Here is a 57,671-nt window from a genome sequence, read left to right on the forward strand (position 1 = left end):
CTTCCTTACGAAGAAAACACTCCAGCTTTTTATGAGTATACATTTAATATAGATAATAAAGGTGATACGTTCTTACATTTAAAGGACTTTGGTAAAGGCTGTGCTTTTATCAATGGTTTCAATTTAGGTAGATTTTTTGATATAGGTCCAACTAATTATCTATATATTCCATCTCCATTATTACAAAAAGGAGAAAATAAAATAGTTATATTTGAAACAGAAGGTAAGTATTATGATGTTATCACATTAAGCGATAAACCATTGTTCAAATAATGTTTTATCTTAATTAAAAAAATAAATGACAGTAAAAAATTAACTGTCATTTATTTTTTCTCTATACTTTAAAATATTTAATTACCATATCTTCAGCACGTTTAAATTTTATACTATAATCTCTTATTAATTTATTTTCTTTAAATTTAGGTGACTTCATTGGCCAATCCCATAAGCAAAATCCTTTCACAAAAGACCTCTTTGAAGTTTCTTCAAATAATTCTTTATAAAATTTATACTGCTCTTCTTCATCTATTATGCCATAAATACTTACAGTCCAATCATTAGGATTCCTACTTGCACTTTTTACAGATGGACAACCAGCTTCTGTAAACATAAAAGGTAATTTATATTTATTAACTACTTCTTCTATCCTATCTAGTTCTTTTCCCATTGTTCCTAATGGGTAATACCCTGATGATGTTATATAATCTAACGCATCCCACCATTTAACATTATGTTCTTGATATTTATCGCAATTATAAGTTACTAACCCCTTGTAAACTTCTCTTACTCTCTTTATCAAACATCTCCATTCTTCTTCTCTATGATCTGTTCCAACTAATTCACACCCTATTATAATCATATCAACTTTATTTTCTTCACAAACTCTTGCATAACTTAATAAATATTCATTATAATTCTTAAACCAATCTTTCCACTTGGGTTCACAAGGAACATCTTCATCAAAAAATCTTATGTATGCTCGCCAGTATCCATCCCTTACATTTAACATTGGTTTTACAATTGTCTTTAACATTCTCTCCTTACAGTATTCTATTAATAATATTAACTCATCTCTTTTAGGCATATGTTCGCCATTCCAATCAATCTCAGTAGAATAACAATGTTCTTGAATTGCTGCAAAGGAAAAAGTTATTGTATTCACACCGCATACATCAACTTGATAATCTATCTCCTTTTTAACATCATCTAATACAAAATCCTCTTTCCAATTCCAAGTTATAAAATTAAAACTTCTTATATCAAACCTGCTCATACCAAGTCTCCTTATTTTAATAAAATAAATATAGAGAGAACACTATTTGTTACTCTCTATATTTTTATTAAAAATTAAAATCCATTATTTTTTGATACTTCTTTAATCCATTTACCAGATTTCTTTATTTTCTTAGTTTGAGTTTCTAGATCTAATCCTATATACCCATATCTATTCTTATATGCATTCGACCACGACCAGCAATCTATAGGTGTCCATGAGTGGAATCCAAAGCAATTTGAACCTTCTTCAATTCCTTTGTGTAAGTATTGTAGATGTTCTTCAAAGAATTCAATTCTATAAACATCTTGAATTTCTCCATTTTCATCTCTATATTTTTCTTCACCTTCCACTCCCATTCCATTTTCAGAAATATACCATGGAATATTATTATAATTATCTCTTATATTTATAGCTATATCATACATAGATTGTGGATATATCTCCCATCCTCTATAAGGATTCATTCTCTTTCCTGGCATGTCATAGTAATCAAAATACTTATGAGGCATCCAATATTCTTCATCTTCAACTATATATTTTTTAGCCATTACTCTTCTTGGTTGATAATAATTTACGCCTAAGAAATCAATAGTATTTTCTTTAATAATATCTATTTCCTCACCTGTACCTTCCCATAAAACATCATCTTCTTTTAATAATTCTACTAAAAGACTTGGAAACTCACCTTTTACAGCAGGATCTAAAAATGAGTAGTTAAATATTGTATCTGCAATTTTAGAAGCATTTAAATCTTCTTCACTATTACTTCTTGGATATGCAGGAGTTAAATTAAGTACTATACCAATTTGTCCACCTTCTTTATTAAATCCTAATTCTCTAAACTTCTTTATAGCTTTTGCCGATGCTAAGTTTATATTATATAAAACTTGCATAGCTTTTTTACCATCTACAACTTTAGGATAATGGAATTGATATATGTATTGTCCTTCAACCACTACCATTGGCTCATTAAAAGTTGTCCAATATTTTACTCTGTCACTAAATAACTTAAATGCAGTTTCAGCAAATTTTACAAACAATTCAACAACATGCTTTGATTCCCATCCACTATATTTGTCATATAATTCTACAGGTAAATCAAAATGATGCAAATTCATTACTGGAACCATTCCATTTTTTATTGTTTCATCTATAACATCATTATAAAATCTTATTGCATCTTTGTCTGGTTCACCTGTTTCTAAATCTTTTATAAGTCTTGTCCACTGAATTGAAGTTCTAAAACTATTTAATCCAATTTCTTTTAGCATAGCTAAATCTTCTTTATAGCTATTATAAAAATTAGATGTTACTTCTGGTCCTACTTTATTAAAGAAAGCTTCTGGTTCTATTTCATACCAATAGTCAAATACACTTTTGTGTGGTTTATTAAAATTCCCCTCACTTTGTGGTCCTGATGTAGCGGATCCCCACCAAAATCCCTTTGGGAAAGTATACTTGTTACTCATCCTCTCTCCTCCTATACAAAATTTCTTTTTTAAACAATAAAATAATAATATATTCTTAGTATATCAGTATAACGTTTTCCTTTAAGTACTTTAAATTAAACACCATATTATTTGTATATAATTCTTAGTAAAAGTTTAGGCTCTGTTAGAAAAAATTCTAACAGAGCCTAATTTTAAATTAAATCTTGTTTTTGTAGGAAATTATATAACGCTCCCAACTTATTTGCATTATTTCCATATTCACATATTTTAACTAATGGTCTAATAGTTGCATCATCATTATTATTCATTACTTCATCTAATTTTTTGTTGACTTCTTCTAAGAAACCTTCTCTTTCACAAATAGCTCCACCTAATATTATTACTTCTGGATCATATGTATATTGAATATTATATATTCCAATAGCCATATATCTAAAGAATTTATTTACTTCTTCAACTGCTATTTCATCTCCATTATCATATAACTCAAATGCCTTAACACCATTAAATTCATCAATATTTATACCTTTTCTATCAGCTATAGCTTTTGCCACTGCAAAAGTTGATCCTGCTCTACTCCAAGATAAATACTTTTGATTTACTACATCAATATCTACAAAGCAATATCCGAATTCTCCGCCATGCTTATGTATCCCTGTATGAATCTTTTTATCTTTAATTAAAGCTCCACCAATTCCAGTTCCACAAACTACAAAAGCTGAATCATTTGCATTCATTGCTGCACCTCTCCAGCATTCACCTAAAGCAGCACAATTAGCATCATTTTCAATTTCTATTGGTAAATTAGTTTTCTCACTTAATATTACCTTAAAGTTTGGTCCGTGAATATATGGTAATGCACTCATTCCACCTATAGTTCCTACTACAGAATCTACTGCACCTGGTGCACTTATAGCTACACCTTTTAACTGATACTTGTCCTTTAATTCATTAACTTTATCCACGATAGATTCAAAAAACTCATCTATTGTCTTTGGAACTGATATTTTTCCATCCTCTAAAAACTCGCCATTTAAATTGATTATCGACCACTTTATAGCTGATCCACCTATATCAAAAGAAATATAATTATTCATATTAAAACTCCATTCTTTTTTATTTATAAACTTTATTTAAAATACTTCATTATATAAAACTCTATTATCTACTATAAAAAATTACAATATCATGCTAGACAACTCTTTATTTTTGTATATCTTTTCTTGATTAAAGTATGTATTTTAACTTTTATTCTATTCAGTCCTTAATCTTTAATTCATTCCACCTACTATTTAAATCATTAGTTAACTCTTCTACATCATCACTTACAACATACTCTTGTACAAAAGCATAATTTAATCCAGTTAACTTTCTAAAACTATCATATTTTTCATGATTAATATTTACATAATCTTCTCCATAATCAAGAATATTATCATGAATTACAACTGGTATATGGAAACTCTCAACTTCCTTAAAAAAATCTCTACTTCTATCACTATTCTTTGATATTGGTAATATATTAACTGCATTTGCATATCTATCATCTTCAAAAGTAAATTTGAAGAATGCTTTAGCTACTTCAGGATATTTTGTGTTCTTAGATATTCCAAATCTATAGTCCCCATAAACTATAATTTCATTAATTTCAGGTAATGGAAACATTCCTATCTCTTTTATATTCATTCCTATATCCTCTAACTGATATTTATAGTTAGAATTCCAAAATATCATAACTACTTCTCCATTTTTTATATCTTTTTTACATTGCTCCCATTCATAATTCAATAAATCATCCTCACAATATCCCTCTTGAACTATTGTTCTGACGAAATTTAACGATTTATATAATCCATTATTTTTCTCCAAGATATTTGTTGAGTCTAATACAGCTTCATCTTCGAACTTATTATTAAATGCATACGGAACTATATCTACCCATGTACTCATTGTCCAACTATTTTTATAATTTATGGCTATAGGAACCTTATTTATAGCTTTTATTTTTTTACAAGCTTCTAAAAACTCTTCATTTGTTCTTGGTATAACTTGTATCCCTGCTTCTTCAAAAATTTTTTTATTATACAAAATACCATTCCATGATATAGAGCTATCTATATTGTACAATTTACCATCGCTACCTATACCACTAGCATAATTATAAATATTATCTTTATTAAACCCTAAATCATCTAATGGTATAAAATACTTATTATACTCACTTACCTTTATTGCTCCAGGGACTAACGTTATATCTGGTAATTCTCCTACTGTTGCTTTTCTTTGAAGTATTTCCTCTGCATCACCTATAAGTTCTAGTTCTACTTTTACTTTTGGATGAATTTCTTCAAACTCGTTAATTAAAGATTCCAATTCTGTTTTCTTATCAGTTCTATTACTAACGAATCTTATTGTTCCTTCTAATCCATCATTATCAGCAGTTATTTTATCATCACTATTTTTAGGTAAACTTGAACAACTAATAAAAATACCACTAATAATTACAAGCGCTAATCCTAGTAGGGTTCTCATCCTATTATATTTACTCATAAATTCTAACCTCTTTCATAATACTTAATAAATATTACTCTTATTCACCTACCTTATTATTTCTAAAACTATTTGGTGTAGCTCCAGTTATCTTTTTAAATGCTCTTCCAAAAGTTATAGAATCGTTATACCCAACATTTTCTGCTATTTCATAAACCCTTAGATTTGTTGTTAATAATAAATCTTTTGCAACTTTTATCCTATATCTAGAAAGAAAATCATAAAACCCTTCCCCCATCTCCTTTTTAAATAATTCTGATAAATAGTTTTGACTTAAAAACACTTCATCAGCTACTTCTTTAAGTGTAATATTTTTATTGAAGTTATTTATTATATACTGCTTGGCCAATTTTATAGCCGTTACATTAGTCTTTTCATTATCATCATAAATGCTATCATTTGATTCTTCCGATAAATTTAGAATATATTTCTTAACCTTACCTCCACTACAAATATTATTTTTTAATTTTCTAAAAAGTCTTGATTGTTCTCGTAACTGCCAGACCTTATCAGTTGATTCAATTATAAAAACATTCTTATCGTTTTCAATCAAACTATCAGCTTTACATACAATGTCTTCTGTTAAATTATTAATTAAACTTTCTTTATTATTTTCTAAATAAAATACAATATATACATTACCTTCAAAATAAAAGGATAGATATTCTACTCCATTATTCAAATCTAATATGTTTTTTATAAAACTACTTATTATTATCTTATCATTATTGTTATCTCTCTGAACAATTGTCATTTTATATATATAGTTTTCATTTAATTGTATATTTTCTAAAAGTGACTTATCTGTTTTATAGTTTGTTTCAACATTTGAAAATAATATATGTTTAAAAAAATCCTTCTTTAATACTTCTATTGATTTACTTAATAATTTATCTTGCTTCCTATTTTCCTTTATTTTAATTTCTACTTCTTCAATTACTTTTCTAAGTTCTTCTTGTTTTATAGGTTTAAGTAGATAATTAAATGCTCCAGATTTCATTGTGTCTCTTACGTAATTAAATTCATCATATCCACTTAATACTACAAATATAGGGGGATTATCTAATTCATTTACTGATTTTTCTATTAACTCATTCCCTGGCATTATAGGCATCTTTATATCCGTAATAACTAAATCCACTCTATTATCTCTTAGATATTCTAATGCAACTAATCCATTTTGAAAGTCTGAAATCACTTCATGCTGTTCAAACAATCGTTTTATTATCTTAGTTAATCCTAATCTAATAATTTTATCATCGTCTACTACTACTATTTTCATAATTCCTCCTGAAGTTGATAAATCAGATTATAATTCATAGTAAAATTATACATTAAATGTTTACATTTTTAAATATATTACCTTTTTAAATAAATTTTATTTTTTTAACCATATTATGTATAATTAAACTAACTAAAATTTAAAAATATATTTAACTCAATGGGATGGCAATTATTATGTTAAAAAAGAATTTATCTATTAAAAAACTTACTATTTTTATTTTGATTTTTATGTATATTATATATTTTATAGCTACCTCACTTAACTTATATTCATATTCAAAATATGAATTTAATAAAACTGAAAAGGTAGTTAAAAATTTTAATTCTAGTTTAACCCAACAAATAACAGAAAAAATTAATAATATTTCTGACGTATCAAAATATCCATTACTTATACCAGAGGTAGACAAGCTTAATGCTATTCTAAATAATGATGCTAACGAAATAGCTGATTATAACTACTTAAAATATATTTGTGAAATGATGTTAATTCAAAATGACTCTATAAATGGTGCCTATATATATGACTTAAAAGGTAGAGGTTTTTTTTCAAGTAGAAATAGCTCAAACTTCAAATTAATTAATCCCACCTTAGAAAATTGGTTCCAAGAATCCTTATTAAGTGATAGTCAAACTAATATTTTTACAAATATAACTGAAAATAATATATTTGATATTGATAGCGATAATAATACTAATTTAATAGCACTTACAAGAAAGATCATTGATTTAACTACTAATGAGCCTACTGGTTTAATTCTTGTTACTGTACCTATAGAAAAATTTTTAAATTTATTAACTAATGACTTACCTTTTAATAGACAAGTTATTTCTATATACGATTCTACAGGAGAGTTAATAATGAGTACTAATAAAGACTTTATGTTATCCCCAAACTCTTTTGATATAAATTATAAAAATACTGACCCTTTAATAAATTATATAGATGATGGAATAAAGTATGTTAACTGTAAAAATTATATTCCTGAATCTAATTGGATACTTACTAATACTATTCCTAAATCTGAAGCCTTTAGGGTTAATAGCTTATACTTAATATTATTTTTTATAAACTTAAGTTTCTTCTTAATATTAAGTATAATTCTATATATATTCTTTATAAGAAGAATATTTAATCCAATAAAGTCTTTAGTAGTTAATATGGAGTCAAATAATTTGGAAAAAAATCTTAAATCTACTATAACTTATAATAGAGATGATGAAATAGGCTCATTAATTAATTCTTATAATGAAATGAAAATTCGTATAAATGACTTAATAAATATAAATTATAAAAATCAAATAGAGCAAAAAGAATTAGAACTAAGACAATTACAAAATCAAATTAATCCTCACTTCATATATAACACCTTAGAATCTATACACATGATGGCTGAGATTAATGATGATTTAGAAACATCAGTAATGGCAGAATACTTTGGTGCTATAATTAGATACAGTATGAATAGAAAAATTAATACTGTCACATTAAATAAAGAATTAGAGATAATAAATAACTATATATACCTACAAAAAATACGTTTTGATCAGTTATTTACTATTGAAAATTTAGTTCCTGATGAATTATTAGATTGTGAGATAATTAAAATGATAATCCAACCGTTAATTGAAAATTCTATATACCACGGTCTTAGTGAATGTAGTGGAGATGGTAAAATAATAATTCAAGGTCAAAAAATAGATAATAATTTATTACTATCTATTTCAGACAATGGTATTGGTATGGATGAATTAACTCGAGACTCACTAAATGATTATATCAATGATAAAAATAACAACTTTAAAGGTATTGCTTTAAGAAATATAAACAGAAGATTAAAGCTTAATTATGGTGATAATTACGGTCTTGAAATATTTAGTCTAAAAGGAAAAGGTACTTCAATGGTGCTAACTCTACCTTTCATAATGAAATAATATTTATAAAAATTCACTAAATATATAGTTTAAGTTTTAACTTAAAAGTTAATCCCCATGGCCTCTTCTCCATAGGGATTAACTTTGCTAAATGTTTAAAGATCTTAGCTTATGAACCATATCAATCTGATTACTATACATATCTTCTCTTTCATTTATATATATTCTCTTTAACTCTTCGTCCTTTTCATTATTAATCTTTTCATCCATGTCTTTTATTAACTCTCCAATTTTAAAAAGATGTAAAGCTAACTCTAGAGCATTTTTTGAGTTATTCATAAAAATACCTCCCCTTAAATTATCTTAGCTTTGGTAAATCCTCAAGCGTTATAACAAAGTCATTGCTAAAATACCTTTTTAAGTCTTCACCTGAATTCCATAAAATACGCTCCGCTATATTATTCCAAACCATGAACCAAAGCCAATAGGCTTTTGATAATTTTATAAGTTCTGGATCTGGTATTGGACCATTCTCACCTAAAGCTAATGGCTTTTTACTACTAGGAATATTATAAAATGCATTATACTCTTCTATTAATGGTCTATTATCTCCTAATGGTGCATAATAATCTGCACTATTAATATCTACTACATCATCACCTGGATACCAATCCTTATCTGGTGAGTTCCACACCCATATTAAATTGTTAAGCTTATGATCCTCTACATATCTCTCATACATTAACCTATATAATTTAATATAAGATTGACTTCCATAAGCCCCCCACCAAAACCAACCACCACAAGCTTCATGAAGTGGTCTCCAAAGTATAGGTATATTATTATCCTTAAACTTTTTCAATTCATACGCAATCATATCTAAGTCTTTTATTAAAGCTAAATTCTCTTCCGTTCCATCAATAAGTGCTCTAACGAGATTAAAACTTGTGTTTTTTGTATAAAAACTTTTATCCTTACCTTTAAGAGGTGAAAACCAATGCCAACAAAAAGTTATTATTGCATTAGTATTTTTAGCCCAATATAAAGCAGCCTCTACAGTTCCTTTATTATTAGTTACTTCATCTATACATTCAAATGTACTTTCAGTAGTCTCTACTCCTGCTGAGTAACTAAGTAAATCAAATCCTAATATTGCTGGAGTTTTTCCTGTAACTCTTCTTATATATTCAATATCTGGCATAGTGGATTTATTACAGTGCTGTCCACTCAATATATTTTTTCCAAATATACTTGAGAAATATTTCATTAGATTTTTACACTCATCGCTAGCATTTTTATTAGATAAAATAAAATTAGGGGAATCTAATTCACTTTTCTCTTTTTCTTCTAATAATTCACTATTCATTTTTGATCACTAACCTTATTGGCTAAAAACCTTATAGGTACTAACCCACCAAATACTATTATTAAATTGACTACTATCACCATAACATAAAGGACTTGTGCTGAAGGATTTTTTCCTACTAATATTAATCCTAAAATTGATATTCCTAACATTCCACATCCTATAGCTTGAATTAACTTTATAAAAGTAAGTATTGCAGTTAAATCTATATTGCTTCTTTTACCTTTTGTCTTTCTTTTTCTATTATCTCCACATGGTGACATGCCACATATCCTCCCTTATATTGAACTAGTTTAGGCTCTTCCATTTTACATTTTTCTGTGAAATAAGGACATCTTGTATGAAATTTACATCCAGATGGAGGATTGATTATACTTGGCATATCTAAAGTTCTTAAAGGTAACTCTTTAGAACCTCCATCCGATCTCTTTCCAACACTTTGCGGCACTGCTGCAAGTAATGCATGGAAATATGGGTGCTTAGGATTATCTATAGCATCATATATATTATTTAACTCAATAATTCTTCCTAAATACATTACAACAAGTCTTCCATTCTTAGCTATATATCTTGCAGTTGCTAAATCATGTGTTATATAAACGAAAGATATATTATATTTCTTATTCATCTTTGTCATTAAATCTATAAGAGAAATTCTTAATGAAACATCAACCATTGATACTGGTTCATCAGCAACTATTAATTTAGGCTTAACAGACAATGCTCTTGCAAGTAAAATTCTTTGTCTTTGACCACCACTTAATTGATGAGGATATTTATATAAAAATTGCTCTTGTGGAACTAAGCCAACTTCTGCAAAATACTCTTTTAATATTTCTTCGGCCTCAGCTTTATTTTTTGCTATTTTATGTTGTAATAAAGGCATAGATAAAGATTGAAAAATAGTTCTATTAGGATTTAAAGCAGCAAATGAATCTTGATGAACCATCTGAACGCCTAATCTATAATCCTTAAACTCTGCTCTCTTTAGATTTCTTATATCTTTCCCTTTATATAATATATTTCCTTTAGTTTGCTTATGAATTCCAACTATCAACTTTCCTAATGTTGTTTTACCACATCCGCTTTCTCCAACTACAGCTACTATTTCTCCTTCTCCAACTTCTAAGTTGATATCTGATAATACTGTAACTTTTTGTTTCTTATTAACTCTATTGTCGAATTCTATGCTCAAATTATCTATTTTTAATAAACTCATTTTACGCACCTTCCCCTGTCTTTACTGTAGTTAGACGTTCTGCAAGCTCATAACATCTAGTGCATTTAGTATCATTTACAAAGTACATTATTTTAGTCTTTTCCCTACTACCTTTACACTCACCATCTAAGAAAATACTACAACGAGGTGAGAATTTACATTCATTAAACTCTTGAATAAGATTTGGAGGATTACCTGGTATAGCCTTACGTTGTGTAACATCATCATTTAATGTTGGTATTGCATTCAATAATCCTTTTGTATATGGATGAGATGGCTCTTCAAATACATCAGTAACTTTACCATATTCCACTAACTCTCCAGCATACATAACTGCTATTCTATCAATAACTCCAGATATAACTGAAATATCATGGGTTAAAAATATTAAAGTTACTCCAAGTCTTTCATGAATATCCTTTAGTAAATCTAAGATATACCATTGGGTAATAACATCTAAGGCAGTTGTAGGTTCATCAAGTAATATTACTTTTGGATCTAATATAAGACTCAATGCTATTAATACTCTCTGCTTCATTCCTCCACTTAATTGATGAGGATAGTATTCCAACACATTAGTATCTAATCTTACATATTTTAATACTTCTTCTGCTTTTTTAATAATATCTTCAATTGGTCTACCTGAATCATGAGCTAGCACAGTTTCAATAAAATGCTCCTTTATCCTTAGAACAGGATTTAACGCATTTTGAGCTGCTTGGAATACAGTAGCTATTTCTTTCCATCTATATTCATTAAACTCATCCGTATTTAACTCTAATAAATTAACTTTCTTGTCATTTTCATCATAATAATAAACTTCTCCTGAAGTTATCTTGCCTGGAGATTGTACAAGGTTCAATATACCTGAAGCTAAAGTAGATTTCCCACTTCCACTTTCACCTATTATTCCCAGTACCTCATTTTTATATATCGTAAAAGAAACATTATCACATGCTCTTAGCTTTCCATTTTTTAAAAAGAATTCTATTGTAAGATTTTTAACTTCTATTAAAGGTTTCATAATGTACCCTCCCTATTTACGCAATCTTGGATTCATAGCTTCATCTAAACCATTTGCAAAGAAATAGCATCCTAATTGGAATAATACTATTCCCATGATAGGTGTCATAAAATAAACTATTGGTCCAAGACCACCATATAAAACTGCTGATTGTGACATTGCCATCTGTATCATCATTCCCCAGTGGCTACCTTTAAACGGAACTAATCCTAAAACCATTAATGAAACTGATGTCATTATAGCACCTTTCATAATTGCTATGAAATTTATAGCAATAAATGAGGTTATATTAGGCACTACATCTTTTATAATAATGTTAATTGTACTTATCCCCATTACCCTACTGGCTTCAATAAAATCCTTATTCCTTATTACAAGTACTTGAGATCTTATGGCCTTTGCAAGTCCTGCCCATGACCAAAGACTTAATACTAAACCAAACAATATATCATTACTTACGTTTATGACCATTGAAAGTACCATTGTTACAGGTAAAGTTGGCATGGTTAAAACTATATTAGTTATTAGCATTAATATTTCATCTACTTTTCCACCAACAAGCCCCGCTGTTATTCCTATTCCACATGCAAATATTATTGAAAATAATGCTGCATAAAAAGCAACTAATAAAACTGACCTTGAACCATTTATAAATAACGCTAAAATATCTCTTCCTGCATAGTCTGTTCCTAAAATATGTGCCGCAGAAGGTGCTTTTAACCTTGCTAAGTAATTTGATTCTGGTGCTGGTACAAACATTGGTCCAAAAATAGCAAGTAATAAGAAAAATACTAAAATTATAAATCCTACTCTCGCCATCTTATTTCTCCAAATTACTTGAAAGAATTCCTTTAGCGATGTTAAAAATGTTCCTTCTTTTTTAAAGGATTTTATTTTATTTACACTTGCCGTATTATTCATATCTTACTTCTCCCTTAACCTTGGATTTAATTTAGTATTCAGGAACTCTGCAAATACTCCTGATAGTAATACCATAACAATTATCATTAAGAACATTCCTTGCATAAGAGGATAATCTCTTCTTGAAATAGCTGTAGTTAGATAATACCCAACACCTGGATAAACAAATAAATTTTCTATTAAAGGTGATCCACCAAACATCATTCCAAATGATATTGCGACACTTGTTACCATTGGAAGCATTGCATTTCTTCCTAAGTAGCTAAATATAATACGTTTATTTGATATACCTCTAGCCTTTGCATAATTTATATAATCTTCACCTAAAACTGACATACAGTTTGCCTTCATTCCCATTATCCAGCCGGCTAATGTAGTTAGGAAATATGCTAAGATTGGTAAAGATGCATGGCTTAATACATTTAATATAAATTCTAAATTAAATCCTGGAATCACTGCTGAGCTATATGCACCTTTCGATGGAAACAATCCAAGTGTTAGGGAAAATAATAAAACTAACAAATAGGCGACTATATAATCTGGGATAGATCCTAAAATCGCTTGATATCCAGTAAGAACTCCATCTAATAACTTACTTCTCTTCCAAGCAACATAAATTCCGAGGATTACTCCTACTGTAAATGATAGTAATAATGATATTGAACATACAAGTAACGTCCAAGGAAGTGCCCCTAGAACTATTTTGGATACCGATTCCTTAAAAGACATAGATTGTCCTAAATTTCCTGTTGCAATTCCCTTTACATATGAAACAAATCTCTCTACTATAGGTTCGTCTGGATCATAGTTTAAAGCTAATTTTGCCTTGTTATAAGCTTGCTCATATGATAATTGACTTGATCTCATATATTCTTGTGTTAATGTATCTACCGGATCTCCAGGCATTGCTTGTATTACAAAAAATATTAATAATAGTGATGCTAACATTGTTGCAAAAACTGTAGCTAATCTTTTCATGTGAAATCACCTCATAATTCTAAATATAGGGCTGTTATTAACAGCCCTATTTATTTTAACTTTCTATAAATAATTATTTAATATAGTATAATTCTTCACCTCTTATCATCTTTCCTAAAATGGCACTTGTTGTACCTGACCAATAGAAGTCACTTAATTGTTCTCCTGTTGCAGCTTCAGCCATTGAAAGCTTTGAATTATGAATTCTAAATACATAATACTTTTCTGTTACCGGAATAAACCATACGTTATCATTGAAGAATTGTGCAAATTCCTCTGTAACATCTGTTATTTCTTCGTCACTTGCTGCATCAAATAATTCTGTCATTTTATCAGAGTATTGGAAATCTTCACCCGTTTCATCATTCTTCCATACTAACTTGCCTTGATCTGGGAATATCAAATTCATACCTCTTTGTCCATACCACCAAATTCCGTTGTAAGCTTCAAATGGATGTTGAGTATTAGTTGCTGAAGCAAATCCATCTATAACCATATGTCCTTGTCCTGATGTTGCATAATCATTGTATGCAGCAGCTTCTTTAGGTGTAAACACTGCGTTTAATCCAAATGAAGTTAACATATTAGCAGCTGCTTCTCCCATTACAACATATGCAGGATATTCTCCGACACCAGCTACTATAATTTCAGGACTTTCTCCATTAGAATCAATCCATTTATCTCCTTTTTTGCTCCATCCAGCTGCTTCTAGACATTCAGCTGCTTTTTCTAAGTTAACATCGTAATTATCTAATGTACTTAAGAACTCTTCACTTAGGTATTTATCTCTTATTGAAGGTGGAAGTCCTACTGCGTATTCATCCCCTTTTACCATTCCTGGTTCTGATACTGGAGCTATTTGAGCTGAATCTATTATATAAGCTATTGCTTTTCTAACATTAACGTCACTAGTCGGATATGTTTGCGTATTCATACAGAATCCTAATGAACTAAATTCTGGAACTACCATTTGTCTAATTGTATCTGCATTATTTTCTGCTACCTTTTGAGCCATATCAGGTGATAATCCCATACCTTCTGCATCATAATCCCCATTAGAAATTGCTAATGCGTTTGATTCTGTACTTGTTGGTCTTATACCTCTGATTTTTTCTATATAAAGTGGCACTCTATAATTAGGGTTTTGTTCAAAAATAATTTCTGCTGATGTCATTGTTTTAGGAACATATGCTCCTGAACATTTTATACTCATTAAATCTGGTAAGTAATTATTAAGTTCTGTTGTTGCTTCTGCTACTTTTGTATCTCCTTCAGCTGTAAATTTGAAGTTTCCATTTTCATCAAGTTCTCTACTAGTATTAAATTGTTCTTCAAAAACCTTAGCGTATTTGCCATAGTTTTCAGCTGGATACATTAAAGGTGATTTTAATACATAATCAAGTAATAATGCAGAATCCTTGTTGTACTTTATTTCTACTGTTAAATCATCCATCTTAGTTACCGATTCAGCATAATAAGCTATGTTATTTACTGTCATCTCTATGAATAAGTTTGTAATTAAGTCATCTGCAGTAATATCACTACCATCACTCCATTTAAGATCTTCTTTTAATTTCATATTTAAAACACAATTTTCAAATTCATAACTTTCTAATAATGAAGGTTTAAATGTTTTTTCTGGCTGTGAACTATAGTCACATAAATAATCAAATATTAATGGTTGCATTGACCAATCTGGTCCACCATTTACTAATGGATTACCATGTGCTGCTGCTCCTGGTGTAAATGATACCATAGTACTTAACACAGTTCCTGATACATCAGCTTTTTCACCTTCAAGTTTAGAATTCTTTAATACTGTTTCTACACTTATTACCGAGTCTAAAATTGATTCAGATGTAACGTTGTCATCTGTTGCTGCACCTGAACCTTGATTTCCACATCCAATTAATGATGTAATACTTAAAGTAAGTGCTATAGCAACAGCTATAATACCTTTTAACTTATTTCTCTTCATGATTCTCCCCCTGCTTTTTAAAAGATTTATCATTTATTTCTTTGATAATTTTAGTATAATTCTCGCAAAATCCTCTGTAAACGTTTGTCACTGTAAGGGATAATTTTCGTATATATATATTAAGATTTGTATATTTTTTAATTACTTTATTTCATAATATTATTTATAAAATATTATCTTATAAATCCTTACAAATAAAAGAGTGATAAGCTTTAATACTGCTTAGCACTCTTTTATTAAACTTATAATTGAATTAAATGTAGTAGCTTACTTGAATAATCTCCATATAAAGAAATATTAAGACCTCCATACATTAAGGCTCCACCTGAAAATAGCTCATCAGTACCTTCTAACTTATACATTTTATCCTCTATTAACCCTTTTAACTTAATTCTTCTGCTATGATAATTGGGTCTACCTAACACTTGTACACAAGTAACTAAAACTTCACTCTTATCTTTAGAGACTACTTCCCAAACATCAAAGCAATTATTTTGAGAGAAGTTTTCTATACGATAATAATCACCTGTTCTTATTAAATCATTATACTTATGGTAAATTTCCACTTGTTTTGGAATCATCTCTCTATCTTCTTTAGGTATTCTAGTAACATCTAGCTCATATCCAAATGTACCTGCTAATGCTACATGACCTCTTGTTTCAAAAGGTGTAGTTCTTCCAACAGTATGGTTAGGACAATCACTTACGTGAGCTCCTATACATGAAATGGGATATACCATAGCTGTCCCTTCTTGAATCTTTAATCTTTCAATAGCATCGGTATCATCAGAACACCATATTTGTGGACTATAATATAACATACCTGGATCGAATCTTGCTCCTCCACCCGAGCAATTTTCTAAAAGAATATGAGGAAAATCTGTAGTTAACCTATCCATCATTTCATAAACAGCTAAAACATATCTATGTGATAGCTCTCCATGTTTTTCTGCTGGAATACAAATACTACCTAAATCTGTTATTTGTCTGTTCATATCCCACTTAACATAAGTTATATTAGCACTTGAAAGTACCTTCTTAATACATTCATAAATATAATCCACTATTTCTTTTCTAGATAGATCTAATACATATTGCTCTCTACATAACGCAGGAGTACGTCCATCAATCTTAATGGCCCAATCTGGATGCTCTCTATAAAGCTCTGAATCTGGAGATATCATTTCTGGCTCAAGCCATATACCAAACTCCATCCCTAATTTATTTACTTCATCTACAAGATATTTTAAGCCACCTTGTATTTTCTCTTCATTTACTATCCAATCTCCTAATGATGAATTGTCACTATTTCTCTTTCCAAACCAGCCATCATCCATTACTAGCATTTCAATTCCTAACGATGATGCTTCTTTAGCTATTGATAATAACTTTTCTGTATTAAAATCAAAATAAGTTGCTTCCCAGTTATTTATTAATATCGGACGCTTCTTATCCTTAAATCTACCTCTTATTAAGTTATTACGATATAAGTCATGGAAGGTTCTCGTCATTTTTCCTATCCCTTTATCTGAATAAACCATAACTACTTCCGGTGCTACAAACTCTTCATTTTTTTCTAATACCCATGTAAAATCTACTGGATTAATTCCCATAACTACTCTTGTTGTATCAAATTGACAACCTTCAACTTGAGTAAAGAAATTTCCTGAATAAACAAAGTTAAATCCATATACATTTCCACTTTCATCTGTAGCAGAACTGTCTAAAAGTGCTATGAAAGGATTATCTTGATGACTTGATTCTCCCCTCACAGTTGATACTGTATGTTTTCCATAGCTTATATTCTTTCTTGAAATATGTCTCTCTCTTGCCCATGATCCATGAAGAGAAATCATATCATAATTTATTCCTTCAAAATCTATACAAGTAGATAGAACCTTAGTTAGAGCTATTGAATCTTCTGCACAATTTTTAATTCTTACACTTCTTGTTATTGCATCTAGATTTTCAAATGCAGTATAAACCAAATCAACTTCAAGATTTAAATCTTTATCCATACATTTTATTTCAAGGCTTGTACACTCATTTTCATCTCCAAACGTCGCTGGAAGACCTTTAAGTTTTTTCTTGCCTTTGTATATTTCGTGTGAAATATATTGTAATCTACATGCTGTATTTCCATCTCTATCTCTTAGCTGAAGAGAACTCTCTCTAAAGTCTCCAATTCCATGAGTAGAATACTCCATTGGAAAACTATCATAGAATGATACTCTATCACGATTATTCTTTGATGGTACATATGGTGGCTCTTCTAGACGTAAAAGGTAATTTACATCTTCATCAATTATTCGCTTTCCAAAATATACGTGCCCAATAAATTGTTCATCATCTACTACTGCAATAATATATGATGTATCTTTTGCATCAAGCTTAAAAACCTTTTTATCCTTAATAAACTTTATTCCCATATTTCTCTCCTATATTCTAAAAATTTTTATAAACTATTTTTACTTTAAAGATATTATAGTTGTCTACTTTATTCCATAGTATTTAAAAACATAATAATTTTTATTAACATTACTGATTTTTTGTATATATTTTCTTATAAAAACATTTATTATATATATGTTGATATTCCCCTTTGAAAATGGATATTCTTATATAAAAAGAACTATTGCTACATTAGCAATAGTTCTTTAATTTATAAAATATTATTTATTTACTATTAAGTTTTCTCCAGTCATTTCTGCTGGTGCTTCTAAGCCCATAACATTTAACATTGTTGGAGCTATATCAGCTAATTTACCAGTCTTTAAAGTCTTACCTTCTGTATGATTTGATACCCATACAAATGGAACTGGTTGAGTTGTATGAGCTGTAAATGGTTGCCCATTTGAGTAATCTATCATAGTTTCAGCATTACCGTGGTCAGCAGTTATAAATACTGTTCCATCTAATTCTAATACTTTGTTAACTACTTTTCCTAAACACTCATCAACAGTTTCTATAGCTTTAACAGCCGCATCCATAACACCAGTGTGTCCTACCATATCTGGGTTAGCATAGTTTAAGATAACCATATCGTATTTATCTTGATCTAATCTATTTATTAACTCTTCAGTTACTTCATAAGCACTCATTTCTGGTTTTAAGTCATAAGTTGCAACTTTTGGAGATGCAATAAGAGCTCTATCTTCACCTTCATTTTCTTTTTCAACTCCACCGTTGAAGAAGAATGTAACGTGAGCATACTTTTCTGTTTCAGCTATTCTTAATTGATTTAATCCCTTAGAAGCAACAAATTCACCTAGTGTATTAGTTATACTTTGTGGCTTATAAGCAACTTCAACCCCTTCTAATGTTTTATCATATTGAGTCATAGTAACGAATACTAAATCTAAGTTTTCTCTTTCAAATCCAGCAAATACTTTATCATTTATAGCTCTAGTTATTTCTCTAGCTCTATCAGGTCTGAAATTGAAGAATATTACTGAATCATAGTTAGAAATTGTAGCTGTTGGAGCTCCATTCTTTTCGATAACACATGGTAATACGAACTCATCAGTCTTGTTATCGTGGTATGATTTTTCCATACATTCAACAGCTGAAGAAGCAGTTTCACCCTTACCTAATACCATTGCATTGTAAGCAAGCTCAACTCTTTCCCATCTGTTATCTCTATCCATAGCATAGTATCTTCCTGATACTGTAGCTATTTCACCAACACCAATTTCTTTCATAGCTTCTTCAAGTTGAACTACGAACTCTTTTCCTGATGATGGTGGAACGTCTCTTCCATCCATAAATGCATGAACATATACTTTTTCAACATTCATATCTTTAGCTAACTTTAATAAACCTTTTAAGTGTTCTATGTGAGAGTGTACTCCCCCGTCTGATAATAATCCCATTAAGTGTAATGCTGAATTATTATTCTTAACATTTTCTATAGCCTTTAATAAAGCTTCATTCTTTGAGAATCCGCCTTCATTTGCTTCTTTAGTTATTCTTGTTAATTCTTGATATATAATTCTTCCAGCACCTATATTTAAGTGGCCAACTTCTGAGTTACCCATTTGTCCATCTGGTAATCCAACAAACATACCACTAGCTTGTATTTCAGTGTGTGGGTATTTTGCAAGTAAGCTATCATAATTTGGTTTCTTAGCTGTTTCTACAGCATTTCCATCTCCATTTGGAGCTATTCCAAATCCATCTAATATCATTAACATTACAGGTTTCTTCGCCATAATTCCCTCCAAGTTATATAAAATTTCATCTATATTTTAATCGTAAAAATCGAATTTGAAATAAAGAATTATTTTAACAAATTTCTTCGTTTTAAGATATAATTGGTACAATACTTATATCTTTAATCAAATTCTTTTTTATTATACTATAATTATATATCCTTCACAAGAAAATAGCCAACTCTGTAAACGTTTGTTGAAAATTTTTCCTTAATTATCTTCATTACATTTCATTTAATATTTGGACCTTTTTATTTACCTATCACATCTATGTTAAATCTTACTATCTCCCCTTTATACAACGTATATACGCCCTGTTCCTCCCCCTATGACCTTATCTAAGTATACTTTTAACAAATACCAGCTTTTACTATAACACTTTATTTGTATATTACTCTTTAAATTAACTCCCTTTATAATTTAACTTTCGATAAAATTCATTACTTACTCTCGAAAATATAATTTACAAAGAAAAAAGACATATCCCCATTTAGAGATATGTCTGTAAGTCTATTTTAGTAGTTAACTATTGCAGCGAAGTCTGTAGCAACTAAGCTAGCTCCACCAACTAAAGCACCATCTATGTCAGATTGAGCCATTTGAGCTTTTATAGTTCCTGGCTTAACTGATCCACCGTATTGAATTCTTACTTTATCAGCAACTTCTTTACCGAACATTTCAGCAACGATTCCTCTAATTGCCATTATTGTTTCGTTAGCTTGTTCATCAGTAGCAGTTTTACCAGTTCCTATAGCCCAGATTGGTTCGTAAGCTATAACAACTTTTTCTGCTAAATCAGCTGATAAACCTTCTAAATCAGCTTTTATTTGAGCTCCAACAACTTCGTTAGTTGTTCCATTTTCTCTTTGCTCTAAAGTTTCTCCACAGCAAAGAATTGGAGTTAAGTTGTGAGCGAAAGCAGCTTTAACTTTCTTGTTTAAAGCTTCATCTGTTTCATTGAACATTTCTCTTCTTTCACTGTGGCCTAAAACAACATAGTGAACACCCATAGCTTCTAACATTCTTGGAGCGATTTCACCTGTGAAAGCTCCTTTTTCTTCAAAGTGCATGTTTTGAGCAGCAACTTTGATGTTTGATCCTTCTACAGCCTTTAATACAGCATCTAAACAAACAAAAGTAGGACAAACAACTACATCACAAGTAGCATCCTTTACTAATGGTTTTAATTCATTTACTAATTTAACAGCCTCTTCTGGAGTATAGTGCATTTTCCAGTTTCCAGCAATAATAGCTTTTCTCATTATAATCACCTCATATAAAATTTTTTCAAAATTTTTAGTGACAAGCTAAGAGTGATAAGTGACAAGTTATAGTTGAAACTGCTCCGCAATTTCTATTATTTTGTTAAATTCAAAACATTTTGAATTTATTCTTTAACTTGCCACTTGTCATTTGTCACTTGTCACTCTTTATAAATTTGATAGTTATTAATTAAAATACTAATTATATCTACTAAATAAAATTACTTGTCGTTAAGTGCAGCGATTCCTGGTAATACTTTACCTTCTAAGAATTCTAATGAAGCTCCACCACCTGTAGAGATGTGAGTCATCTTGTCTCCGAATCCTAAGATGTTAACAGCAGCAGCTGAGTCTCCTCCACCGATAACTGTTGTAGCATCTGCATCAGCCATAGCCTTAGCAACAGCAATTGTTCCTTTGTTAAAGTTTTCGAATTCGAATACTCCCATTGGTCCGTTCCAGATAACAGTCTTAGCATCTCTTATAGCTTCAGCGTATATAGCTTCAGTCTTAGGTCCGATATCTAATCCCATAAATCCAGCTGGAATGTTTTGATCTTCAGTAACTGTAGCTTCAACATCTTTGAATCCATCAGCAATTCTGTGATCTACTGGTAATAAGAATTTAACTCCATTAGCTTCAGCTTTAGCTATCATTTCTTTAGCGTAGTCCATTCTATCGTCTTCACATAAAGAAGTTCCGATTTCGTATCCTTGAGCTTTTAAGAATGTGTAAGCCATTCCTCCACCAATGATTATTGTATCAACTTTTTCTAATAAGTTGTTTATAACAGCGATCTTATCAGAAACTTTTGATCCTCCTAATATAGCAACGAAAGGTCTAACAGGAGCATTTACAGCTTCTCCTAAGAACTTTAATTCTTTTTGGATTAAGTATCCACAAACAGCAGTGTCAACGAACTTTGTAACACCTTCAGTTGAAGAGTGAGCTCTATGAGCAGTTCCGAATGCATCATTAACGTAGATATCACATAATGAAGCTAATTCTTTAGATAATTCTTCTCCGTTTTTAGACTCCTCTTTTCTACATCTAGTGTTTTCTAATAATACAACGTCTCCGTCTTTCATATCAGCAACAGCTTTTCTAGCGTTTTCACCAACAACTTCTTCATCTCTAGCAAAAACTACTTCTTTACCTAACATTTCGCTTAGTCTTACAGCTACTGGTGCTAAAGTCTTAGAAGCATCTTTTCCTAAGTGTGAGCAAAGTATAACTTTAGCTCCGTTTTCAACTAAGTATTTAATTGTTGGCATAGCTCCAACTAATCTATTTTCGTCAGTTATTACTCCATCTTTTAGTGGAACGTTAAAGTCGCATCTAACTAAAACTCTTTTACCGTTTACTTGAACGTCTTCGATAGTCTTCTTATTAAAGTTCATTCTTTTCACCTCATAAATATTATTATAAATTTATTCCTAATTTTAAAATGAGCCCGGCCTTATAAGTATACCTTAGAGACCGGACCCTTTTTAGGATCTTATAAAAGTGCCTTTGTAGGCATCTAAATCCGTATTTAATTAACTATTAAATATTAAGCTAATTCAGAGAAGTATTTAATAGTTCTAACCATTTGGCTAGTGTATGAGTTTTCGTTGTCGTACCAAGAAACAACTTGAACTTGGTATAAACCATTTCCTAATTCAGAAACCATAGTTTGAGTTGCATCGAATAATGAACCGAACTTGATTCCGATGATGTCTGAAGAAACTAATTCTTCTTCAGTGTAACCGAATGATTCATTTGAAGCAGCTTTCATAGCAGCGTTGATTCCTTCAACAGTTACATTTTCACCCTTAACTACAGCAACTAAGATTGTAGATGATCCTGTTGGAACTGGAACTCTTTGTGCAGAACCGATTAATTTTCCGTTTAATTCTGGAATAACTAATCCAATAGCTTTAGCAGCTCCTGTAGAGTTTGGAACTATGTTAACAGCACCAGCTCTAGCTCTTCTTAAATCACCTTTTCTTTGAGGTCCGTCTAAGATCATTTGATCTCCAGTGTAAGCATGAATAGTTGACATTATACCAGATTGAATTGGTGCATAGTCATTTAATGCTTTAGCCATTGGAGCTAAACAGTTTGTTGTACAAGATGCAGCAGAGATTATTGTATCTTCAGCAGTTAATACATCTTGGTTTACGTTGAATACAACTGTTGGAAGGTCGTTTCCAGCTGGAGCTGATATAACAACTTTCTTAGCACCTGCATTGATGTGAGCTTGAGATTTAGCTTTTGATACGTAGAATCCAGTACACTCAAGTACTACGTCTACTCCAATTTCTCCCCATGGAAGTTTGTTAGCATCAGCTTCAGCGTATATTTTGATTTCTTTTCCATCAACAGTGATTGAATCTTCACCAGCTACAACTGTATCACCTAAAGCGTATCTACCTTGTGCTGAATCATATTTTAATAAGTGTGCTAACATTTTAGGGCTTGTTAAATCGTTGATTGCTACAACTTCATACCCTTCTGCACCGAACATTTGTCTAAATGCAAGACGTCCAATACGTCCAAAACCATTAATTGCTACTCTAACATTTGCCATTAAAGTTACCTCCTAAAAATAGATATTTATATTTAAAATTAAATTTTAAAGCTTGTTTAAATTGTTATTTTTAATTATCTCACATATTTCTTTTCCTGTACTTTCATCTGTAACAAGTACAGCATTACGATTATACATTTCTGTTGCAATTATCGCATCAATCTTATTCTTCCCAGCGGCAACAGCAATATGTGTTCTAATTTTTTTAGCATTATTTAAATTTATTCCTATAGAGTTATTTTCAGATATCATCTGACAATCTTTATTAAAATAACATCCATAAGCTTCTCCTATAGCTCCCATATCTTCAAGTTTTTTTATAAACTCTTCAGATGCTTCTCTTTTTTGGGCCATATGAATTGCATTTCCAATTCCATAAATCAAAATATCTGCTTTTTGAATCGAATCAATTACATCTTTCACTTGGCTTTCTTTAAGCAATCCATCAAGCACTTCTGCACTAACATTTTCAGGAATATGCAGCAGCTTATATGATGCATTAATCTTTTTAGCTAGGGATGCTGCTAATGTATTAGCTTGGCTCTCTACTTTACGTCCCATACCACCACGGGCTGGTACTACTAACACATCGGAAACATTGTTAATTTTAGGAAACGCCTCTACAACTTCTTTAATTGTAGAACCACCAGTTATAGCAATTATGTTATTATTTTTTAAGATTTTTTTAACATAAGTTGCTGCAGCTTTTCCTAAATCTTTCAAAACAGTAGGATTTGTATCTACATCTCCCGGAACTATTATAACATCTTTTAATCCTAAACAAGTTCTTAAATACTCTTCAATATCATCAAGACCTTTAAGTTCATGTATAAACTCTTTTAATCTTTTGACTATTACCTTTCCATCTTCAGTAACACTCATACCTGGAGTATTCACTTCTATTAAACCTTGAGATTTTAAAAAACTTATCTCAGTTCTTACTATTCTCTCACCTAAATTAAGCTCACTTGCTAAAACTCTTCTTCCAATTGGTTGGTTATAATATATAGTTCTTAAAATATTATATCTTTTCTCAAGAACTTCAACTAGCTCAGGAACTATCTTTTTTTGTAAGCCTAATATTTCCTGCACTATTAACCCTCCTTTTGGACTATTTACGTCCCAGTACTATCTTTAATGTCCCACCTATTTCATTATAAATCATCTTTAATAAATTTAAAAGGCTTTCTGTAAATTTTTTATAATATTTTTATAATATTTTTATAATTAAGGGAAGATAGAAATAGGAATATTCTTCTCCAAGATTCTGTCTTCCCTACGTCTGCTATATCCTTTTTCTCTTGCTAGAAGATTTTATTCCCATTTCCTCTCTATATTTTGCCACTGTCCTTCTTGATATATTCAGATTTTTTTTAGAAAGTTCAGTAGATATAATTTCATCAGAAAGTGGTTTTTTCTTATCTTCCTTATCAATAATTTCCTTTATTATATCTTTTATACTCTTAGCTGATACATCTTTTCCATTAGAAGAGTTTTTTGTACTATATCCAACTGTAAATAAATCCTTTATCTTAACCGTTCCATAACTTGTTAAAATATACTTATCTTTTATAGCTCTACTAACTGTAGACTCATGCATATTTATATCCTCAGCAATATCTTTAAGCATCATTGGCTTTAAATACTTTTTACCTTTATCTAAATACTCTTTTTGTCTCTTTATTATATCCTCTAAAATTATTTTCAAAGTATTTTCTCTATTATTAATGCTCTTAATTAAAAACATAGCACTTCCAATTTTCTCTTTAATATAACTCTCTACTTCTTTATCACTTCCATGTAAAAGCAAGTTTTTATATGCTCCATTTATAGATAATTGAGGAACTACATCATTATTCATAATAACTATATATTCCTCATCTATTTTCTTTATATAAGCATCTGGAGTTATAAATTTAACCTCATCCCCTGTATAATATCCTCTTGATGGCTTTGGTTCTAATTCTTTTATTATATCTCCATAATTTTGAGCCTCTAATTGAGTTATTTCTAGATACTTAGCTATATCTTTAAATTTATTATCCGCAACTAATTCTAAGTAATTATTTATTATATTTTCTAAATTTGAGTCTAGTTTACCTTCTCTTCTCAATTGAATCAAAAGACATTCTTGTAGGTTTCTTGCACCTATTCCAGCTGGCTCTAAGCTTTGTAATATTTCTAATGCTTGTACACATTTCTCTTCTGAAATATTAAACTTGCTACATATATTTTCTATAGTCTCATCAAGGTAACCTCTACTATCTAAAGATTCAATCATATAATCTATAATAATTCTTATATTTCTTAATTCTTTATTTGTATGTAATTGTTCAAACAAATAGCTTTTTAAAGTCTTTTTCTCAGAAACAAAATTTAAAGGAGATACTCCTTCTTCATCATAGTCCCCCTTAGAATATGAATTATAGTTACTACTATCATATTCCATAGATTCTATCATCTTCTTATATTGATCTAGTTCAGCTTCTTTCTTTAAATTAAAATCACTATCAATAGTAGGATTTTCCTCAAGCTCCTTATTGATAAATTCTCTTAACTCACAAGCTGACATCTGCAATATATTTATTGATAACTGCATATTCTGAGTCATCACAAGTTTTTGTTGTTGAGATAAATTTAGATTAAAATCTAATTTCATATAACATCCCTCTTTTGTTGTTCTTTTATAAATACCACATTTTAAGTATACCCTTAATTTAATCATATTCCAATATATTCTTTGTAAAAGTTTACTTAAATTAATTTATAGTTGTAAATTATAAAAAGGCTTGTGCCTAAGCACAAGCCTTTTATTACTTCACTATAAAGAATAACCCACAAGGTTTAACTCCAGAATGTATTCCTACTGTACATCCAACCTTTGCATCTATGTATTCTATATCTTTTTCTTCAAAATATTTTTTTAATTCAAAATATACATCTTCATTTAATAAATCTAATAATACTATTGGCTCATTAAAATCTATATCTACGCTTTCAAAATCAGATATTAATTTTTTAAGAGCTTTTTTGCTTCCTCTTACCTTATCTTTAACAGCCATCTTTCCGTCTTTAACTTCTAGTATAAGTCTTAGCCCTAAAGCTGTTCCTATAGCTCCAGCAACTCTTGGAAGTCTGCCACCTCTAACTAAGTTATCTAAAGACTCAAAATTAAGGGTGCTTTTAACTTTATCTCTAGTTTTTAATATTTCTTCTTCAATCTCTTCAATTGAAGCTCCGTTATCTCTTAATCTACAAGCTTTTAAAACTAATAATCCAAGTCCTGATGTAACATTTCTAGAATCAATTACAACTATATCTTCTGTTTCTAACATGTCTTTAGCTATACAAGCTGATTGATATGTCCCACTCATCTCTGAAGAAAGTAGTAAAGTTACTATCTTATAACCTTGGTCTAAATATTTCTTAAAAACCTCTTCAAATCTAGTTGGTGTAATTTGTGCTGTAGTTGGTAACACATTTTCTCTATTTATTCTCTCTATCATTTCAGCTGGAGTAATCTCAACTCCATCTAAATAGCTATCTTCACCAAAATTAATCAATAAAGGCATAACTTCTATGTCATTTTTCTTTATTAACTCTACAGGTATATCAAGAGTACTATCAGTTATTATCTTAATCTTTTGCATAACAATTCCTCCCCATCTATTATTTCATATCGGGAAAATCCATTTGTCTTAATGCTTCATATGCTATAATCGCAACTGTATTAGAAAGATTTAAACTTCTAGTACTTGTTTTAATCATTGGCACTCTTATATTTGTATGAGCTTCATGTACATCTTGCGGTACACCTTTTGATTCTCTTCCAAACATTATGAAGTCACCAGCCTTATAACTTTCCTCATTGTAGTAATTTCCGCCATGAGTAGAAGCTAAGAATATCCTTCTATCTCCATACTTATTTATAAAATCTTCATATGATTCATGAACTTCTAATTTTAACTCGCTCCAATAGTCTAATCCCGATCTTTTTACAGCCTTATCATCAATACTAAATCCTAATGGTTTAATTAGATGTAGCGTAGAATTAGTTAATACGCAAGTTCTTGCTATGTTTCCAGTATTTTGTGGAATTTCTGGTTGATATAATACAATATTCAAATTCAAGGAATTTCCCTCCAAAACAAAAAGCAAGATGCTAACCATCTTACTCTATAATCTCTTATAAAGATAATAATACTATATACATTTTTAATAGTCAAAGTTTTTTACAGAATGTTAAATAATATATTTCACTTCACTTTCAGGAAATATCTCACTTATCTCTTTTTGGAAAAATTCTTTCATATCAGCTAATTCATCCTTATTATATATATACTTTCCATATCCAAATTGTCCATACTTATATTTACGTTGTTCATTATCCATAGGCAATGTATTTTCTGGAAAAACTTCCATTATTACATTTTTAGCTCTGGTTGTATATCTATGAGAAATGACTTCAAACGATGGTGGATTAATCATATTTTCAGGTAACTTCTCCCTTAAACTTAACAGAAGTTTTTTATAATCTTCTTTATAATTATTATATAAAAATACTGGTGCGATTATGAATCCTAAGGGATAACAAGCGTTAGCTATTTTTTTACAGGCTTCTAATCTTAAATCTATTGATGCTGTAGCATTTTCATATTCTCTTATAACCCTATCTGTATTTAAAGTAAATCTTACTTCTGTTTTCCCATCATGTTTTATATCCAATAAAGTTTCCACATCATCAAACTTACTTACAAATCTAAATCTACCATTAGGATTTTGGGCAAAAAACTCTATTGCTTTTTTCAGAGAGCCACTATATGGTTCCATTGGAAGTGGATCTGAAGTTGCTGATCCTTCAAATATAGTAATGTCAGGCAGTCCTTCATCAATATACTTCTGAGCTTGATTTAATATATCATCAATATTTGAGTTAATCTTAGCATATGGTTTATCTCCCAAATTAGTATTAAGATAACAATATTGACATTGACCCATACACCCAGAATATAAAGGCAACTGATAATGTGCTGAAGGCTTACAAGATTGAAACTTTAATCCTTTCTTTACTCCTACGACTAAAGTCCTTTTTCCCTCTTTATAAAATTTCCTTAAATCGTCACTATTAGGAATGTTCTGTTTAACTTTATTTGACTTTAGCATTATTTTTTCTACATTCTTATTATCCTTGAAAAAGTTGTATACATTTTGGCCAATTTCATAATCTAATGACCCTTTTTCAAATATAATTCTTTTAGGAATAAACATAAAATCACACTCCTTTGAATTATTTTTTGTATAATTTAAAATTATAATTCAAGGAAGTGTGATTTTTTTATTCTTCGTCTAATATGAACTTTTTAATAGCCTTAGCTACTCCATCATTTTTATTTGAATCTGTAATATATTGTGCAGCAGACTTCACTTCATCAATTGCGTTTGCCATAGCAATCCCAAGCCCAGCATATTTAATCATGGAAATATCATTTTCATTATCACCAATACAAATAAGCTCTTCTCGTTTTATTCCATACTTTTCACTTAAAACTTTTACTGAATTTCCTTTAGATACACCTTTAAAATTTATTTCTGTACTATGGTTTCCTGACCCAAAGTAAACTATATTCTCCAAAGCATCTAATTCTTTTCTAACCTTAAAGATATCTTTACTCTTTGGTGAAAAAGCTATACATTTAGCCATTCTTCCATTTTCTTTTTTAAATACTTCAGCCCATTCTTTTTCAGTTTTTACAGTGTAATAATTTATATTTAAATGCTCATAATAAACCTGTTTGGTCATATAAACTTGAGTTCCAAATTTACTAAACCAATTATTACAATATATAGTATCAGTAGTATGAAAATGGAATGGTATCTTATATTTATTCAATATCTTAAGTATATTCATACATTCTACTTCAGGTATTGCACTTTCATATATAATATCGTTAGTTTTTTGATCTATAACAATTGCCCCATTAGCTGCAATTACTGGAGAATCTACACCTAAAAGTTGTGAAAAATATGCTGCATTATTATATAGTCTACCTGTTGTGACAACTATTTCAACACCCATATCATGCGCTTTCTTTATAACGTCTTTACTAAACTGTGAAATCTTTTTTCTCTTCCCAAGCAAAGTTCCATCCATATCAATGCAAACCATTTTGTATTTCATACTTAACTCCTTTGTTGCTATACTAACTACAATATATAATACCACTATATTCTTAATATTTACACAAAATATTCTAAATTTTTAATAAAAAAAATAAAAAAAAGGAGCAAAAAACTCCTTTTTATTTTTTATTGTGCTGGAGTCTCTCCTCCAGCATTTTCAGTTGGTTTTTCTTCTGGTTTAGGTGCTTCTACCTTTTTAGTTCCTCTTAAAACTATAGCATTCATTGGTTGATATATATCAGTAGATATTAATTCTCTATTAACTTCTACACCATTTTCATAAGTTATTAAATAACCTTCTGATTTATATCCAGCAGCTCCATTAAGCTTAGTTCTAGTTTTTCCTTCTTCTAATGTAGGATCATCTACATACTCAGTTGTATAATCATACTTTTCTAGAACATTGTTGACAAGCTCATAAGTCTTATTACCTTTTTCTGAAGTATTACCATATACATTGAATGTAATTGAGCTTCCACTCATATATCCTTCTATATATACTGGTGAATCATATGTATTAACAAATCTATAATCTATATCACCTTCAAATACTGTAGCATCTAAGCTTGGCTCTGAGTATCCAACCATCATTGAGTGATTATATCTTATAGTAGATCTAATATTTGATGTAATTACAGCTCTATAAAGGTAAGTAGATATTTGACATACTCCTCCGCCGTAATCAGGCACTACTTCGCTTCCTACATATGTATTAGCTTTTTCATAACCATTTTCTGGGGTAGTATCTTTAATAGTCTTATTATAACTAAATTCATCACCTGGCATTAAAAGTGTTCCGTTGATATAGCCTGTAGCTAGTCTCATATTAGTAACTCTTCCAGTACCATCATTAGTATAAGAACCACTAAAGCTTCCTAATATACCATCGATTTTATTTAAAGCTTCTGCAGTTATCTTAGGACTATAGTCTTGTAGCTCTAAAGAAACAGTTTCTACTTTATTTGGGTCTGGATCTATGCATGCAACTAATTTTGTGTGTAATTCTTCCGCATCAATTTTCTTTCCTATAACTTCTGGAGTTATATGCTTTTCCCCATAGTTTATAGATATTGAAGCGTCTATCGCAGGCACCTCTACTTCTGTATTTATCTTATCTTCGAATTCTTTAAGTTTGGCTTCGTCATAAGTTAACTCAGTATTAACCTCTGTATCAACTCCATCCTTTATATAAGAGTTCTTTTTAAACATCCCCTCAGCTTTTCCATAAGCTACAGCTTCTTCCGCAGTTTTATCCGCATTTATAGTTGACCCTAAATCAGAATATTTAATCTCAAAGTTCTTATCTCCAACAGTTACTGTTATTTTCTTATCATTAACTAAAGTAGCTAATTGATCGTTTAATACCGTAACTGCTTCCTCTTTAGTCTTGCCACTTAGGTCTACTCCATAAGCATGTACCCCAGGATAAATCTTATCTTCCCAAGACCTAACTTTGTTATTAATGTTAGCTATTACTCCTCCAACAGTGGCAGCTACTGCTAATACTGCTACTCCTGAAATCACAATAACTTTCTTATGTTTAGTAAAAAAATCCTTAGTTTTATTTGAATTACTATTACTCAAAAGCTTCACTCCTCCCCACTTTCTACAAAAAATATAAAATTATGATATTAGTACTATAAAAAACTGATATTTTTACAATATCTCTTATAATTATAGACTATTCTTCATGTGATTACAATTACAAAAGACTTACAATTCTTTCCCCATTGAAAGAAAGTGCGCACTAAGTTCGCAAGTGAAAATTCGTCTACGCCGAAATGAAAAAGCTACTTCGCAGCTGTGAAAAGTTAACTACGTTAAGGGGAAAATGCTACTATAGTAGCAGAAAAAAGTATTCCATCTCGTTAGAGGTCTTTTCCCTATTGCCATAGGCAATATCTTCTCCTCAACTTTAGTTGTCTTTTCCCCTTTGACGAAGTCAAACTTTTCACCAAAGTGCTTCGCACTTTATTTAAACTGTTACTGTTGTTCTAGCTTTTGATGTTTCTCCATCTAAATCAAAAGCTTCAATACTTATTTTTATTGGCCCACTTTTAGTAAATGGTAGTGATGAGATTGGAATTGTAAAATCAGTATCTCCTGCATCTACTGTTCCTATCCAATAATTATTAGCAAATAAATTATAACCTAATAAATCTGCATCATTATTTGGATTCCATCTAATATTTATTGTATTTCCTCTCTTAGTAGCTCTAAGTCCTGTTACATTTCTTGGTTGAATCAATAAATCAATACTATTTGGTCCCCAGTTAGCATCTACAGGATTTCCGATTCCTTGTACTGTTGCACTTTCACTATATTGCCATATTCTCCATCTTGTCCAACCACCTACATCTGGTGGATATGCTGGATTTCCTGGAATAGCAGTGTACATAGCAATCCAAAGAATCATATTCTTCAAAGGATATCCTCTACCAGGAATAAAGAAGTTATTATAAAGTTCAACATAGAAAGTTCCTGTATATAGCATTATTCTTCTTCTTGTCTTCTTTTCAAATCGCTTTCTAAATCGATCAATCCAATTTACTACAGTTTCTACAGCAAGTGATTTATCTGTAGGTACTTCTACATCTATAACTGGGAATAAGTCACCATAATCCTTGTTGCCAAAACCCTCCTGTAATACTTGAATAAAATCATCACATTGAGCATCAGCAGTAGTTAAATCATCAGCAGGAACTCCAAAATGATATGCTCCAACTGGTATACCAAATTCTCTTGCTTTTTGTGCAAACTCTATAAACTTCTGATCTCTTCTAAACCTTCCAGTGGCCGATCCCGAAGACCTTAGGTATAAAAAATCTATTTTTGTAGTTAATACTGCAAAGTCAACACCTTGAGTATACTCATTAATATCTACTCCAAATAGACTTTTGTCATTTTTATTTTGCATAGTTCCTCCAAAATAAAGTTTTCCTTAATATATAAGATATTATTAAACTTTATAAAGAGTTACTCCTATTTAATTTTTATTACCTGATTCTCTACGTTCAAATTCTTCTATAGTTATTTTGCTAGATTTATTAGATTCATAAGTAATATATTCAGCTTTTACAGCAGGTACATAAAATGCTCCAAAGTTTTTTAATCCATTATCCATCTTCATATCTGGAAGCTCAACGTAGAATCTATAATACGGCATAAGATTTTCTTCAGTATGTGATTTTCTGTATACAAGCTCTACCTTTTTTATATATTCTTCTCCTGGAAACTCAGCCGGAACTGTACTTGTACATTTCCCTTCTATTAACAAAGTTCTCGCTTCATCTTCATTTATTATTGGATAATCTCCAACCTTTTCTGTAATATTCGTATTTAAAATACTTATATATCCCAGCTTTCCTTTACCATCTGGAGCAAAATTCACTGTATTAAAATTATAATTTAATATCTTATCAATGATACTTCCACTATTATCATAAACATTATATCTAAAGCTCTGTTGATCATAGATATTATAATCTCCAAATAAATCTTTAGCTGGGTTATCCATATCTATAAGCTGTGAATATTCCTCTATTAAATAATCTAATACTTTTTCAGCTTCCTCTTTGCTTGTATCTGTATGTGTAAAATTATATTTACTATCGAGCTCTATTCCCTCTATAAATTTTATAGTAATTTCTCCGGTTGACATTACACTTACCTCTACTCCATCTCCTTTTGCAACTGCTTCATATGGCTTCTGGTTTAAATCTTCACCTGTTTTATCCTTATAACTATCAATGTCTTCTTTAGTTGGACTAGTATATACTTCACTTACTTCGATATTTAATAATACGGCTATTTCCTCAGCTTTTTTTATCATTTCTTCACTATTTAAATATCCTTCTGGTATAGGACTTCCCGATTTATAATTTACATAATGCATATTTTTAAATACAGGCATTGTACTTATATTCTTACTTGTTACCCAGGGATTAGAATTAGATAGCTCATCTATGTCATGAGCTAAGTATCCTTCAAAGCCCATTCCTCCAGATAGAGTATTATATACTTTAAGCTTTGGAAGCTCTGATAAAATATTTTCATTAGACTTATTATCTTTTATAACTTCATTTACCGCTAGAATATTAATATTCTTATTATCTGCAACAACTAAAATTATTATTAAAGCAAAACATGCAGCAGCTCCTAAAAACCCTTTATATTTAGTATTATTTTTCTTATTTAAAATCTCAGTATTATCTTCATATTTTCCATTTTGTTTTTCTAACTCTTCTTGCATCTTTTTTATAGTATCAGTTTTAAATTTATCACTAGCCTTTATTTTAGACATCGATTCTTGATAGTTGCTTTTTCTCACCACTATATCCTCCTTCTATAAGAATATTTTTAAGTTTCTTCCTAGCTCTTGTAAGCCGAGAACTTATAGTATTTTCTTTTTTATCAAGGATACTCGCAATTTCACTTATGTTATAGCCTTCATAATAATACAAATATATTACATTCCTATAATCACTGGATAATTTAAAAACTTCTTCAAGTATTCCCGCCTCATCTTCAGTAAAAGGAATCTCAATCTCTGTAAGAGATTCTGTCTTTCTATACCATGCTGTTTTATTTAAATCCTTACATTTATTTATTGTTACTTTTATAAGCCATGCCTTCATATGAGCTTCATCCATAAACTCTGACTGTTTTATCAACTTAATAAATGTATCCTGTGCAACATCCTCCGAATCAGATTTGTTTTTTAAGTTTTGATACGCAATACGCAATATCATGTCTGAATACTTCTCAACAACATATTGAATAAAATCATTGTCGACAGATGATATATTCACCACTATCACCCCCCCTTCAACTATATAACGAATTAGAAATACTTTTTCGTGCATCTATAATAATTTTCATTAAAATTTTCCATACTTTACACATTACTTATTTTAATAAAAAACAAGGAAGTTGGCTTACGCCAACTTCCTTAATATTAATCTTAACATCTTCTAGCAAAATCTACAAATACAAATTTATCTGGTCTATGTCTAGATTCAGTATATTGAAATAAACTAGTATCGTCTAAATAAGTATAGCTTTTTACCACTACTATCATTTCAAAGCCCTTCATATCTAGATATTTTTTATCTTCCTCTGTTGCATTTTGAACAGTTATTTCTTTTTTTGCATATGCTATCTTTAATCCAAGTTCTCCTTCTATATAACTATACAAAGACTCCTTGCAAATATCATATGTAAGATTCTCAACAAATTTTTGTACAATATAATCTTTATCTAGTATAACTTTCTCATTATCTATAGATCTAACTCTTACAACTCTCCAAACCTTATCTTCTCCAGCAAGCTCTAAACCTCTTGCTATATTTTTTTTAGGAATTATGCAATCTAAACCTTCAACTATAGTTTTCACATTAGCTCCAAGCTTTCCTGTAGCTGAAATTTCCTTAAAACTAACTACTCCTGAAACTGGAAAATTAAACTTACCTATATCAAGAACAAAAGAGCCTTTTCCTTTTGTCTTCTGAATATATCCATTTTGCTCTAGCATATTTAATGATTTTCTCACAGTATCCCTAGAAACATTATATTCATTCATTATTTCTTTTTCAGAAGGTAGCTTATCATTTGCTTGATACTCATTATTTTCTATTTTATTTACTAGTATATTGTATATGTTCAAATATTTCTTATCCATTTTATCACCAGATTTATTTTAGCATAATTAAATACTATTTCTCAATATAATAAGCAATGGATTCATATGGTCTTAAAATAATTTCTTCTCCTAATTTACCTGAATCTGAATAATTAGATAATATTATATTAGAGTTTATACACTCATTTAATATATCTGAAGGTATATTCACTTTAGTTGATTCTCCATAAAAATTATTTAGAACTACTAGCACTTTATTTTCATATCTTCTAACATAAGCTATAACTTTTTTATGACTTTCTAAAATCATTTTTATATTACCTTTAGAAATAACATCATATTCTTTTCTTAATTCAATTAACTTTTTATAATGATTAAATATAGAGTTGCTATCCTTAACAGCTTTTTCTGCATTTACTTCTTTATATGATCTTCCTACCGGTATCCATGGAGTTCCAGTTGTAAATCCTGAATTTTCTTTATCATTCCATTGCATAGGCGTTCTAGAATTATCTCTTGATTTAGATCTTAATATATCTAAAACTTTATCTGTTGATTCCCCTTGTTCCTTTAATATATTGTAGTAGTTTATTGATTCAACATCTCTATATTCTTGGATTGATTCAAAATATGGATTTGTCATCCCAAACTCTTCTCCTTGATAAATATAAGGAGTACCTCTCATCATATGTATAGCAGTAGCTAACATTTTTCCACTTTCATTAAAATATTCTTTATCATTTCCGAATCTAGAAATCGCTCTCGGTTGATCATGATTGCACCAGAATAAAGCACTCCATCCATTACCTTCTTGCATTTCTTCTTGCCATTTCTTAAAGATATCTTTTAACATCATAAAATCAAAATCCATTAATGTCCATTTATCACCATTTTCATAATCAACTTTTAAATGATGAAAATTAAATACCATAGAAAGCTCTTTTTCATCTGGATTAGAATACTTAATACAATTTTCAACAGAAGTTGATGACATCTCTCCAACAGTAATTATATTTTCATGCTTTCCAAAAGTATTTTCATTAAGTGCTTTTATATGTTTGTGTATATTAGGTCCGTCAGTATAGAATCTTCTTCCATCTCCAATATAATCATTTTCAAGAACCTCTGGCTTCGAAATAAGATTAATTACATCTAATCTAAATCCAGTTACACCTTTTTCTATCCAAAAGTTAACTACTTTATATATTTCATTTCTCACTTCTTCATTTTCCCAATTTAAATCACCTTGAGTAACATCAAATAAATGAAGATAATATTCATCCATATTCTCAACATACTCCCAAGCACTCCCCCCAAACTTTGAAACCCAGTTTGTAGGTGGCTCATTATCTTTACCTTTTTTGAAAATATAAAAATTCTTATATTTTTCATTTCCCTTTAAAGCTTCTTTAAACCACCAGTGCTCTGTAGAAGTATGATTAAATACCATATCAAGCATTATATCTATATCTCTCTTTTTAGCTTCTTCAACTAATCTTTCAAAATCGTCCATAGTTCCCATTCTTGGATCTATTTTATAATAGTCCTCAATATCATAACCATTATCTTTTTGCGGAGATACATATACTGGTGTTAACCATATGTAATCTACACCTAATGTCTTTAAATAATCTAACTTCTCAGTTACTCCGTTTATATCTCCAATTCCATCTCCATTAGAATCATTAAATGATTTAGGGTATATTTGATACACAACACTTTCTCTAAAATCTTTCATTTTATCTATCTCCTCTTATCTAACAAAGAATGGATAATATATAATTCATTTTTAAGAATATATATTATCCAGACCTTACTATTAAATTTACTAATTCGATTTATACTGCATTTAATTTCTTTCTACCTACTACTACTGTTAGTATAAAAGGTACTGCTATCGCAACAACCATAGCTACAGCAAACATTGGTATACTATTTGGTTGAATTGAAAGTATTCCTGGAAGCCCACCTATACCTATTGCATTTGCCATAACTCCAGAACCTACTGATATTATAGCTGCTATACCTGATCCTATCATCCCACATATGAATGGGAATCCATATTTTAAGTTTACACCGAATAATGCTGGTTCAGTTACTCCTAAGTATGCTGAAATACATGCTGGTATTGAAATTTGCTTTTCTTCTTCATTCTTTCTTTGTAAGTATATCATCGCTAAAACTGCTGACCCTTGAGCTATATTTGATAAAGCTATCATTGGCCATAATGATGTCCCACCAACTTGAGCCATTAATTGAAGATCTATTGCATTTGTCATGTGATGTAATCCTGTTATTACTAATGGTGCATAAGCAAAACCAAATATTCCTGCAAATAACCATCTAAATGATGAAGTTAAACCTGCATATACAACTGTTGAAAGCCATGATCCTATTGTCCAACCTATTGGTCCTAACACAACATGTGCAATAAGTACAGTTGGTACTAAAGCAAAGAATGGAACTATTATCATTGAGATTGATGCAGGTGTAATCTTTCTAAAGAATTTCTCTAAATATACTAATGTGAAACCTGCAAGTATCGCTGGGATAACTTGTGCTTGGTAACCTATCATATTAACTTGTGCAAATCCAAAGTCCCAGAAAGGAATATCCCCTCCCCCTGATACTGCATAAGCATTTAAAAGCTGTGGTGATACTAAAGTAATACCTAAAACTATACCTAATATTTGAGTAGTTCCCATCTTCTTAGTTATTGCCCATGTAATACCGACAGGTAAGAAGTGGAATATAGCTTCACCTATTAACCATAAGAAACTATGTGTTCCTGCCCAGAATTGTGATATCTCTATTAAACTCTTTGTACCTTCTTCAAAGAATTTAACATCTCCAATTAAATTTCTAAACCCTAATATTAAACCTCCAACTATAATAGCTGGTATAAGTGGAGAAAAGATTTCCGCTAAATTTGCCATAAGTCTTTGAATAAAAGACATATTAGATTTCGCTGCATCTTTAACATCATCTTTACTAGTACCTTCAATTCCAGATACCTTAATGAAGTCATTATAAAAGTCCCCAACAGTGTTACCTATTATAACTTGAAATTGCCCAGCTTGTGTAAATGTTCCTTTTACAGATTTTAAGCTTTCAATTTTATTTTTATTAGTTAATGATGTATCTTTTAGTACAAATCGCATACGAGTTACACAATGCGTAACTGCACCAATATTTTCTCTTCCGCCAACGTATTCAAGTAAGGCTTTTGAATCATCAATATATTTTCCCATCTTAGTCCCTCCTATTTTAACTTATACGTACATATGTATCTACACTTTCCAAAACTTGTACGTACATGTTTCCTATATCTTTATAATAACTTGTACGTACATCTTTGTCAATAATTTGTGTAATTCTTTTCATAAGCAAATTCTGACAATAATCCACCATTAAGATTATCCTTAACTTAAATAGCTTAACTAATACACATTTATCTATTTTTTATTACAAAAAAATTCGATGTATTTTCACATCGAATTTTCAAGTATATGTTATTTATCTTTTAATTCTCTATTGCTTAATTAATAAACTAATACTTTTTTAAAAATATAAGTTACAAAAAATCCCCTTTCGTCTTCATTTTCTTCATACTTAATTAAATCAAACATATTTTTTATTTCTTCGAAATCACTTTCCAAAATTAAATCTTCTTGTCTAATTTTAGAATCTACTTTATGCTTATGCCCAAAACCACATACAAACAAGATTCCGTCATCATTTATGTGCTTTGATATCTCTTTTAATACTTCTTTATTTGCTCTATAATGGTTAATTACTATATTATCAAAATTATTCAACTCATTTAAAGAATTACTACCACTTAAATCAACCTGCTTTGTTTCAATTTCGTACCCAGCCCTCGTAGCAAAAGCATTCAATCGTTCAAGGGCTTTATTACTAAAATCTACTCCTGTTACATCAAAGCCCTTTTGAAGTAAATACAAAGTATTTCTTCCATCTCCACATGCTACATCAAGTACGGTGCCTTTCTTCAAATATCCTATATTATTAATCAAAGCTTTTTCAGGACTTAATAGGCTATCTCCTCTAATTTCAAATTTACTATCCCAATAAGTTTTATCTCCCATGTACTCCATTATTAACACCTACTTCTATTTACTCGAACCAGTATGAATTAAATCCATAACACATAACTTTTGACCCTTTAGGTACCTGCTTAATAGTATTATATATATTAAGATAATCACCAATACCACCTAAAATCATCATCCAAGAGATGTTTCCAATATATACTTCTAATGTATTATTAAAGTTAAATACTCCTAATATAACTAGTATAAATGGAATAAACCCAAGTATGAGGTTTGGCGCTAATGATAACCATATGAATCTTAACTTTGATACAGGATCTTTAAAATATACAAATAATGCCCCTTCTTTAAAGTATGTCCAAACTTCCTTCTCTATTTCTTTAGGACATGCAAATCCGTGTATAAATTCATGAACATATAAAAGTATAAATTCAATAATTATTATGGTAAAATTCAGCTTAAAACCTATCCTTGTAAAAAGTAAAATAGTAATTACCAATAGCATTGGTGAACTAATTAAAAAGCCTCTCCAAAATATCTTATTCATAGTATCTGGCTCATCATACTTAATTGCATTAATAGGTAGTTCACCTTTTTTTAATTCATTTTCATCTTTGTATTTCCCCTTAAACTTAATATTGTACATACTACCTCCCCCATATATCACACTTTATAAAGTCTTAACCATAATTAAGCATGGATTACTCTCTCCCCATATCTCTTTAATTTCCTCTAACGGATAAAAACCTAGTTTTTTATAAAATTCTCTAGTTATTTTATAATTTTCATCTGGATGAGATTCCCCTAAAGTTTTTACCATAAATAACTTAATTTTATTTTTAATTAATACTTCTTCTGCTACTTCAATTAATCTTCTTCCAATGTGATTATTCTGATACTCCTTCAATATTCCTATCAGATACACTTCCGCCGTATATTTATTATTATATTTTATACTTATAAATCCCATCACTTCCTCTTGATTATATGCTCCATAAAAATCATATTGTTTAACTTCTTCAACATACTCTACTATTGATTCTTCAATTCCAAACCATTCTGGTAACTCTCTTAATATATAATTTGTAATTTTTGATTTCTCATTACTATCCATAATATTTTTAATTTCTATCATAACCACTATATCTCCTAATAAAATATAATTACTTTTAAATTTTACCATTTTTACATTTCATTTAAAACAAAAAACACTACTAAAGTTATTTATACTTCAGCAGTATTTTTCAAATTCACTTTATTTTATTTACGAATTTAGGATATCATTTATCCTTTCATATATTTTCCTCTCCAAAAATAAAACGCCTTCTAAATACAACATTCTTCAACCGTATACTCTTGTATTTTCATTAGTACATCTCTATATGAACGTTTATACAATATATAACCAACTATTAATGCAAGACCTTCTGCTACTGAAAAACCTATCCATACTAGTGGTAATATTTTAGTTAATGATAATAAGAATACTATTGGAAGTAATAATATTATCTGTCTTGTTAATGATAAATACATACTATATTTAGCTAATCCAATCCCTTGGAAAAATGACGATAAAACTATACTTACCCCTGCTAATGGAAGTGTTATACTTAATAATCTAATAGCAGTTATACCAATTGTTTTCATTTCATCTGTTGGATTAAACATTCCTAGCATAAATGATGGAATAATACTTAATACTATCATTCCTATTACTCCTACTAATACACTAAAAATAACACTAAATTTTATTGCCTCTTTAACTCTATTACGTTTTTGTGCACCATAATTATATGCAACTATTGGTATAACTCCAAGTCCAATCCCATTTGGCATAATTAATATCATATTTAATATTCTCAATACTACTCCATATATTGCAACTGCTGTAGTACTAAAAGATATTAGTATCATATTCACACCCATAGTAACTACTGATACAAACCCTTGCATAAATGCTGTTGGTATACCAGTCTTTAATATTTCAATAAAAGTACTCCAATCTGGTACCAAACTAAACTTCATTTCTATTTCCTTATTATACTTATAATTAAAATATAGTGCTAAAGAAGCTGAAAAAGTCTGTCCAAATACTGTTGCAACTGCTGCCCCTTGTACTCCTAACGCTGGAATTCCTAACACTGGAACCCCAAATATAAATACTGGATCTAATATAATATTTATAATTGCTCCTGAAGACAATGTAATCATAAACAAATGAGTCTTACCTGTTGAAATTAGTAGCCTTTCAAGTACCCATTGAAACATTACTCCGAAAGCTAAGAACATTACTGTATTTAAATATGCTGTTCCTTGTCTTATAATCTCTAAGTCACTAGTTTGCGAGCTAAAATACGGTTCTACTATTATCAATCTAGAAGTCACAATAACTATATATGAAGCTAACGATAAAAATAGTGATGTTCTTATCGCTTTTTTTACCTTTTCAGGATTGTTCTCTCCTAATGCCTTTGATAAAACTGCATTTAACCCTATTGCATTACCACTTCCAAAGGCAGCCATCATCATCATTATTGGTGCTGAAAGCGAAACTGCACTTAACGCACTTTCTCCTAAACTTGATACATACATACTGTCTATTAAATTATACAAATTACTTATCAACAGACTAATCATCAATGGTAGACTCATCTTTATAAGTAATTTTCTAATAGGTTCTGTCCCCATTTTATTTTCCATCATTTCTATCCCCTTTTATATTTTATTATTTAATCTCTCAACATAGAAAGACTCCCACCGCTTATGTTACTACCTAAAGTAAACTCTAAGTCAATATAAAAACAAAAAAAATGCAACATTTTCATTTTTTGAAAATGCGGCATTCTTTCTATACAAATCATGTTAAAATTATTGTAACTTTACATTATCTATATCTCTATAAAGATTATTATACTCTACTGCGGCATTCGTAGGTTCGAACCCTACTATCCCCGCCATTTTTTTAATATTCTTTATAAAAAAACAGTAAGTTACCATTGATTAAATAACTTACTGTCTTTTTATTTGTTTTTCAACTTATTAATATCTTTCTTCTACTGATCTTAGCCTCATCTAAATCACATCTCTCTTACAAAACACTCCATAAGTAATACTCATAAACATAGAAATATATAACATTATAATTAAAGATGCTATTGTTGGGGTGAACCCTTGAATTATTATACTATCAAAATCATTATTTACATTTGGCAATATTGTTCCAAAGTCTAAGAATTTTCTAAAATCCAAATGATTAAATGGTAAGTAATTTAAATAATCCATCATCTTCCCACCATACAAAACTACTGGTGATATTACAAATATAGTTACTATAGATGTTATAGTTGCAAATGATACTGACTTTAATAATACTGATATCATAAAGGCTAATGAAATTGAAAATATTAATTCAACTAATTTTAATAAAACTATAACAATTGAATATAAAGCTGTACTAATTGTATACGGACCATTAACGCCATAAAGTATTGCTTCACTAGATACTCTATCAAAGCCATGAATTATTATTCCCGACAATAATCCCATAAAGAGAACTATTCCTAATATAATTGCTCCATATCCTATAATAGCTAAGTACTTAGAAGTTAAAACCTTCCATCTTTTATATGGAGATACAAGCCACATATTTATTGTTTTGTTGTTATATTCACTAGATACATTAAATACTCCAACTAATACAACTATTAAAATTATAAATCTAAATACCCAATTAAAAGAATTATCAGCAAAGAACCACCACATATTTTTTTCATAGTCCTTTGTAATATTATGTTCTAATCTATACTCTGCAATTTCTACTCTTCTTTCTATTTGTTTCCTATCACTTTCATTGTAATATGGGTCACTTAGCATACTTTCCTTCTGAGATATAAGATATTCTTCTCTTTCTCTCCAATCCCATGATTCTGATGTTCCATTGGCACTTTCATATTCTCTTACTCTTTTCATATCACTATATTCAGATATAGTTAATCCAATCATAATTATGAACGCCAATATTATTCCGACTTTAGCTATTTTAGTTTTAAACATCTTACTAAACTCTAACTTACTTAAATATAAAACATCTTTCATTATTTTTCAGCCTCCATTATTGAGTTTATAAATACATCCTCTAAAGAAGACTCACTATTAATTTCATCCATAGTCTTAGTACAAATAACCTTGCCTTCAGAAATTATAACAACTCTATCACATAGTTGCTCCATTTCCATCAATATATGGCTTGAAACTACTACAGAAATATTTTTATTGTGAGCTAATTTTTTTAAGAATTCTCTTAAATCCTTTATTCCCATAGGATCTAAACCATTAGTAGGCTCATCTAAAATTAATAATTTAGGTTGCTTCATAAGAGCTACAGATAACCCAATTCTTTGCTTCATCCCTAATGAATATTCTTTAACTTTATCATTTAGCCTATCTTTAAGGCCAGAAACCTTTATAGCGTCCTGCACACCTTCCTCAGATGCTTTATAAAGCTTAGCAAAAAGCTTTATATTTTCCATCCCGGTCATATATTCATATAAAAATGGTACTTCTACAATTGCACCTACATTAGCCATAGCTTTTTCAAAATCACCTTTTATGTTATGTCCATCTATTATAATCGTTCCACTATCCGCACCTATAAGCCCTGTTATCATTCTTATAGTAGTTGTCTTTCCAGCTCCATTAGCTCCTAAAAAACCTAATATCTCACCCTCTTTAGATTCAAATGAAACATTATCAACTACTTTTCTCTTTTTAAAAGATTTACTTAAGCCTTCAACCTTTAAAATAACTTTATCCACAATTCCACCTCCTGATTATTAGTTAAAAGCTAAGAGTCGCAATTAAAAATTTTAATAAAAAAAGCCAGCCTAAGCTGACTTTTTAAGTTATTTCTATAGAAATCTTATATAAGTTTCTTACTCTACTCTTGTCTATTAACTTCTAACTCTTAACTTAATTAAATTGCTCTTTTTACCTTTAAAGATGTTTGTATAATCATATCGATAAGTCCTGAGTAGCTTACATTAACAGCTTTTGCACTCTTAGGAAAAAGTGAGGCAGCAGTCATACCAGGCAATGTATTAACCTCTAATATATAAGGAACACCTTCTGCAGTTACTATCATATCTACTCTTGCATAAACTTCACACTTTAATGCTCTATAAGTACCTATAGCCATCTTTTCAACTTCTTTATGAAGGTTTTCTTCAAGCTCAACTATTACTTCTTCAGCACCATTATCTGAATATTTTTGAGTAAAGTCAAAGAAATCTGCTCCTGCTTTAGGTCTTATAGCTATTACTGGCCACATTTTCTTATCAAATACAGGACATGTTATTTCTTCGCCTTTTATAAACTCTTCTATCATTACTTCTGTATCCCATTTTAGGCCTTCTAAAACAGCATTTTCTATATCTTCTTTCCTATTTATCTTGAATGTAGCTACACTTGATCCTCCATTAGTAGGCTTAACAAAAACAGGATATCCCATTTCTTCTATTGCATCATAATCTATCTCTTCTATTGATGATACATTTATCCATCTAGCAGTTCTTATTCCATTAGCTACTAATATTCTCTTTGTAAGATCCTTATCCATACATACTCCTGAGCTTATTGGGCCACATCCTGAGTAAGGTATATCTAAAGTTTGAAGTACTGATTGAACAGTTCCGTCTTCACCAAACTTACCATGTAATGCTAATAAAGCAAAATCTATTCCCTTAACTTTATTTATTATATCTTCTTTATTATCTATAACTATTGGTACAACTTCGTACTTACTTCTATCTATGTGCTCAACTATTGAATTTCCACTTTTTAATGATACTTCTCTTTCTGAAGAAATACCGCCCATAACAACTCCAACTTTAATCATTTCTGCCTCCAAATTTAAACATACTTATAAAATAAAGACTTGTATACACAAGCCTTTATAATTATAACACTATATACTATTTAAATGAAGTAAACATTGTTCTACTTCTTAAAAATAGTTTTTCCTTCTTTAATTGTTTCTAAAACTTTAATATCTTTAATTTTCATTTGATCTACCTTTAAAATATTATTATCTAATATTATTAAATCAGCTAGTTTACCTTCTTTTAATGTACCTTTAATATCTTCTTCAAAATATTGATATGCAGCATTTTTTGTAACTGCCTTAACAGCATCTAAAGGAGTTACCCTCTCATTTTTACCTAATAAGACTCCATTTTTAGTTATTCTATTAACTGCACACCATATAGTTTCTAGCATGTTAGGTTCTATAACAGGTGAATCTTGATGGAATGTATACATTATTCCTTTATCTTGAGCTGATTTAGCTAAACTTATTCTACTTGCTCTTTCCATACCAAAATTGTTAATATGAATATCTCCCCAATGGTATACGTGAGCAACAAAAAATGATGGTATCATATTTAGTTCTTTTACTTCATCTAACTGATCTTTATCTAATAATTGTGCATGAACTATAACTGGTCTTATTTCATTTGTTGATTTAGTTTCTTCTTTAGCTAACTTAAATTGATTTATATATTGTTCACAGGCAGCATCTCCATTACAGTGAACTAAAACTTGCATATTATCATTTAATGCTAACTTTAAGCTATTCTTAAGATCTTCATCTTTTTGTGTCCCGTATGCATAGTAATCTTCCTCTTCTCCTAAATATGGAGTTCTCATCCACGCAGTTCTTCCTTGAGGCGACCCATCTAAGAATGTCTTGTATCCGCCGATCTTTATATGATTATCATATTTCTTTAAACAATTTGCAAATTTCTCTTTTAAAACTTCCGCTTTAGATATGTCTAAATATCCTACTAAATCTATTTTTAACATTTTGGTTTGAATTAAATATTGATAAATAGGAACTACTTGTTCTATCACAAATCCTTCTTGAGCCGTTGTTATACCAAAACTAGCATAAGCATTTTGAGCTTTCATTAAGTTACCAAAAAACTCTTCATTAGATACCATAGGTAGCTCTTGAATATAATGCATGAAAGCTGCTTCCTCTATATATCCTGTAGGCTCTCCATCTTTCTTTTCTATTAATCCACCTTCTATGTTAGGAGTATCTGCTGTTATTCCTAATGCCTTTAATCCTAAAGTATTTAGCACCCCCATATGTCCTGATTTATGCTTAACTAGAAGCGGATTATTAGGTGCTATTTGATCTAATAATTCTTTAGTTGGATGTATCTTTTCTTTTAAGAAATTTTGGTCATATCCATCACCTTGAATCCATTTTCCTTCTGCTACGTCATTTTTTACAATAAATTTTTTTATAGCCCCTGAGATTTCTTCAAAACTAGTTGTTTCTGAAAGATCTGCTTGAGAAAATGTGCTTGCATATCCAGCAAAATGACTATGTGAATCTATGAAAGAAGGCATTAATGTTTTTCCTTGTAAATCTATTAATTCTACATCTTCACTTGCTTCTTTTAGTAACTCTTCTTTTTTCCCTAATCTACAAATTTTACTTCCCTTAACTAATAAAGCTTCAACATATAAATCATCTTCTAATGTTAATATGTCGCCATTAAAGTATAACTTCTCATTTTTATCCATCTTAAATCCTCCTTAGTAAAAATATACTTTACTATGTATTTTTACTTTTTCCTTTTTATTAAAATTTCATTAAAGAAAATTTAATATTGAACTATTATGTATATATTTAAAATTATACTACTTTTGGTAAAAATAATTTGTAATAAATTTATTAATTTAAGAAAAATAAAAGTGAAGTACTTTCTTTATAAGAAATACCTTCACTTTTATATTCCTATTAAAACTTTCCAATCTTTTTCGCTTCTTTATAATACTTACATCTACTTTGAAGTCTGCATTCTCCACACCTTGGATTTCTAGCAATACAGCATCTTCTTCCATGGAATATTAAAAGATGATGTGCTAGACTCCATTCCTTTTTAGGAAGCTCCTTCTGAAGCTGCTTTTCTACCTCTAATACATTATCTGAATCTGCAAGTCCTAAACGATTTGAAACTCTAAACACATGTGTATCTACTGCTATTGATGGTACTCCAAATGCATTTGATAGTACAACATTGGCAGTTTTTCTACCTGCTCCTGCTAAAGTCACTATCTCCTCCATAGTTCCTGGAACCTCTCCATTAAAGTTATTTTTAAGCTGATTACACATTATCATTATATTTTTAGCTTTACTTCTATAAAGACCTATTTGCTTTATTCTCTCTTCAAGTTCATCTATAGACAATGTTAAAAAAGCATCCAAATCTGGATAATCTCTAAATAGAGTTGCTGTAACTTCGTTAACCTTTTTATCTGTAGTTTGAGCTGAAAGAATAGTTGCTACTAATAGCTGAAATGGTGAATTATGCTCTAACTCACACTTTGCATCTGGATACAACTCTTTTAATATATCTAATATTGCTTTTGTTCTTTGTTTCATAATGTTCCCCTTCCTATAGTTAAGAATTAAAAGTTAATAATTACTTATAAAATCATATTCTTTAACTATTCTCTATTAATTGTTAACTGATCTATACATTTGTTTATCATAGGAGAATCTCCCCTATATTTTTCAATATCTTCACCTTCATTATATAATCTTATTATTGCATTTCTTCTTATTACATTTTTACCTCTCCATCCGCATGATGTTCTAGATAATTTCTCTTTAAAATCTTTATTATTTAAGTTAGCATAAAAGTTTATATCAACAGTATTCATAAACTCTAACGGTATAAATTCCCCTAACTTAGAAACCTCAACCTCTTTATTATGAGGACAAGTGTTTTGACAAATATCACAACCAAAAATTCTATTTTTTATAAGCTTATAATCCACAGTAGAAAGTTCTTTCTTCTGAGTAATATACGATGAGCATATATTAGGATTTTTTCTTCCTGTCATGATAGACTTTGTTGGGCAATTATCTATACAACTATTACAATCACCGCATCCTTCATACTTCAAAACCTCTTCAAAAGTCCCTGAATCTTCACATTCTATTTCTAAATCAGTTATTATTTCGCCTAAAAAAACATAAGATCCATATTGTTTAGTTATAAGCATATTATTCTTTCCTATTATCCCAATGCCAGCCAAATATCCTATATATCTTTCAGGAAGAGAATTGCTATCTACTAAAGGGATTGCCTTCCCTCCAAGTTTGCCTATATATGTACATACCTTATCTAAATAACTATTAACTACTCTATGATAATCATATCCCTTTGTATAAATAGAAAATCCATTATCAACATTAACTTCTCCCATATGGTATGGGAAAGCTATTGATATAATAGTTTTCCCATCTTCCATATATACATTAGGATTAATTCTCTTTTCTACATCACTTTCTTCAAATTCATTTTCTAAACCTTTTTCTTTTCTTTCTAAATAAAACTCACGTAATTCTTCAAAAACTCTACATTTAATAAAACCAATAGTATCTAATCCAATAGAATTACAATACTTAATTATTTTTTCTTTAATCATTATTAAATCACCATATCGTTATATATATCTTTATTACTTTCTTTATAATTTTCTTTTACTGAATCAGAATCACTTTTAACAACTCTAATTAGGTTTTTAGCTGCTTTACCTACTGCTGTAACTCCAGTTGGAACATCTTTTAACACTACTGCATTAGCTCCAATCTTGGCTCCATCACCTATTGTAATAGGTCCTAAAACCTTTGCTCCACATCCTATAACAACATCACTTCCTACAGTAGGATGCCTCTTACCTTTATCTTTTCCAGTTCCACCTAATGTTACTCCATGATATATAGTAACATTATCTCCAATTTCAGTAGTTTCTCCTATTACTACCCCCATTCCATGATCTATAAATAATCCCTTACCTATTTTAGCACCAGGATGAATCTCTATTCCAGTAAAAAATCTTGCTAATTGCGATATAAGTCTAGCTATAAAGAAAAACTTTTTCGAATATAAATAATGAGCTGCTCTATATAAAATTAAAGCATGAACACATGGATATAACAAAAATACTTCAATCTTACTTCTAGCTGCAGGATCCTTTTCCATTATATTATTTAAATCATAACTTAAGTTCTTAAACAATCTAATACCCTCCTTTTAGTACGAGTAAACTCGTAAGATAAATATTCACTACGTGAAGAGAAATTTACACCTGTGGTGTAGATAAATATGCTCTCGCAGAGAAATATTCACTTCGCGAAAATATAGTCCCCTTTGACTGCGTCAAATATTTCTCTGTGCAACAAGCACATATTTATCCTTGACGCAGTCAAACATTTCTCTTCAGCAAGGCTGAATATTTCTCCTAAGCGCTCTGCGCCTTATTCATAAATTCCCATAGATATATACTTTTCTCCTCCATCCGGAGCTATAGCAAGTACTTTTTTGCCTTTTCCTAGCTTTTTAGCTACTTGCATTGCTGCAAATAGTGCTGCTCCTGATGATATTCCAATTAATACTCCTTCTTTCCTAGCAAATTCAACAGCTGTCTTTATAGCATCTTGATCTGAAACTGCTATTATCTCATCAACATACTCTCCATTATATATTGAAGGAATAAATCCTGCTCCTATACCTTGGATTTTATGTGCTCCTGGTCCTTTACCAGCTAGAACTTGTGATTTTTCTGGTTCTACAGCTACAACTTTTAGTTTTTTTATATTTTCTTTTAACTTTTTAGAAACTCCAGTAATTGTTCCCCCTGTTCCAACTCCCGCTACAAAAGCATCTAAATCTTTAATATCCTCTAATATTTCTTCTGCTGTAGTTTCATAATGCTTATTTGCATTTGCTATATTTTCAAATTGTTGTGGCATAAAATATCCATATGCTTCTACTAATTCAGTAGCTTTTGCTATAGCTCCCTTCATGCCTTTAGGTCCTTCTGTCAAAATTAGTTCTGCTCCATAAGCCTTTATTAAATCTCTTCTTTCTTTACTCATTGTTTCAGGCATAACTATAATTACTTTGTAACCTTTAATTCTTCCAATCATAGCTATTGCAATACCTGTATTCCCACTAGTAGGTTCTATTATAGTTGAACCTTCTTTTAATATTCCTAATTCCTCAGCTTTTTCAATCATCCCTAAAGCAGCTCTATCTTTAACGCTTCCACCTGGATTAAACTTTTCTAACTTTACATATACCTCTGCACTATTTTCATCAACCATGTTGTCCAATTTTAAAATTGGTGTCTTTCCTATTAAATTTAGCATTGAATTATAAATCATAATAATTCTCCCTTCACTATTTATTATATACTTTTAATTGTCTTATTGATATTTTTATTAGCTAATAATAATTATTGTGTATTTTTTTATAAAAAAATACGCCTCTATAATTAGAGACGATATAAAATCCGTGGTTCCACTCTATTTGGATTATAATAAAATAATCCCACTCGTTAAAGGTACAATCATACCTTCTCACTATAACGGGTGAACCCGTAACACCTTACTACTATTTCAGGCTTAAACTCCAAAGGGCACTTCGTTATAAATTACCGGCAAAAAGTTTTCAGCATCCTTTTCTCTCTGTAACCATCCTTTATACTACTTTCCTTTTTCACAGTCTTAATTCTTACTATTTAACTCTGCTTTATATTTTATATTATATGCTTTTCTCAAATTTTGTAAACACTTTTTTTAAAGTTTATTTTTCTTTCTCCACATAGGGTATAAAAATTCATCTATTAAGTCATGGGTATTTACTGAACCAATTAATACATCATAGTCATCTACAACTGGAATAGATAACAAATCATATTTTGATACTATCTCTATAGCTTCATTTATATCAACAAAATGCCTTATAACATTAGTATTTTCATCCATTGCTTCTTTAGCCTTTGTATCAGGACTATTCATTATTAAATCTTTTAGTGTTAGTGTACCTAATACTCTCTCATCTTCATCAGTTATAAATATAGAATTTAGTTGTTCATCTTCTGGTTCAGTTTCTCTTAAAATTTCTATAATTTCACCTATAGTTATATCTATGTTAAAAGATATAAATTCTTTACTCATTATACTTCCTACTGTTTCATCATCATACTGTAAAAGTTCTTTAACCTCATTTGCATCTTCAGTTTCTAAATTTATAAGAATCTTTTCTCTTTCCTCATCATCTAATTCATCTAAGAAATCTGCGATCTCATCATTTGGCATGTTTTCAAGTAATTCTGCGGCCTTAGCCTCACTTATATCTTTTATTATTGCACCTTTATACTCTGGATCTATCTCTTCTAAAGCATCGGCTGCTAGATCTTCATCTATAAACTCAAAAATCTTTTTTCTTGAGCTAGAATCTAGATCTTCTAATATGTCTGCTAAATCAGCTGGATGCAATGTTGATAATTTTTTATATGGTATAGCAATTTGTAAATTGTTGTTTACCATTTCTAATGATTCAACATCATCCCACATAAGAACCTTATCTTCAAAATCTTTATTAAGTGTTTTATACAACACCTTTCCAAGATTTAAAAGTCCAAACCTTCTTGCTCTAGCCATTGGGCCTGTTTCTACTGCTATTACCCTATACTCCCCAGCAATCTCTGCAATTCTTAAATCATCAACCCTTACAACTTGTTTTCCATTTATATCTACAATCTTTCTATCTAAAAGATGTTCTGATAAAAGATATGAATACCTTCTAGGTAGTATTTCTTTGCTACCTCTAGTCATTATTTTTACTTTATTATCATTTTGTAAAAAGACTACACTCCTAAATTCATAGTGAAATGTTGCTCTATCTCTCTTAACCTTATATCCTATAACTCTTGGATACCCTTCATCAGTAGTTACATAGATATCCTTTAGTGTACCTAACACCTCATCAAACTCGTCATATATCTTCTTGCCTAATATACTACTAAATAGTAGTACAGATAATTTCTTCATAAAGTCTCCTCCTAAATTAAAAAGAATAACTTTAACTAAATAATTTAAAACTTAAAGTAATTCCCTCTATACTATTATTTGATTTTTTTAACTTAATACTCTGAGGGACACCCTCCATCTTAAATTCACCACCTATAAATTTTTCAAATAAAAATGCCCTCAATTGGGCATCTTAACTTCTACTACTATTATTATATTATAGAACCTCTAAAAGGCAATAAAATTAATTTAAAAAGAAGCTGCATATGCAGCTCCTTCAATAATTTACGATTATTTAACTATTTAAAAGTTTTTATAGCCTTAAAGCTCATTAATAAAATTAATATCTCTCCTATAAGTGGGTAAGGGAAAAACTTTATTCCACCTAAGAATAATATAAATTCTGCTATAGTTAGCATAAGACTTATTGTTAATAATTTCATTCCCCACTTATTACAAAATGGCTTGTCAACACATAATAATGATACTATAGCTATAGATGCGATTACAATTAAGTAAATAAGATTAGGGGTTAAACTATCTTTAAAATTAATTATAAAGCCAAATGAATTATTAATAGATATATTCACTTTATATAAATATAACTCTCCAACATACAGTAATAATAAAATTAACATAAATATGAAGTTATAATCAAATTTTGTATCTTCATTTCTTAGGAAAATATATGCTGTACCCAAAGCTACTAGTGGTATTAAAGAGTAATTAAGTAAAACCATAGTCCTTAAAATATATATTATTGATTGTGACTCTATTAATGTTCCCAATAAAACAGTTATGTATCTTATAACTAATAATACAAATGTAATATTGAAAAATATTTTCACTTTTTTAGGACATTTATTTCTATTTATCATAATTAAATACAAAATAAAGGTAATTATAAATATCAGAGTTAAAAGGTAAGCAAAATTTAACATAATATGTTCCTTTCATAGTGCTGTTATTTATAACTATTAATATATTTAGTAAATTATTCTTTTTTAAGTCATTTTACACCTAAAATTTTTAATCCGCCTTTTATACACTTAATATCTAATGGGAAATCTGGTCCTTTTTCTCCATCAATATCTGTAACTATATCTTCATGACACTCTATATGGATTTCTTTAGCTTTAAAGTAAATTACATTTTCTGAATCTAAATGTTCTCCTTTTAATACTTTTATAAATAAAGGTATTAATTCCATTATAGGTATAGCTTTAAAGATTATTACGTCTAATAGACCATCCTTAGCATCTGACTTAGTTGCAAGTTTAAAGTTTCCTGCTGTTTGCCCGTTAAATACTAATAAGAAATACATTTCTCCTTCAAACTTAGTATTTTCTGACTTTATCTTAACTTTTAGCTTTCTAAAATTAGGTAGCTCTTCTATTCCTTTTAAGTAATATGCAAGCTTACCTATAGTATTTTTTATATTTACATCTGTCTTTTGTGATACATCTGTAAAAAGACCTGTACTTGCTACATTAACAAAATATTTATCATTTATACTACCTAAATCTACAGTAGTTATATGTGAATTAATAATTCTTTTACATGCTTCTTCTATATCTGAAGGTATCCCTAAGAACTTAGCAAAATCATTTGCTGTTCCTACAGGCAATATAGCAATAGGTATTGATATCCCTTGCTTAGCCATAACATTCACCACTGAATCCACAGTACCATCTCCACCAGCTACTAACACATATTTATAATCACAACTTTTCACATCTCTAAATGCTTCTGAAACATCTTCATCTCTACTTATCCTATAAGGAACTATAGTATATCCTGCATTTTGATGAATACTTATAACCTTATCTAATTTAGCAAGGATTAAATTTTCACCTGAATAAGGATTGTAAATAAACTTTACGTATCTCACAGTTCTACCTCCCTTGTGTGTTTAGTAAAATATAACATATAGAAGATTATAGCATACTTAACTTTTATAAATCATTATATTACTAATAATATTTTATAAACAATCTATATACAATCGTAACTTTTCTGCATCATTGCAAATTATAGTATTATATTTTTATATGTATTATGTTATAATTATATATCAGTAATTCGGAATTATTTTAGGAGTGATTATATGAAGAGAGCTTATATTCCTAATGCTTTTACTTTTATTAACTTATCTTTAGGTATATGTTCAATCTTATCTACTATGGATGGTAACTATGCTTTAGCAAGTACTTTCATAATTTTAGCTGGATTAGTTGACAGATATGATGGAAGAATTGCAAGATTTCTTAATGCAAGTAGTGAGCTTGGAAAAGAGTTAGATTCCTTAGCTGACTTAGTTTCATTTGGTGTAGCTCCATCAATTTTATCTTTTATATTATTTAATTTTAAAGATGTAGGCCCTACAAGCTTAATTGGATTTATAGTACTAATTTCTTTTCCAATATGTGGAGCCTTTAGATTAGCTAGATATAACGTATCTACTTTTGATGGTGTATTTGCCGGGGTACCAATAACAATAGCTGGATGCTTTATGGCATTATTTGTTTTATTAACTTTAAGGGTAAATATGTCTGCTATTGTCCCAATGCTTCTTATGGTAGTATTCTCATATTTAATGGTTAGTAATTTTAAATTAAAAAAATTCTAATAAAAAAGCTGTGCCAATATGCACAGCTTTTTATAATTAAGAATAAAAAATCATTGTAAAAATTAAATTATATCTTATTAATTATTATTTACTAATTCTTAATCATCACCCTCTTTAATTTTTTCCTTCGGTCTAGGTCCTAAATTCCCTCCCGGTGAAGTATTAAAGCTTCCTGGATTTGTGACTCCTGGTGAGTTTGAAAACTGCAAATCGCTATCAACCTCAGTTAAAATAAGATCACTGTTCCCATTTTTTAATATATAATCATTCATAACTGCTACATATTTATAGTATGACTCTCCACACTCTTCAAGCAAATCTATCAAATGATCAATTTCGTCACCTAATTTATCTGCCCTATTAACAGCTTCTTTTACATACTTTGTCCGTGCTTCAGGTATATTATTTAGTTCAAAAGCACCTCCGATTAGAAGTCTATAGGAGTCTGTTAATGTTTTTAATAAACCGGCTAAGTTGCTTAAATTTATATAATAATCGTGTATTAACTTGTTATATCCCATTAGCTACCTCCTACACAAAAAAATAACATATAGTAATAATTACATATACTGCTATTAATACCGTTCCTTCAAACCAATTAGTACTACCATCAGCAAAAACTATATAGGACATAAAAATAGCTAATCCAACTATAATTATATTCAAAACTGAAAATACTAGTGCTATTTGTACTCCTAATAAAAATGCTATTAATACTAAAATTGGAGTTGCAAATAAAGCTATTTGTATTCCGGATCCTATTGCTATCTCCAGGCTTAAATTAACCTTATTTTTTACAGCACACATAATAGCTGAAATATTCTCTCCTATATTACCTAAAATAGGAATTAATATTATTCCCATAAAACTTTCAGATATATTAAAATTTTTTATTACAATATTAGCATCATTTATTACTTTCTCTGATAAAAAATATATGGCTAAGCTTATAATTATTATCTTTATAAATAATAAAGCCAAACCTCTCTTGTCTGAATTCCTTGATTCTATATTTTCTTCTTGGCCATCTACTAATATTAAATTACTATGTGTATATAGAGAATATATCAATCCTAATAGGTACACACATATTAAAATTATTGATACAGCCGCACTTATTTTAATTACTGTCTCAGTTCTTATACTTGAGTAATTATTAATACATGCCATTACTACCATAGATGACATAGCTAACAATAGCATACTAAAATTTGTTTTAGCATTATTCTTATTAAAGGTTTGTTGCTTATATTTTATTCCACCTAGAAATATTGAAACCCCAAGCACTAAAAGCATATTATTAACTATACACCCTATCATAGCAGCTTGCACCATTGAAATAAGCCCTAATCTTAATGACCATATACTCATTATTATTTCAGGAAGATTTCCTAAAGTGGCAGTTAATAGCCCACCTTTTTTTTCTCCTATATATTCTGAAATACTAGAAGTGAATTCCCCAAGCATAAAAGCAAGGGGAATCATTGCAACCGAATGTATTACTAGTCCTAATATTATATTAGTTGTATTAATAAATAAGCATCCTAATGAAATTACAAATAATATTATGCTATTTCTAGTTTTCTTATCTCTTAAAGCCTCTAGCATACTCATCATCTAAATCACTATACATCCTTCTATTTATTGGTCCATTATAATTTTCTCTTGTTCCTCCTTTATTAATACCCCTATTTTGTTTACTAGTAGCATTATTTATATATTCATCATCTATTGATACATACATATTTGGCCTCACATAAGTAGCCTCTTTCTCTTGTAACGCCTTATAGTATTCTTCATTTACCTTCCCTTCTCCGCTTATGTCTTTACTACCTGGCTTTACATAAGTAGCCTCTTTCTCCTGTAGCGCCTTATAGTATTCTTCATTTACCTTTTCTTCTCCAGTTGTCTCTTTGCTACCTGGTTTAACATAAATAGCTTCTTTTTCTTGTAATGCTTTTTGATATTCAGCATTTATCTGCCCTTTACTTTCCCTGTACATCTCTTGACTTTCTTCATCTATTAAGTTTAAATTTTCTTTATAATCATACATTACAGGAACAAAAAAGTCCCTTGGCATTGATATATACATATTTTCTCCTCCTATGCATTCTTAATTTCACAACATGGCTTAAAATATGCCCTTGGGAATTTGCAAAGTGGGCAAATTAATGGTGCTTCTACACCTTCATGTATATATCCACAATTCATACAACACCACTTAGATTCTTTAGGTCCGCTAAACATTGTTCCATCTTCTAACTTATCATATAGCTTCTTATACCT

At 29.7% G+C, this 57,671-nt stretch carries 53 protein-coding genes and 1 other annotated feature (2 of these 54 running past the window's edge); of the genes, 3 read left to right on the plus strand and 50 right to left on the minus strand.

What is annotated here, in order from left to right:
• Positions 1 to 273: the end of a glycoside hydrolase family 35 protein gene (locus tag H8S20_RS03310; RefSeq protein ID WP_186859273.1), read on the plus strand. It extends 1,494 nt beyond the left edge of the window; the window shows 273 of its 1,767 coding nt (coding positions 1,495-1,767); its start codon lies beyond the left edge, outside the window; the stop codon is at positions 271 to 273.
• Positions 274 to 334: 61 nt separating this feature from the next.
• Here H8S20_RS03310 and H8S20_RS03315 read toward each other — a convergent pair whose 3' ends face one another.
• From H8S20_RS03315 to H8S20_RS03335, 5 genes are all read right to left on the minus strand, one after another.
• A complete protein-coding gene (locus H8S20_RS03315) occupies positions 335 to 1,273 on the minus strand; it encodes a glycoside hydrolase family 113 (RefSeq protein WP_186859274.1) in 939 nt (312 codons plus the stop codon).
• A 74-nt stretch (positions 1,274 to 1,347) separates the two neighbouring features.
• Positions 1,348 to 2,745 carry a glycoside hydrolase family 1 protein gene (locus H8S20_RS03320; protein WP_186859275.1) on the minus strand — a complete coding sequence of 466 codons (1,398 nt, stop codon included), beginning with the start codon at positions 2,743 to 2,745 and terminating at the stop codon, positions 1,348 to 1,350.
• A 173-nt stretch (positions 2,746 to 2,918) separates the two neighbouring features.
• Entirely contained in the window at positions 2,919 to 3,824 is a 906-nt protein-coding gene (locus tag H8S20_RS03325) for an ROK family protein (RefSeq protein ID WP_186859276.1), read from the minus strand.
• A gap of 160 nt (positions 3,825 to 3,984) precedes the next feature.
• Positions 3,985 to 5,277, minus strand: coding sequence for an ABC transporter substrate-binding protein (locus tag H8S20_RS03330; RefSeq protein WP_186859277.1), 1,293 nt, complete (start codon positions 5,275 to 5,277; stop codon positions 3,985 to 3,987).
• A 40-nt stretch (positions 5,278 to 5,317) separates the two neighbouring features.
• Positions 5,318 to 6,559, minus strand: coding sequence for a response regulator transcription factor (locus H8S20_RS03335; protein ID WP_186859278.1), 1,242 nt, complete (start codon positions 6,557 to 6,559; stop codon positions 5,318 to 5,320).
• Positions 6,560 to 6,735: 176 nt separating this feature from the next.
• On the opposite strand from H8S20_RS03335, the gene H8S20_RS03340 reads away from it, so the two are divergent.
• On the plus strand, positions 6,736 to 8,496 hold the full coding sequence (locus tag H8S20_RS03340; RefSeq protein ID WP_243177489.1) for a sensor histidine kinase: 1,761 nt from the start codon (positions 6,736 to 6,738) through the stop codon (positions 8,494 to 8,496).
• An 87-nt stretch (positions 8,497 to 8,583) separates the two neighbouring features.
• On the opposite strand, the gene H8S20_RS03345 is transcribed toward H8S20_RS03340, so the two are convergent.
• From H8S20_RS03345 to H8S20_RS03545, 41 genes are all read right to left on the minus strand, one after another.
• Positions 8,584 to 8,775 carry a hypothetical protein gene (locus H8S20_RS03345; protein ID WP_186859279.1) on the minus strand — a complete coding sequence of 64 codons (192 nt, stop codon included), beginning with the start codon at positions 8,773 to 8,775 and terminating at the stop codon, positions 8,584 to 8,586.
• A gap of 19 nt (positions 8,776 to 8,794) precedes the next feature.
• Positions 8,795 to 9,802 carry a glycosyl hydrolase gene (locus H8S20_RS03350; RefSeq protein WP_186859280.1) on the minus strand — a complete coding sequence of 336 codons (1,008 nt, stop codon included), beginning with the start codon at positions 9,800 to 9,802 and terminating at the stop codon, positions 8,795 to 8,797.
• The gene (locus H8S20_RS03355; RefSeq protein ID WP_186859281.1) at positions 9,799 to 10,065 is read right to left on the minus strand and encodes a hypothetical protein; all 267 of its coding nucleotides are present in this window, start codon (positions 10,063 to 10,065) and stop codon (positions 9,799 to 9,801) included. The genes H8S20_RS03350 and H8S20_RS03355 overlap by 4 nt, the downstream gene beginning before the upstream one ends.
• Positions 10,008 to 11,021: an ABC transporter ATP-binding protein gene (locus tag H8S20_RS03360; RefSeq protein WP_186859282.1), complete on the minus strand. Its 1,014-nt coding sequence runs from the start codon at positions 11,019 to 11,021 to the stop codon at positions 10,008 to 10,010. The genes H8S20_RS03355 and H8S20_RS03360 overlap by 58 nt, the downstream gene beginning before the upstream one ends.
• Position 11,022: 1 nt before the next feature.
• Positions 11,023 to 12,045 carry an ABC transporter ATP-binding protein gene (locus H8S20_RS03365; protein WP_186859283.1) on the minus strand — a complete coding sequence of 341 codons (1,023 nt, stop codon included), beginning with the start codon at positions 12,043 to 12,045 and terminating at the stop codon, positions 11,023 to 11,025.
• Between the two features lie 12 nt (positions 12,046 to 12,057).
• A complete protein-coding gene (locus H8S20_RS03370) occupies positions 12,058 to 12,966 on the minus strand; it encodes an ABC transporter permease (protein ID WP_186859284.1) in 909 nt (302 codons plus the stop codon).
• A 3-nt stretch (positions 12,967 to 12,969) separates the two neighbouring features.
• Positions 12,970 to 13,944 carry an ABC transporter permease gene (locus tag H8S20_RS03375; RefSeq protein WP_186859285.1) on the minus strand — a complete coding sequence of 325 codons (975 nt, stop codon included), beginning with the start codon at positions 13,942 to 13,944 and terminating at the stop codon, positions 12,970 to 12,972.
• A gap of 73 nt (positions 13,945 to 14,017) precedes the next feature.
• A complete protein-coding gene (locus tag H8S20_RS03380) occupies positions 14,018 to 15,922 on the minus strand; it encodes an ABC transporter substrate-binding protein (protein ID WP_186859286.1) in 1,905 nt (634 codons plus the stop codon).
• Positions 15,923 to 16,164: 242 nt separating this feature from the next.
• Entirely contained in the window at positions 16,165 to 18,351 is a 2,187-nt protein-coding gene (locus tag H8S20_RS03385; RefSeq protein ID WP_186859287.1) for an alpha-galactosidase, read from the minus strand.
• Between the two features lie 243 nt (positions 18,352 to 18,594).
• Positions 18,595 to 20,133 (minus strand): 2,3-bisphosphoglycerate-independent phosphoglycerate mutase, encoded by a 1,539-nt coding sequence (gpmI, locus tag H8S20_RS03390; RefSeq protein WP_186859288.1) that lies wholly within the window; start codon positions 20,131 to 20,133, stop codon positions 18,595 to 18,597.
• Between the two features lie 515 nt (positions 20,134 to 20,648).
• Complete coding sequence (tpiA, locus tag H8S20_RS03395) at positions 20,649 to 21,395, minus strand: triose-phosphate isomerase (protein ID WP_032119883.1); 747 nt, start codon at positions 21,393 to 21,395, stop codon at positions 20,649 to 20,651.
• Between the two features lie 221 nt (positions 21,396 to 21,616).
• A complete protein-coding gene (locus H8S20_RS03400) occupies positions 21,617 to 22,795 on the minus strand; it encodes a phosphoglycerate kinase (protein ID WP_032119884.1) in 1,179 nt (392 codons plus the stop codon).
• A gap of 152 nt (positions 22,796 to 22,947) precedes the next feature.
• A complete protein-coding gene (gene gap / locus H8S20_RS03405) occupies positions 22,948 to 23,967 on the minus strand; it encodes a type I glyceraldehyde-3-phosphate dehydrogenase (protein ID WP_032119885.1) in 1,020 nt (339 codons plus the stop codon).
• A gap of 45 nt (positions 23,968 to 24,012) precedes the next feature.
• On the minus strand, positions 24,013 to 25,059 hold the full coding sequence (locus H8S20_RS03410) for a sugar-binding transcriptional regulator (protein WP_186859289.1): 1,047 nt from the start codon (positions 25,057 to 25,059) through the stop codon (positions 24,013 to 24,015).
• 193 nt (positions 25,060 to 25,252) lie between these two features.
• Positions 25,253 to 26,626, minus strand: coding sequence for an RNA polymerase factor sigma-54 (gene rpoN / locus H8S20_RS03415; RefSeq protein WP_032119887.1), 1,374 nt, complete (start codon positions 26,624 to 26,626; stop codon positions 25,253 to 25,255).
• 154 nt (positions 26,627 to 26,780) lie between these two features.
• Positions 26,781 to 27,617 (minus strand): DegV family protein, encoded by an 837-nt coding sequence (locus H8S20_RS03420; protein ID WP_032119888.1) that lies wholly within the window; start codon positions 27,615 to 27,617, stop codon positions 26,781 to 26,783.
• Positions 27,618 to 27,636: 19 nt separating this feature from the next.
• Positions 27,637 to 28,098, minus strand: a complete 462-nt coding sequence (locus H8S20_RS03425; protein ID WP_032119889.1) for a tRNA (cytidine(34)-2'-O)-methyltransferase — start codon at positions 28,096 to 28,098, stop codon at positions 27,637 to 27,639.
• Positions 28,099 to 28,209: 111 nt separating this feature from the next.
• On the minus strand, positions 28,210 to 29,235 hold the full coding sequence (splB, locus tag H8S20_RS03430; RefSeq protein WP_032119890.1) for a spore photoproduct lyase: 1,026 nt from the start codon (positions 29,233 to 29,235) through the stop codon (positions 28,210 to 28,212).
• 67 nt (positions 29,236 to 29,302) lie between these two features.
• On the minus strand, positions 29,303 to 30,145 hold the full coding sequence (locus H8S20_RS03435) for a Cof-type HAD-IIB family hydrolase (RefSeq protein ID WP_186859290.1): 843 nt from the start codon (positions 30,143 to 30,145) through the stop codon (positions 29,303 to 29,305).
• 128 nt (positions 30,146 to 30,273) lie between these two features.
• Positions 30,274 to 31,731, minus strand: coding sequence for a VanW family protein (locus tag H8S20_RS03440; RefSeq protein WP_207725237.1), 1,458 nt, complete (start codon positions 31,729 to 31,731; stop codon positions 30,274 to 30,276).
• A gap of 391 nt (positions 31,732 to 32,122) precedes the next feature.
• A complete protein-coding gene (locus H8S20_RS03445) occupies positions 32,123 to 33,064 on the minus strand; it encodes a glycoside hydrolase family 25 protein (protein WP_032119892.1) in 942 nt (313 codons plus the stop codon).
• Between the two features lie 69 nt (positions 33,065 to 33,133).
• Complete coding sequence (locus H8S20_RS03450) at positions 33,134 to 34,450, minus strand: hypothetical protein (protein WP_186859292.1); 1,317 nt, start codon at positions 34,448 to 34,450, stop codon at positions 33,134 to 33,136.
• Positions 34,443 to 34,961, minus strand: a complete 519-nt coding sequence (locus tag H8S20_RS03455) for an RNA polymerase sigma factor (RefSeq protein WP_366455491.1) — start codon at positions 34,959 to 34,961, stop codon at positions 34,443 to 34,445. Before H8S20_RS03455 ends, H8S20_RS03450 begins: the two co-directional genes overlap by 8 nt.
• A 149-nt stretch (positions 34,962 to 35,110) precedes the next feature.
• Positions 35,111 to 35,827 (minus strand): trehalose operon repressor, encoded by a 717-nt coding sequence (treR, locus tag H8S20_RS03460; RefSeq protein WP_032119894.1) that lies wholly within the window; start codon positions 35,825 to 35,827, stop codon positions 35,111 to 35,113.
• Between the two features lie 34 nt (positions 35,828 to 35,861).
• On the minus strand, positions 35,862 to 37,526 hold the full coding sequence (gene treC, locus H8S20_RS03465) for an alpha,alpha-phosphotrehalase (protein WP_032119895.1): 1,665 nt from the start codon (positions 37,524 to 37,526) through the stop codon (positions 35,862 to 35,864).
• 100 nt (positions 37,527 to 37,626) lie between these two features.
• On the minus strand, positions 37,627 to 39,039 hold the full coding sequence (gene treP, locus H8S20_RS03470; protein ID WP_186859294.1) for a PTS system trehalose-specific EIIBC component: 1,413 nt from the start codon (positions 39,037 to 39,039) through the stop codon (positions 37,627 to 37,629).
• Positions 39,040 to 39,330: 291 nt separating this feature from the next.
• Positions 39,331 to 39,906 (minus strand): class I SAM-dependent methyltransferase, encoded by a 576-nt coding sequence (locus tag H8S20_RS03475; protein WP_032119897.1) that lies wholly within the window; start codon positions 39,904 to 39,906, stop codon positions 39,331 to 39,333.
• 19 nt (positions 39,907 to 39,925) lie between these two features.
• On the minus strand, positions 39,926 to 40,507 hold the full coding sequence (locus H8S20_RS03480) for a DUF3267 domain-containing protein (RefSeq protein ID WP_032119898.1): 582 nt from the start codon (positions 40,505 to 40,507) through the stop codon (positions 39,926 to 39,928).
• A 24-nt stretch (positions 40,508 to 40,531) separates the two neighbouring features.
• A complete protein-coding gene (locus tag H8S20_RS03485; protein ID WP_032119899.1) occupies positions 40,532 to 40,996 on the minus strand; it encodes a GNAT family N-acetyltransferase in 465 nt (154 codons plus the stop codon).
• Between the two features lie 191 nt (positions 40,997 to 41,187).
• On the minus strand, positions 41,188 to 42,561 hold the full coding sequence (locus H8S20_RS03490; RefSeq protein WP_186859295.1) for an MATE family efflux transporter: 1,374 nt from the start codon (positions 42,559 to 42,561) through the stop codon (positions 41,188 to 41,190).
• Between the two features lie 372 nt (positions 42,562 to 42,933).
• Positions 42,934 to 43,956: an ABC transporter permease gene (locus H8S20_RS03495; RefSeq protein WP_186859296.1), complete on the minus strand. Its 1,023-nt coding sequence runs from the start codon at positions 43,954 to 43,956 to the stop codon at positions 42,934 to 42,936.
• Entirely contained in the window at positions 43,956 to 44,675 is a 720-nt protein-coding gene (locus H8S20_RS03500) for an ABC transporter ATP-binding protein (RefSeq protein ID WP_051986978.1), read from the minus strand. Before H8S20_RS03500 ends, H8S20_RS03495 begins: the two co-directional genes overlap by 1 nt.
• A 158-nt stretch (positions 44,676 to 44,833) precedes the next feature.
• The gene (locus H8S20_RS03505) at positions 44,834 to 45,751 is read right to left on the minus strand and encodes a D-alanine--D-alanine ligase (protein ID WP_186859416.1); all 918 of its coding nucleotides are present in this window, start codon (positions 45,749 to 45,751) and stop codon (positions 44,834 to 44,836) included.
• Positions 45,752 to 45,855: 104 nt separating this feature from the next.
• Positions 45,856 to 47,451: an amidohydrolase gene (locus H8S20_RS03510; RefSeq protein WP_186859297.1), complete on the minus strand. Its 1,596-nt coding sequence runs from the start codon at positions 47,449 to 47,451 to the stop codon at positions 45,856 to 45,858.
• A 217-nt stretch (positions 47,452 to 47,668) separates the two neighbouring features.
• Entirely contained in the window at positions 47,669 to 48,313 is a 645-nt protein-coding gene (gene nth, locus H8S20_RS03515) for an endonuclease III (RefSeq protein WP_032119903.1), read from the minus strand.
• A gap of 65 nt (positions 48,314 to 48,378) precedes the next feature.
• Positions 48,379 to 49,365 carry a tRNA epoxyqueuosine(34) reductase QueG gene (gene queG, locus H8S20_RS03520; RefSeq protein WP_032119904.1) on the minus strand — a complete coding sequence of 329 codons (987 nt, stop codon included), beginning with the start codon at positions 49,363 to 49,365 and terminating at the stop codon, positions 48,379 to 48,381.
• 2 nt (positions 49,366 to 49,367) lie between these two features.
• A complete protein-coding gene (gene epsC, locus H8S20_RS03525; protein ID WP_032119905.1) occupies positions 49,368 to 49,958 on the minus strand; it encodes a serine O-acetyltransferase EpsC in 591 nt (196 codons plus the stop codon).
• Between the two features lie 239 nt (positions 49,959 to 50,197).
• Entirely contained in the window at positions 50,198 to 51,106 is a 909-nt protein-coding gene (gene cysK / locus H8S20_RS03530) for a cysteine synthase A (protein ID WP_032119906.1), read from the minus strand.
• 109 nt (positions 51,107 to 51,215) lie between these two features.
• Positions 51,216 to 51,453: a binding site (T-box leader), on the minus strand.
• A gap of 67 nt (positions 51,454 to 51,520) precedes the next feature.
• Complete coding sequence (locus tag H8S20_RS03535; protein WP_032119907.1) at positions 51,521 to 52,777, minus strand: magnesium transporter; 1,257 nt, start codon at positions 52,775 to 52,777, stop codon at positions 51,521 to 51,523.
• Between the two features lie 278 nt (positions 52,778 to 53,055).
• Positions 53,056 to 53,634 (minus strand): hypothetical protein, encoded by a 579-nt coding sequence (locus H8S20_RS03540; RefSeq protein ID WP_243177491.1) that lies wholly within the window; start codon positions 53,632 to 53,634, stop codon positions 53,056 to 53,058.
• Between the two features lie 131 nt (positions 53,635 to 53,765).
• Positions 53,766 to 54,647, minus strand: a complete 882-nt coding sequence (locus H8S20_RS03545; RefSeq protein ID WP_032119909.1) for a YegS/Rv2252/BmrU family lipid kinase — start codon at positions 54,645 to 54,647, stop codon at positions 53,766 to 53,768.
• Between the two features lie 216 nt (positions 54,648 to 54,863).
• Here H8S20_RS03545 and pssA point away from each other — a divergent pair, with 216 nt between their 5' ends.
• The gene (pssA, locus tag H8S20_RS03550) at positions 54,864 to 55,385 is read left to right on the plus strand and encodes a CDP-diacylglycerol--serine O-phosphatidyltransferase (RefSeq protein ID WP_186859298.1); all 522 of its coding nucleotides are present in this window, start codon (positions 54,864 to 54,866) and stop codon (positions 55,383 to 55,385) included.
• 98 nt (positions 55,386 to 55,483) lie between these two features.
• On the opposite strand, the gene H8S20_RS03555 is transcribed toward pssA, so the two are convergent.
• The 4 genes in view from H8S20_RS03555 to H8S20_RS03570 are tightly spaced (at most 11 nt apart) and all read right to left on the minus strand, a layout consistent with a single transcriptional unit that may run on beyond the window.
• Positions 55,484 to 55,906 (minus strand): hypothetical protein, encoded by a 423-nt coding sequence (locus H8S20_RS03555; protein ID WP_186859299.1) that lies wholly within the window; start codon positions 55,904 to 55,906, stop codon positions 55,484 to 55,486.
• A gap of 10 nt (positions 55,907 to 55,916) precedes the next feature.
• Positions 55,917 to 57,002 carry a calcium/proton exchanger gene (gene cax / locus H8S20_RS03560; RefSeq protein ID WP_032119911.1) on the minus strand — a complete coding sequence of 362 codons (1,086 nt, stop codon included), beginning with the start codon at positions 57,000 to 57,002 and terminating at the stop codon, positions 55,917 to 55,919.
• Positions 56,971 to 57,477, minus strand: a complete 507-nt coding sequence (locus tag H8S20_RS03565; RefSeq protein ID WP_032119912.1) for a hypothetical protein — start codon at positions 57,475 to 57,477, stop codon at positions 56,971 to 56,973. Before H8S20_RS03565 ends, cax begins: the two co-directional genes overlap by 32 nt.
• A gap of 11 nt (positions 57,478 to 57,488) precedes the next feature.
• Positions 57,489 to 57,671, minus strand: partial view of a rubrerythrin family protein gene (locus tag H8S20_RS03570; RefSeq protein WP_032119913.1) — the end only. The gene runs 360 nt beyond the window's last position; 183 of the gene's 543 nt are visible here — the last part of the coding sequence; its start codon lies off the right edge, out of view; its stop codon occupies positions 57,489 to 57,491.

Source organism: Clostridium hominis (assembly GCF_014287825.1).
In the GTDB taxonomy this organism is placed as follows: domain Bacteria; phylum Bacillota; class Clostridia; order Clostridiales; family Clostridiaceae; genus Clostridium; species Clostridium hominis.

Excerpts from the sequence above, each read along its gene's own strand:
- H8S20_RS03315 (WP_186859274.1), bottom strand. The coding sequence starts at position 1,273 with ATGAGCAGGTTTGATATAAGAAGTTTTAATTTTATAACTTGGAATTGG.
- H8S20_RS03320 (WP_186859275.1), bottom strand. The coding sequence starts at position 2,745 with ATGAGTAACAAGTATACTTTCCCAAAGGGATTTTGGTGGGGATCCGCT.
- H8S20_RS03325 (WP_186859276.1), bottom strand. The coding sequence starts at position 3,824 with ATGAATAATTATATTTCTTTTGATATAGGTGGATCAGCTATAAAGTGG.
- H8S20_RS03330 (WP_186859277.1), bottom strand. The coding sequence starts at position 5,277 with ATGAGTAAATATAATAGGATGAGAACCCTACTAGGATTAGCGCTTGTA.
- H8S20_RS03335 (WP_186859278.1), bottom strand. The coding sequence starts at position 6,559 with ATGAAAATAGTAGTAGTAGACGATGATAAAATTATTAGATTAGGATTA.
- H8S20_RS03340 (WP_243177489.1), top strand. The coding sequence starts at position 6,736 with ATGTTAAAAAAGAATTTATCTATTAAAAAACTTACTATTTTTATTTTG.
- H8S20_RS03345 (WP_186859279.1), bottom strand. The coding sequence starts at position 8,775 with ATGAATAACTCAAAAAATGCTCTAGAGTTAGCTTTACATCTTTTTAAA.
- H8S20_RS03350 (WP_186859280.1), bottom strand. The coding sequence starts at position 9,802 with ATGAATAGTGAATTATTAGAAGAAAAAGAGAAAAGTGAATTAGATTCC.
- H8S20_RS03355 (WP_186859281.1), bottom strand. The coding sequence starts at position 10,065 with ATGTCACCATGTGGAGATAATAGAAAAAGAAAGACAAAAGGTAAAAGA.
- H8S20_RS03360 (WP_186859282.1), bottom strand. The coding sequence starts at position 11,021 with ATGAGTTTATTAAAAATAGATAATTTGAGCATAGAATTCGACAATAGA.
- H8S20_RS03365 (WP_186859283.1), bottom strand. The coding sequence starts at position 12,045 with ATGAAACCTTTAATAGAAGTTAAAAATCTTACAATAGAATTCTTTTTA.
- H8S20_RS03370 (WP_186859284.1), bottom strand. The coding sequence starts at position 12,966 with ATGAATAATACGGCAAGTGTAAATAAAATAAAATCCTTTAAAAAAGAA.
- H8S20_RS03375 (WP_186859285.1), bottom strand. The coding sequence starts at position 13,944 with ATGAAAAGATTAGCTACAGTTTTTGCAACAATGTTAGCATCACTATTA.
- H8S20_RS03380 (WP_186859286.1), bottom strand. The coding sequence starts at position 15,922 with ATGAAGAGAAATAAGTTAAAAGGTATTATAGCTGTTGCTATAGCACTT.
- H8S20_RS03385 (WP_186859287.1), bottom strand. The coding sequence starts at position 18,351 with ATGGGAATAAAGTTTATTAAGGATAAAAAGGTTTTTAAGCTTGATGCA.
- gpmI (WP_186859288.1), bottom strand. The coding sequence starts at position 20,133 with ATGGCGAAGAAACCTGTAATGTTAATGATATTAGATGGATTTGGAATA.
- tpiA (WP_032119883.1), bottom strand. The coding sequence starts at position 21,395 with ATGAGAAAAGCTATTATTGCTGGAAACTGGAAAATGCACTATACTCCA.
- H8S20_RS03400 (WP_032119884.1), bottom strand. The coding sequence starts at position 22,795 with ATGAACTTTAATAAGAAGACTATCGAAGACGTTCAAGTAAACGGTAAA.
- gap (WP_032119885.1), bottom strand. The coding sequence starts at position 23,967 with ATGGCAAATGTTAGAGTAGCAATTAATGGTTTTGGACGTATTGGACGT.
- rpoN (WP_032119887.1), bottom strand. The coding sequence starts at position 26,626 with ATGAAATTAGATTTTAATCTAAATTTATCTCAACAACAAAAACTTGTG.
- H8S20_RS03420 (WP_032119888.1), bottom strand. The coding sequence starts at position 27,617 with ATGCAAAAGATTAAGATAATAACTGATAGTACTCTTGATATACCTGTA.
- splB (WP_032119890.1), bottom strand. The coding sequence starts at position 29,235 with ATGTTTATTCCTAAAAGAATTATATTTGAAAAAGGGTCATTAGATTAT.
- H8S20_RS03435 (WP_186859290.1), bottom strand. The coding sequence starts at position 30,145 with ATGAAATACAAAATGGTTTGCATTGATATGGATGGAACTTTGCTTGGG.
- H8S20_RS03445 (WP_032119892.1), bottom strand. The coding sequence starts at position 33,064 with ATGCAAAATAAAAATGACAAAAGTCTATTTGGAGTAGATATTAATGAG.
- H8S20_RS03450 (WP_186859292.1), bottom strand. The coding sequence starts at position 34,450 with ATGTCTAAAATAAAGGCTAGTGATAAATTTAAAACTGATACTATAAAA.
- treR (WP_032119894.1), bottom strand. The coding sequence starts at position 35,827 with ATGGATAAGAAATATTTGAACATATACAATATACTAGTAAATAAAATA.
- treC (WP_032119895.1), bottom strand. The coding sequence starts at position 37,526 with ATGAAAGATTTTAGAGAAAGTGTTGTGTATCAAATATACCCTAAATCA.
- treP (WP_186859294.1), bottom strand. The coding sequence starts at position 39,039 with ATGGGAAAATATATTGATGATTCAAAAGCCTTACTTGAATACGTTGGC.
- H8S20_RS03475 (WP_032119897.1), bottom strand. The coding sequence starts at position 39,906 with ATGGAGTACATGGGAGATAAAACTTATTGGGATAGTAAATTTGAAATT.
- H8S20_RS03480 (WP_032119898.1), bottom strand. The coding sequence starts at position 40,507 with ATGTACAATATTAAGTTTAAGGGGAAATACAAAGATGAAAATGAATTA.
- H8S20_RS03485 (WP_032119899.1), bottom strand. The coding sequence starts at position 40,996 with ATGATAGAAATTAAAAATATTATGGATAGTAATGAGAAATCAAAAATT.
- H8S20_RS03490 (WP_186859295.1), bottom strand. The coding sequence starts at position 42,561 with ATGGAAAATAAAATGGGGACAGAACCTATTAGAAAATTACTTATAAAG.
- H8S20_RS03495 (WP_186859296.1), bottom strand. The coding sequence starts at position 43,956 with ATGAAAGATGTTTTATATTTAAGTAAGTTAGAGTTTAGTAAGATGTTT.
- H8S20_RS03510 (WP_186859297.1), bottom strand. The coding sequence starts at position 47,451 with ATGGATAAAAATGAGAAGTTATACTTTAATGGCGACATATTAACATTA.
- nth (WP_032119903.1), bottom strand. The coding sequence starts at position 48,313 with ATGAAACAAAGAACAAAAGCAATATTAGATATATTAAAAGAGTTGTAT.
- queG (WP_032119904.1), bottom strand. The coding sequence starts at position 49,365 with ATGATTAAAGAAAAAATAATTAAGTATTGTAATTCTATTGGATTAGAT.
- cysK (WP_032119906.1), bottom strand. The coding sequence starts at position 51,106 with ATGATTTATAATTCAATGCTAAATTTAATAGGAAAGACACCAATTTTA.
- H8S20_RS03535 (WP_032119907.1), bottom strand. The coding sequence starts at position 52,777 with ATGAAGAAATTATCTGTACTACTATTTAGTAGTATATTAGGCAAGAAG.
- H8S20_RS03540 (WP_243177491.1), bottom strand. The coding sequence starts at position 53,634 with ATGATAAATAGAAATAAATGTCCTAAAAAAGTGAAAATATTTTTCAAT.
- pssA (WP_186859298.1), top strand. The coding sequence starts at position 54,864 with ATGAAGAGAGCTTATATTCCTAATGCTTTTACTTTTATTAACTTATCT.
- H8S20_RS03555 (WP_186859299.1), bottom strand. The coding sequence starts at position 55,906 with ATGGGATATAACAAGTTAATACACGATTATTATATAAATTTAAGCAAC.
- cax (WP_032119911.1), bottom strand. The coding sequence starts at position 57,002 with ATGATGAGTATGCTAGAGGCTTTAAGAGATAAGAAAACTAGAAATAGC.
- H8S20_RS03565 (WP_032119912.1), bottom strand. The coding sequence starts at position 57,477 with ATGTATATATCAATGCCAAGGGACTTTTTTGTTCCTGTAATGTATGAT.